We start from the raw sequence: 57,039 nt of genomic DNA, 5'->3' as shown, positions 1-57,039 counted from the left end.
ACCGAGACGCCACCGCCGAAGACCTCCTTGGCCTCCGAGAGGACGGTGTTCGGATCCGTCCAGACCGGGATGTGGGTCAGGAGGAGCCGCTTGGCCTCGGCCTCCACGGCAGCCTCGCCGGCCCTCTTGCCGGTCAGATGCACGTCCTTGATCGCGTCGTCGCGGCCCTCCTGGAAGGCGGCCTCGCAGAGGAACAGATCGGCGTCGCGGGCTGCCTCCACCAGCGCGGGGCAGCTGTCCGTGTCACCCGAGTAGCTGAGCACGGTCTCTTTGACGGTCCCGTCCTCCAGCTCCTGACGGCACTCGACGCGGAGGGCGTACGCCTCCTCGATCGGGTGGTTCACGGCGTAGGGCGTGACGGTGAACGGACCCACCCGGACCGGCTTCTCCACGGTCCAGGAACCGAAGTCGAAGTCCTCGTGCATGCCCGGGTCCAGTTCCAGGCCGTAAGCGGTGGCGAGGCGGTCCGCCGTCGCTTCGGGTCCCCAGACCGGGATCCGGCCGCGGTCCCAGCCACCGGGCTTCCAGTGCACGGCGACGTGGAGGCCGCACAGATCCATGCAGTGGTCCGGGTGCAGATGGCTCAGGAAGATCGCGTCGATGTCCTCGAGATCCGTGTACCGCTGAAGCGAGCCGAGAGCGCCGCTGCCGAGATCCAGGATGATCTTCCAGCGGCGGCCGCCGCTGTCCGCGGTCAGGAGATAGCACGACGCCGGCGAACCGGGCCCGGGGAAGCTCCCCGTGCAGCCCACGATGGTCAGCTTCATCCCTGTCCCCCGTCCGCCGTGGCGTTCGCCACGAAGTGGGAGATGCGCGGCTGCCGGGCCGCCGCCCGTGCCGCCTCCAGCATCTCTGGTGTGATCTTGGCCAGGCTTCCGGTGGGGTAGCTCGCCGAGACGTGATCCACGTGCTCCACGCTGACCACCTCCGGTCCGAGGAATCGACGGGCCAGCTTCCCGAACCCGGTGGCGTCACCCGTCGCGACGAAATGGTGCTTCGGAGGCGCCGGGTCCTGGCGTTCCAGACCGTGCCTGATGAGTGAACGGTACACGTCCTTGGCCGTCTCCTCGGCACTGGAGACCAAGGTGACGTCCTCCCCCATGACATAGGAGATGACGCCGGTGAGCAGCGGGTAGTGGGTGCAGCCGAGCACCAGGGTGTCGACCCCGGCGCCCTTCAGTGGCGCGAGGTAGTACTCCGCGAGAGCAAGGAGTTCCGGCCCCGTCGTGATCCCGGCCTCCACATAGGGCACGAACTCGGGGCACGCCACGGAGAGGACCTCCAGGTCAGGGGCGGCAGCGAAGGTGTCCTCGTAGGCCCGTGACCCCACGGTGGCGGAGGTCCCGATGACGCCGATCCGCCCGTTGCGGGTCGAGGAGACCGCGCGTCGCACCGCCGGCTGGATGACTTCGATCACCGGGATCCCGTAGCGGGCCTCGTAGCGTTCGCGGGCGTCACGGAGCACCGCCGCCGACGCCGTGTTACAGGCGATCGTGAGCAGTTTCACCCCGGAGTCCACGAGTTCGTCCATGATGCCCAGGGCATTGGCCCGCACCTCCGCGATCGGCAGAGGGCCGTACGGACCGTTGGCGGTGTCCCCGACGTACAGCACGGCCTCGGTGGGCAGCTGGTCGATCACGGAACGCGCCACCGTGAGACCGCCGACGCCGGAATCGAAGATCCCGATCGGACGCTCGGAACGCGGCAGCTGCGTTCCCTCGTTCCCGACGGACACGAGCTGTTCGGAGCCCGGAAGACTCATGCGCGGCTCTCCCCCTCGCCCGTCTCCCCGGCCCGGGACGGCGCGTCCTCCAGGCTGTAGCTGAGGGCCTGGACCAGGGATTCCTGGAGCCAGCTCACGAAGTTGTAGACCACGGAGAGATAGGTCTCGAGGTCGTCGGCGTCCGACCACTCCTGCATGGCGTACACGGCTTCGGCGTCGTCCTGGGTGCGGATGTTAAGACGTTCGCTGATCACGAGGCGCACATCGTTCAGGGCCATGGCGAAGTTCCGGGCCTGGTTCTCGTCCAGATGAAGCTCGTTGCTCTCCAGCGCCAAGGAGGCCGCACGCAGCGTGCCGATCTTGCTCTCCCGCAGCGAGCGCTCGGTGAAGCGGCGGAACTCGAGGGCGGCCTCGTCGTCGTCCTTCACGCCATCCGGGAGAAGGCGGCGCAGCGCGGCGTCCTCAGGAGGGGCGATGTGGGGGTCGAAGCCGACCAGCGCCACCAGCGGATCCTCCGAGTCCAGAGCCTCGGGTTCGAGCATGCTGATGACGTCGGAGAACAGCTTCCGCAGGAGTTCCCGTTCCTCTTCCTCGAGGTAACCGGTGATCCCCCGGCTGCCCGGCACGAATGTCTTAGCCATGCTGTCCCTTTCCACCGGCGCCGGCGCGTTCCACGGTGGCCCAGAGGCCGTACCCGTGCATCGCCACCACGTGCTGTTCCATGCGCTCCCGGCCACCGTGGGCCACGACCGAACGGCCCTTGCGGTGCACCTCCATCATGAGCCGGTCGGCCTTCTTCTGGGAGTAGCCGAAATAGCTCCGGAACACGTAGCTGACATAGCTCATGAGGTTCACGGGGTCGTTCCAGACCACCAGATTCCACGGAGTGTCCGTGAGCGTCCGTTCCTCCAGGCCCTGCTCCTCACGGACCTCCGGGTCCGTCAGGGCGGCAAGCCGCACCTCTGCCGTGGCTGTGGGATTCATTAGTCCATTCTAGGCAGTGTCCGGGGTCCGCCGTGTCCGCGGCGGGTCGGCCGCCGCCGGTCGCGGACCGGACCAGCGCCGGATCACGGCGTGGGGATAAAGTGTGTTGCGTGAGTACACCCTGGCAGCAACCCCGCGCTTCGCTGTATACCGACCACTACGAGCTCACCATGGTGCAGGCGGCTCTGGAGTCAGGCGCCGCCCAGCGGCGCTCCGTCTTCGAGGTCTTCGCCCGTCGCCTTCCGGACGGCCGCCGTTACGGCGTCGTCGCGGGCACGGGCCGTCTCCTGGAGGGCATCCGGAACTTCCGTTTCGGGCCGGAGGAACTCGAGTTCCTGCGCAGCACCGGCGTGGTCAACGAGAAGACCCTGGCCTTCCTCGCCTCGTACCGTTTCACGGGCGACATCTGGGGCTACGCCGAGGGCGAGCTGTACTTCCCCAACTCCCCGCTGCTGGTGATCGAGTCGACGTTCGCCGAGGCGTGCATCCTCGAGACCTATGTCCTCTCGGTCCTCAATCACGACAGCGCCATCGCCTCGGCGGCGTCCCGGATGGCGCTGGCCGCCCGCGGTCGCCCCTGCATCGAGATGGGGTCGCGCCGCACGCACGAGGAGTCCGCCGTCGCGGCCGCCCGCGCCGCCATCATCTCCGGCTTCGTCAGCACCTCCAACCTGGAGGCCGGTCTGCGCTACGGCCTGAAGACCTTCGGCTCCGCCGCACATTCCTTCACCCTGCTGCACGACACCGAACGCGATGCGTTCACCGCGCAGCTCAGCTCGCTCGGCCCGGAGACCTCCCTCCTGGTGGACACCTACGACGTCGAGACGGCCGTCCGCACGGCCGTGGACCTGGCCGGGGACAAGCTGGGCGCGGTGCGCCTGGACTCCGGCGACCTCGTGGCCCAGGCCCAGTGGGTGCGTCAGCTGCTGGACGAACTCGGCGCGGTGAACACCCGGATCGTGGTCACGAGCGACCTGGACGAGTACGCCATCGCCGCCCTGCAGTCCGCGCCGGTGGACTCCTACGGCGTGGGCACCTCCCTCGTCACGGGCAGCGGCGCCCCGACCGCGGGCATGGTCTACAAGCTCGTGAGCCGCACGAACGACGACGGCGAGTTCGTGTCCGTGGCCAAGGCCGCCAAGAACAAGGCGAGCGTCGGCGGCCGCAAGTACGCGCTGCGACGGCTCAACGAGCGGGGCACGGCCACCGCGGAGCTCGTGGGGATCGGACACCAGCCGGAGAACGACGGCAACGACCGTCCCCTCCTCGTGCAGCTCGTGGCCGACGGCGAAGTCCTCCCCGGCTGGACCGGCCCAGAGGCGGTGACGCGCGCCCGCGAGCGGCATGCCGCGTCCCTGGCCGAGATGCCGCCGGCCGTGAACAGGCTCCAGCGAGGAGAACCGGTCATTCCCACCCTCTATGAGGAGGCACCATGAGCAAAGCCCTGATCATCGTGGATGTGCAGAACGACTTCTGCGAAGGAGGATCGCTCGCCGTCGAAGGCGGCGCCGCCCTGGCCGCGGCCATCAGCGAATACCTGGACGATCACGGCCACCTGTATGACCACGTCGTGGCGACGCAGGACTGGCACGTCGATCCGGGCAGCCACTTCTCCGACGAGCCGGACTTCCAGGACTCCTGGCCGCGCCACTGCGTCGCCGGGACGAGCGGCGCGGAGCTCCATCACGACCTGGACCAGGAGTACATCGAGGCGATCTTCCGCAAGGGCCGCTTCGCCGCCGCCTACTCCGGCTTCGAAGGGCTGCTCGCCCCGGAGGACGCCGTGTCCACCGGGGACCGGCAGCCCGGCGCGCTGCCCTCGGAGGACGATGACGGCGAGTCCCTGGACGAGTGGCTCCAGGAACGGGATGTCGAGGACATCGTCGTGGTCGGCATCGCCACGGATCACTGCGTCCGCGCCACCGCGCTCGACGGCGTCCAGGCCGGCTACGCCGTCACGGTCCTCCGTGAGCTGACCGCCTCGGTGGCGGACGACCCGGAGCCGACGTTCGACGAGCTCGAGGAGTCCGGCGTCGCCATCGCCTGATCCGGCGTTGTGTGCTCAGTTGTTGCGGGTGTTCTTCCGGAACACCCGCAACAACTGAGCACACAGTTTTTCGGCCACGCACGCCGCTGGGCGGGCCGCCTGGGCACTACTTCCGGCCGACGAACCAGCCCTGGATCTTCGCCAGACGGGCCTTGAGCTGCTCCTCGCTCGCCTGCGCGACGGCCGGTCCGCCGCACACCTCGCGCAACGTGTTGTGCACCATGCCGTGCGGCGTGCCGGTGCGCGCCGACCATGCCGAGACGTTCTTCGCGAGCTCGTTGCGCAGGTCCATCAGGCGTCGGTGGTCCGCGACGCCGGGCGCCTCCGCGGGAGCGGCGGCGGAAGGCTTCCTCCGGCGGGACTGCTGTTCGGCCTGGCGTTGCCGCAGCAGCACACCCACCTGGTCGGCGTCGAGCAGCCCGGGGATCCCGAGGAAGTCCAGCTCGTCCTCGCTGCCGATGTCGCCACCGGTGCCGAACTCGCCGCCGTCGAACAGGACACGGTCGAAGGAGGCCTGCGAGTCCAGCGCCTCGAACTTGCCCTTAATGAGGGAGTCCGACGCCTTCTCCTCGCGGTTGGCCTCGTCCATCAACGAGTCCTCGGGGTTGAAGAGCCCGTCCTCGTCCTCGTTCCGGGGCCGGTCCAGCGCGTGGTCGCGCTCGGCCTCCATGGAGTTGGCGAGGCCCATCAGCTGCGGGACGGACGGCAGGAACACCGAGGCGGTCTCGCCGCGCTTCCGGGCACGCACGAAGCGGCCGACGGCCTGGGCGAAGAACAGCGGGGTGGAGGTCGACGTGGCGTAGACGCCGACGGCGAGACGCGGGACGTCGACGCCTTCGGACACCATGCGGACCGCCACCATCCAGCGGCTCTGTCCGGCGGAGAACTCCTCGATCTTGCTCGACGCCTTCGCGTCATCGGAGAGGATCACCGTGGGCGACTCCCCCGTGATCCGGCGGAGCTGTCCGGCGTACGCACGGGCATCCTCGTGGTCTGTGGCGATCACCAGGGCGCCCGCATCCGGCACGGTGCGGCGGACCTCGGAGAGCCGCTTGTCCGCCGCGGACAGGACAGCCGGGATCCACTCGCCCTGGGGATTCAGCGCCGTCCGCCAGGCCTGCGACGTCACGTCCTTGGTGACCGCCGCCTCGCCGAGCGATGCGGCCATCTCCTCACCGGCGCTGGTCCGCCAGCGCATCTGACCCGAATAGGCCATGAAGATGACCGGACGGACCACGTGATCCTTGAGCGCGTTGCCATAGCCGTAGCTGTAATCGGCCTTGGAGCGACGGATGCCGTCCTTGTCCTCGATGTATTCGACGAACGGGATGGGCGAGGTGTCCGAGCGGAACGGAGTGCCCGTGAGGGACAGGCGCCGCACGGCCGGCTCGAACGCCTCCCTGAGACCGTCGCCCCAGGAGAGGGACTCGCCGCCGTGATGGATCTCGTCCAGGATGACGAGCGTGCGGGCCGCTTCGGTACGGGCCCGGTGGAGCATGGGCTTCGATGCCACCTGGGCGTACGTCACCGCGACACCGATGAACCCCTGGCCGTGCCGGCCGTCCGAATTCTTGAAGTTCGGATCGATCGCCAGGCCCACGCGGGCGGCCGCATCGGCCCACTGCCGCTTCAGGTGGTCGGTGGGCGCCACGATGCAGATGCGATTCACGACGCCGGAATCCACCAGGGTGGTCGCCACCCGGAGGGCGAAAGTCGTCTTACCGGCGCCCGGTGTGGCCACCGCGAGGAAGTCCCGGGGCCGCTCGCTCAGATACTTGTCCAGAGCCTCCTGCTGCCAGGCACGCAGTTTCGGCGCGGTGCCCCAGGCGGCACGCTCAGGGTAGGCCGGTGGGAGGGTGGGGCCGCCGAAGAGCGTGTCAGTCATGGGGAAAAGAGCCTCGCTAGGGTCGTCGGTCGTCAGCGGAAGAGAAGTGACGGAGTGGGGACGGCAGGGCGCCTCGAGGCCCGGCCGATCCGTCAGGAGGCCCGCGCCGGTGGCGCGGGAGGGCGGACGCTACTTGGCGCCGTCGTCGTCCTTGCCCGGACGCAGACCCTCGTAGATCTCCTTGCACGTGGGGCACACGGGGAACTTCTGCGGGTCGCGGCCCGGGGTCCAGACCTTGCCGCAGAGCGCGATGACGGGTTCGCCCGTCAGCGCGGATTCCATGATCTTCTCCTTGCGCACATAGTGCGAGAAGCGCTCGTGATCGCCGGGTTCCACCTGTTCGCGCTGCTCGGTGCGCTCGATCGTCGCGGTCGAACCGCCCGGGCCGGAGAGCTCGCGCGAGGGGTCGTTCTCAAAAGGATCGGGAGGCAACGTCATGACATCCACTCTACCGTGCCCGGGCCCGAAGAAGGGCTCCCGGCGGACGTCTGAACGTCCGCCGGGAGCCCTTCGTCGGGAGGCCGGATCAGAGACCCTGCCACTCCGGCTTGCTCTCGAAGGCGTGCCGGTAATAGTCCGCCAGGCGCAGCGAGGAGGCGGCCGCCTCATCGATCAGGATCGTCGCGTGCGGGTGCAGTTGCAGCACCGAGGCCGCGCAGATCGCGGCGACAGGGCCCTCCACGAAGTCGCGCACCGCCTGGGCCTTCTGGGCCCCGGTCGCCACCAGGACCACGTGCCGCGCGTCCATGATGGTGCCGAGCCCCTGGGTCACGACGTGATGCGGGACATCGTCGATGCTGTCGAAGAACCGGGCGTTGTCCTTGCGGGTCTGCTCCAGAAGAGTCTTGATCCGGGTCCGGCTGGCCAGCGACGAACCCGGCTCATTGAACCCGATGTGACCGTCGGTGCCGACTCCCAGGATCTGCAGGTCGACACCTCCCGCCGCCGCGATGGACTCCTCATACTCCCGGCAGGCCGCCTCGAGATCCTTAGCAGCGCCGTTCGGGCTGTGCACCTTGTCCGGATCGATGTTGACCCGGTCGCTGAACTCGCGGCGGATGACCTCACGATAGGACTCCGGGTGCCCCAGCGGCAGACCGACGTACTCGTCCAGCGCGAAGCCGCTCGCACGGGAAAAATCCAGGCCTTCCTCGGTATGGCGGCGGGCCAGTTCGTCATAGATCGGCAACGGTGAGGAGCCCGTCGCCAGGCCCAGCACCGCCTCCGGCTTGCGCTTCAGAAGCGCTTCGATGGCGTCCGCCGCCATGGCACCGATGTGAGCAGCATCGGGGAGGATGACAACTTCCATGCTCTTGCGGCCTCATTTCCTACTCAGGAGCTGTGAACTGCTTCGATCTTATACAGTCCGCCCCCAAAAAACGATAGAAAGTGAGTGGAATCAGCTATTTTTAATCAATTGCGCTAAAAGTTCCGGCCCTCGGCGCTCAACATCACGTCCACCCAGGCGCACTCCGAGCCAGAGCAGGAAGGCTCCCCAAGCCGATCCGGCCAGGAGGTTGACCCAGCCCCAGACGTGATTCCCCGTCACGAGCTCCGCGATCAGCAGGCCCGCCAGCGGCAGGCAGATCACCAGGAGCACGAGCATGCCGAGGCCCTGGACGGCCAGGGTCAGGCCCTTGCCGCCCGGCGGATTCTTGAACGGGCTCTCGCCGGGCTTCGGAACGGCTGTGACGTACCGGGCCGAGATCACCGAGGCCAGGCCCAGGCCCGCCATGAGGACACCCGCCGAAGCGCCCAGGATGCCCGGGAGGAGCTCCCACCTTCCACTGAGCGCGATGGAGGCGAAGACCACGACCAGCACGGCCGGCACCGCCAGGATGCAGCAGCCGAGGACGCGGCCCCAGCGGTCCGCACGTCCCGGTGTGCCGGTGGAGATGTGCAGGGCGAAGGCGGTGTCGTCATAGGACACGTCCGAACTGATGCTCCAGGACATGAGGAACGCCACGAGCGGGCCGACCACCAGCAGCGTGCTGAAGTTCCCGTTCTGCATGCCCATGAAGTACAGGAGGACCGGCATGAGCGGCACCACGATCAGCGACGCCGAGTACCGCGGATCGCGGAACCAGTACGTCGCCGTCCGCGCCGCGACAGCACCCGTGGGCGTGGCGGGGAACCAGGAGAAGAAGCCGAGCTTGCCCGCTGCGCGCTTGGCGCCGGACGCGCGCGGCGGGTTGACCATGGACCGCACGAGAGCGATGTTCCAGAGCCAGACCGCCAGGGCCATCATGGCGAGGCAGATCAGGATCCGGAGGGCGGCGGCGCCGAATTCACCGGCCGCGACGTCGGCGGGCAGCGCCCACGGGGCGCCGAAGGGCGTCCACGCCAAGGCCGCCGCAAGATCCGGCAGATACCGCGCGTTGTCCTTGAGGCCCTGAGCGGCGCCGCTGATGATCGGGCCCAGGAGCACGAGCGGGATGAAGATCAGGATGGTGCCGATCTCCCGGTAGCGGCGGGACTGGGAGAGGTTGTTGCCCCAGGCGGCGGCACAGCGTGAGTAGAGCAGGCAGCTCGCCACGCCCAGGAGCGCGCCCACGAGCGCGGCGATCACCTGCAGCGGCGACCTCCACCAGCTCACCACGGTGGTCAGGCTCAGGATGGCCGTCAGCAGCCCGGGAATCCCCACCAGACCCGCCAGCGCCATGCCGGTCATGAGCTCACGCTGCGGGATGCCGAAGGCGGCGAACCGCTGCGGGTCCAGCGTCATGTCCATGCCAGAGGCGAGGATCGGGACCACGGTCCAGCCCAGCACGGCGGCGAATCCGGCGAGCACCAGGATGGTCCTGGCGAGATCAACGTCCGCCAGACGGAGCAGGACGAGTCCGATGACCATGAACGTCAGGACGCCCAGGCCGTACAGCCCGCCGAGGACCAGACCCACGATCTGCCACGGACTGCGGCGGAATCCGTTGGCCAGGATCTGGAGCTTGAGCCTCAGGAGTGTCGCAACCATGCCAGCCCCTCCCCCTCGTGACGGCCGCCCACCAGGCTGACGAAGCGCTCTTCGAGGCTCTGCCCCGCACGCACCTCGTCCACGGTGCCCGCAGCCAGGAGCCGTCCGCCTGCCACGACGGCCACGTGGTCACACAGCCGCTGGACCAGGTCCATCACGTGGCTGGAGATCACCACCGTGCCGCCCGAGGCGACGAAGCCCTTCAGGATGTCCGTGATGTTCGCGGAGGAGACCGGGTCCACGGCTTCGAACGGCTCGTCGAGCACCAGGACCCGCGGAGCGTGGATCAGCGCCGACGCCAGGGCGATCTTCTTGGTCATGCCGGCGGAGTAGTCCACCACGAGATTGCCCGCGTCCGCCGTGAGGTCGAGGGCGGCCAGCAGTTCCTGGGCACGGACGGCCACGGTCTCCCGGTCCATCCCCCGCAGGAGACCGGAGTACGTGATGAGCTGTTCGCCGCTCAGACGGTCGAACAGACGGACGCCGTCGGGAAGGGTCCCCAGCAGCTTCTTCGCCGCGGTCGGGTCCTGCCACATGTCCACGCCGAGGATCTCGGCGGTCCCGAAGTCGGGGCGCAGGAGACCGGTCGCCATGGACAGCGTGGTGGTCTTGCCGGCGCCGTTCGGCCCGACCAGACCGAAGAAGGATCCCACGGGGACATCCAGATTGATGCCGTCGACGGCGATCTTCTCACCGAAGCGCTTGGCCAGGCCCCTCAGGGCGATGGCCGGGAGGTGCGACGGGGTCCTGGGGACTTCCACCGGGGAGAATGACTGGGATTCCGGATGCGAGTGAGTCATGCGTTTCACGCTAACAAGTGTGATGACACTCCGGGATGCTACTTCAGGACGATCTTTGCCTACGCCCAGCGGGTGCCGCGCACCGGATGCCGGCGACCCCGCCGGACGCGCCGCGGGGAGGGCACCCTTCCGGAATGCCCTCCCCGCGGCGTCAGCCCATCGTCAGCTCAGAACAGCACCCTGGCCAGGGCCTGTCGCGCCGCCGCCACCCGCGGGTCCTTGACCCCCACGACCTCGAAGAGGTCCAGCAGGCGGACGCGCGCGGCTTCACGTTCCGGTCCGAAGTGCCGGCCGATGAAGGTGACGATCCGCGAGAAGGCGTCCTCGACGTGGCCGCCCGAGACGTCCAGATCCGCCAGGCGCAACTGCGCCTCGACGTCGTCGGGGTCGGCTGCGGCCTGCTGGCGCAACGCCTCGGCGTCCGTGGCGCTCAAGCCTTCGAGGCGGAGCAGGAGGCGCACCTGTGCCAGTCCCGCCTTGGCCTCGTGGTCGGCGGGCTGCTCGTCGAGCGCCTGCTGATACGCACGCTCGGCGGCGGCGTAGTCGCCGGATTCGATCGCGTCCAGAGCCTCCTGGTGCAGCGGAGGCAGGGGCGCCTCGGCAGGCTCCGCACCGGCTCCGTCCCCGGAGACCGGGCCGATCCGCCCGTGCACGCCGTTGGCCTGGGCCAGCTGCAGCAGCTCGGTGAAGAGCGCCTCGAGATGGGCCTCCTCCACCGGTCCCTGGAACAGCGGCACCGGCTGGCCTTTCACCACGGCGACCGCGGCGGGAACACCGGAGATCTGCATGGCCTGCATGATCTCGGGGAACGCCTCGACGTCCACGGCGCCCAGGACCATCGCGCCGTCCTGGCGGTTGACGAGATCCTCGACGAGACCCAGCGTGCGCTGCGACTCCGGCGAGTACCGTGCCCAGAGTGCCAGGATGACAGGAACCTGGACGGAGAGTTCCACGACGTCCTGGAAGTTCGCCTCCGTGACGTTCGCGCGGTAGGACCCGGCGACGCCGGCGGGCGCGTCCGTCCCGTCGGCGGAAGGCGCGGCAGGCCGCGGAGCCGGGGCCGGGGCCTGGGCTCGCGCCTTCACGGCGGAGAGATCGACCGCGCCGCGCAGACTGGCGAGGGAATCGAATGGGTTCTGTGCTGCCTGGGGCAACTGTCCTCCTCGGTGTTCGGCCGGTGAGGGATCACCTCACCGGCCGGGGAACGATGCGTGGACGGGCTCAGCCCAGCTTGACGCCCGTCAGGTAACGGTCGGCGGACAGCAGCGTGAAGCTCTCCTTCGACCCGGACGGCGGGATCCGGAGCGTCACCGAGTCGATGAAGTGCTCCGTCACCTTCTTGTTCGTCTTCTTGGTGCCCGCCAGGGTGGACACGGCCTCATCCGCGAGGTCGACGGTGTCGCCCTCGTTGGGCGAGGTCAGCGTGACGGTGAACTCGAGGTCCGCCACCACCACGGCGCCGCCGTCGTCCGACGTGTACACGGCGTCCGGCTGGCCCACGAGCTTGAAGTCGAAGGCCGGCTTGACGTCCGCGCCGTTGTTCTTCGGGTCGATGACATTGTTCTTCAGCTCTTCGGTCTGCTGGAAGTAGGTGTTGTCACCGAACTTGGTCTTCGCCGATCCCTTCGGATCCTTCAGACGGGCCACGAGAGCCGCGATCGCGTCCGAGGGGCTCGCAGTCAGACCGTTGGCGCTCTTCGCGTCACGAGTCTTGACGCCGTCCGCGCTCATCGCGGGGAAGGTGTTGCCGGGCAGCAGGTACGACGCGCTCACGAGCTTGTAGTTCTCGCGGGCCGACTTCTGGGTCAGCGTGAGGATCAGGGGCGTGGGGTTCTTGGCGCCCTGGGTCACGGCGGTCACGGTGCGCGGCCAGGCGCGATCCGTCGGGACGACCTGGGTCAGCAGCTTCTGAGCCGCGACGGGTGCGACCGCCGGGTGGCTCGTGGCCGAGGCGCGGATCTTGTAGTTCTGCGTGCGGATCGTCAGGGCCTCACCGGTGGCGCGGTCGCCGAGGTCCTTGGCGTTCTTGGCGGCGTCGGCGCTGCTCACGGCATCAGCCGTGCTGGAGAGGATGCGCTTGAGCTGGTCGTCGGTCACGACGGGCAGGTCACCGGAGCCGGCGGCGGAGGCTGCGGGGCTCGGCGAAGCGCTGTCGGCGTGAGCGGGCGCCACGCCGCCCAGTGCGCCGACGACGGCGAGGCTCAGCGCGCCGGCGATCGCGGGGATCCTGCGGAAGGCCGACGGCTTGTCCTTGGGCTCGGCGTCCTGAGCCTCGGCGTCCTCGGCCTCGCCGGCCTTCGGCTCGGCGACGTCCGAGGCCTTGTCATCCGAGACGGGGGTCCCGGCGTCGGAAGCCGGGGCGTCCGCCACGGCGTCCTTGCTCGACGGAGTCTTCGTGCCCCCACCTGACGCGGGTCCCGCTGCGGTGGCCTTGGCCGGCGTGGACCCGCCCTTGCCGAAGAGGAAGGCGAAGAGGAGCGCGCCCAGCATGAGCAGGCCGCCCAGCACCATGAGCGGCACGCTCCACGGCGTGCTGGTGTCATTGGCGTAGCTGAATTCGAGCTGGGACGGAGCGGGCTTGGTGCCGTCGCTCGCGATCACCAGGGACCAGTCGCCCTGGTCCGGCGCTGACCAGGCGAACTTGAGGTCGCCGTTGCCGGACTGGGTGCTGGCCCAGATGTCGGCGCCGGCAGGGTTCGGAGCCTTCGCCTCGCCGTCGACGTGCTGGACATCGAGAGCCTTGCCCTCCGCGTCCGCGCCCTTGACGGTGTTGTGAGCGGTCTTGTCCACCCAGGCCGCGACATCGTCGGGGCGTCCGACGGCGACCGTGAAGGCGCCGTCGCCCTTGATGTCCAGGTCGACCTTGCCGTCGCCGAACTTCGCGAACGCAGGGTCGACCACCGTGAGCGGGGCCTGCTGCACCGAGGACGGGAGCGCAACGCTCACCCTCTCGGGCGGAGCCCAGAAGGTCTTCTGGCCGATGCCCAGGAACAGGACTACCAGTCCCAGGACAAAGACGGCGATCGCTGACTTCAAACGCACAAATGCACCTAACATCGGGGTCATGGTCTCTTTCATGGTATCCGCTGAGACTGGGAAGCAGGGAGGAAAGGGCTGCGCTGATAGTGTGAATCCGGCCCCAGCCCACCATTTCGCCTGACCACCCAAGGAAGACCCCATGAGTGAACACCAGCCGGAGAACACCCCGCCCACCGAGGGCACGGAGCAGCCGTCTCCCGAGACGGAGTCCGTCGCGTCCGTCCCCGCACCCACGCCGGCCGCCCCCGCTTCCCGCGAGGGCGTCGAGGCGGCCGCGGCGAAGGCGCCGGAAGCCGCCGTCGTGGACACGGGTCTTCTCGGCCGGGTCAAGCGGGCCTTCGGCCAGCTCAAGAAGCCGGTGCCGGGCGCACTTCCCCGCGCTCACTTCGCTCTCCCCGAGGCGAGCGACGACGAGGGCGGCCTCACGGAGCCGACCGCGCAGGGCTTCGCGGTCCAGCGCCCCGTGCTGCTCGGCTTCATGCTCACCGTCGGCGTCGGGCTGGCGCTGCTGCTGTTCTATGTCGGAAGCCACACCACTCAGCTGATCCTCTGGATCATCGCGGCGCTGTTCATCGCGCTCGGGCTCGACCCGGTGGTCCGCACCCTGGAGAACCGCCGGATCCCGCGCCCCGCCGGCATCGTGATCGTGCTGCTCGGGCTGCTCGCCGTGGTGGGCGGCTTCTTCGCGACCCTGATCCCCACCGTGGTCGATCAGGTCAACCAGATCATCACGCAGGGTCCGGTCTGGATCAATGACTTCCTCCGCTCGGACTTCTACAACAACCTGAACGAGCAGTTCGGGCTGAAGGACCGTGTGACGGAGGAGATCCAGAAGTTCATCAAGGACTCCAGCGCCGTGGGCGGGGTGTTCGGGGGAATCGTCGGCTTCGGCACCTCGGTGGCGAACGGCCTGTTCGGCGCGTTGATCGTCCTCGTTCTGACGCTGTACTTCCTGGCCGCTCTGCCGTCCATGAAGTCGTTCGCCTACCGCCTGGCCCCGCGCTCGCGCCGTCCGCGGGTCATGGAACTGTCCGAGGAGATCACGCGCTCGGTGGGCAACTACGTGATCGGCCAGGTCTGCGTGGCCCTCCTGAACGCCACCTTCGCGTTCATCGTGATGTCCATCCTGAACGTGCCGTTCTCGGTCCTGCTCGCCTTCGTGGTCGCGCTGCTCGCCTTCATCCCGCTGGTGGGTGGTCTGATCGCCGGGATCCTGGTGACGCTGGTGTCGTTCACCATGGGCTGGCAGACCGCCGTCATCTACGCCATCTGCTACTTCGCGTACCTCCAGTTCGAGGCGTACTTCGTCTCCCCGCGCATCATGCAGCGCGCCGTGTCCGTCCCCGGCTCGGTGGCGGTGATCTCCGTGATCGCCGGTGGCAGCCTCCTCGGGGTGCTCGGCGCCCTGATCGCCATCCCGACCGCCGCCGCGATCATGCTCCTGATCAAGGAAGTGCTGGTCCCTCAACAGGACCGGAAGTAGTCTCCGAGAGGAACGACCAGCACTGACAACCAGCACTCACAACCAGCACTGATGAAGAAGGGCCCCACCGCCGATGCGGTGGGGCCCTTCCCGTCGGTGAGGAGTCCTCGCTACTGTCCCTGCGCTACCGGTCCGGCCCACTCGGTCGGCAACGGTGTCGGGACCTCCGGCGTCACGGTGGCCACGATCTCGTTGAGGACCCGCTGCACGTGCTTCTCCCCCACCCAGAGGTGCTTGGCGCCGTCGACGCCGATCACCTGCGCCTGCGGCACGAGCGAGAAGCGCTGCGCGGCCTCCGCGGGCTGCAGGTAATCGTCGTGCTCGGGGACGAGGACCTTCAACGGCAAAGGGGTCGCGCCCCAGCGGCGGAGGTCGTCATCGTCCGCGCGGTGCAAAGGCGGCGACAGCAGGATCGCCCCCTCGATCTCCTCGGCGGCCGGGCTGACGCTGCCGTAGCGGAGCGCGAGTTCGGTGCCGAAGGACCACCCGACCAGCCAGAGCCTCGGAAGCCCGCGCTCGACGGCGAACCGCACCGCGGCCTCGAGGTCGAGACGTTCCGCCACGCCGCCGTCGAACTCCCCGTCGCTCGTGCCGCGCGGGGAAGAGGTGCCGCGCGTGTTGAAGCGCAGCACCGCGATCCCGGCGAGGGCCGGCAGACGGTAGGACGCCTTGCGGTAGACGTGGGAGTCCATGAATCCGCCGTGGGTGGGCAGCGGATGAAGCGTGATGAGGGTGGCGCGGATCTGTCCGTCCGCCGGGAGGGCGAGTTCGCCGTACAGGGTCAGCCCGTCCTCGGTCCGCAATTCGATGTTCTCCCTCACCGCAGGAAGGACCGTGTTCGCCCGGAGGGGCTGGGGTCCGGCGGATTCGGTGAAGGTGAGCGTCGCCGGATCGGCGGGGTCATAAGCGGAGGGCACTGCTGTCATGCCTTCAAGCCTAAGTCAGGAGCGTCCGCCGTTGTGCCGGGGTGCCGGAGCACGACGCCGGCTCAGCGATAGCGGTAACTGCGCCCGGTCCAGCACCGCGTGTGCCAGTGACGGCGCTCGTTGATCCCCGCCTGCTCGCCGAAGAGATGGTCCTCCTCCCAGACCACCAGGTGGGCCAGCCCGGGCGGGATCTGGCGGTGACAGCCGGGGCAGGTGTACTCCTTGCCGGCCCTCAGCGCCGTCATCGTGCGGACCATCCAGACGCCGTCCGGGGCGACCTCGCGCCGGTCGATGCCGATCCGCGCGCGCTCCAGTCCTTCGAGCGGAGCAGGCGCCGCACCACGCTTCCCGCTCCCGGTGGAGGAACCCCCCGGACGACGGCGGGGGCGGTTGCTGCGGGGCATGACTCCATTGTGCCAAAGCCGCCGCCCCCGGGTCGCCGCTGTGTCGCCTCGGGTCGTGCCCGGAACCGGACCGGAGCCGGGCCGGTCAGCGCAGCGCGACGACGGGTTCCCCACCGAGCAGCCCGGTGCCGGAACGCGCGCAGCTGCCACCCTTCGGCGCGCCCTGGTTGTAGGCCTGGCGCAGGCAGGAGCGCAGCGCCAGCTGGCCCCAGTAGTTGGGGTGCAGGGACTCCTGGACGAAGTAGTCCGAGTTCGCTGTGCTGACGGTGCGGATCTGGTTGACCCACTCGGTGGCGTCGGCGGCGCCGGCCTGAGCCCAGGAGGTCACGCCCTTCTCCTCCAGCAGCCCCACGGTGTTCTCGCAGAGCCGTCGTCCGGAGAAGAGGGACGTGACGTCGAGGGTCTTGACGTTGCTCAGCCCGCTCTGGGCGGCGGCCTGGGCGACCGCGCCATTGATGGTGGGCAGGAGGGTGTTCGCCGCGTAGTCGACGTCGGCGTCCCATAGTCCGCACCCGCCGGTGTTCTGCCGGGTGTACCCGCTCTGGCTGTAGCGCATCGCGCCGCTCGCCGGCAGCGGCGAGGGGTAGTTCTGGACGAGCAGCGTCCACGAACCGTCGCTGTACCCCGCGTTCCGCATCGCCGTGCGGATGTTCTGCATCGCCGTCGCGATCTTGGCGGTGTTGGCGGTGACCGTGCCGGAGCTCATGGCGGTCGCGACGGTGCTGCCGTTCTTGCAGTACTTCGGGCTCCAGCTGAAAGACGTCAGGAAGTCCGTGACGCATTCCTGCATGATCGTGCCGAACTCGAAGTCATTGCCTCCGATGGAGAGCGCCACCATCGTCACGTGGTGGCTCGCCGCGAAGTTCTGGAGCATGAGTGCCTGGCCCTGCTGCCCGCCGGAGCTGTAGAAGTCCAGGCCGGGCTTGAAGTAGCCGCTCGAATTGGTGAAGGTCGAGGTACGGGCTCCGGAACAGGCGAGGTTCAGGCTGTTCACCCCTCCCCCGATGCTCACTTCCGCGGCGTGGCTCCGGTGGCACCGGGCGATGGTCTCGGCCGTGTTCGAGGCGTTGTCGTTGTAAGCGGTGGCCCCCAGCGCGTCAATGGCCCCGGCGCTGCCGTTCGTGTTCCCGGCCCAGCGTCCCGCCTCGCCCGAGATGTACGAGTCCCCGACGGAGACCACCCAGGGGTCACCGGCGCCGGCGCCGTCGGCACTCGCGGCAGGCGGAGCCGACAGGAGGGCGGCGCAGACGAGGGCGGCTGCGCCGAGCGTCGAGATGAGTGCTGGGACGAGACGGGAACGCATCCCGCGGGCATGATGCTGCATGTCTGGAGACTCCTGATCGGTGACGCGTCCCCGGATCGTGAGGTCCGGTGGACGGCCCCGGCGGTGGGGCCGAGACTGAAATTACCAACGGGTAACCTGGCTGCCCAGAGGCTCTGCGGCCTTCCGGCGAAGAGTTCATGGAGCGCTCGCGCGCTGTTCAGACGACGTTCGTCGGGCACCCGGGAGGTTCACCCGTGGCGGCCGGGACGCACGGGGCCGCGCCCCGCACGTCCGTTCGCGGCGCGAGCCGGTATTGTTCTGTGCGTGCGTTTGGTGATTGCTCAGTGCTCCGTGGACTACGTCGGCCGCCTCAAGGCCCATCTGCCGTTGGCTAAGCGCCTCCTGGTGGTCAAAGCGGACGGCTCCGTCCTCGTCCACTCCGACGGCGGCTCCTACAAGCCCCTCAACTGGATGAGCCCGCCCGCCACCCTGCGGGTCCAGGCCCCCGAGGACACTGAGCTGGAGACCGGGGTCTCTGAGCAGTGGGTCGTGCAGTCCGCCAAGACCGATGACCGGCTGATCGTCAACATCCACGAGATCTTCCACGACACCGCCCATGACCTCGGCGTCGATCCCGGGTTGATCAAGGACGGCGTCGAGGCGGATCTCCAGCGTCTTCTCGCCGAGCAGATCGAACTGCTCGGCGCCGGCTACAGCCTCATCCGCCGCGAGTACTTCACGGCGATCGGGCCCGTCGACATCCTGGCCCGCGATGCCGCCGGCGCCACCGTGGCGATCGAGCTCAAGCGCCGCGGCGACATCGACGGCGTCGAGCAGCTCACCCGGTACCTGGAACTGCTCAACCGGGACCCGGTGCTGGCCCCCGTACGGGGCATCTTCGCCGCTCAGCAGATCAAGCCGCAGGCCCGGGTGCTGGCGCAGGACCGCGGCATCGACTGCGTGACGCTCGACTACGACGCGATGCGCGGCGTGGACGACGCGGAGAGCCGCCTGTTCTGAGCTGTCCGTTCTGAGCTGTCCGTTCTGAGGCTCCTGGTCTGATTCACCCGCCCTGAGCGCCCGCTCCCGGGCGGCTCCCGCGTGCTTGCCGGATCGCGAGCGGGTGACGCCGCGCCCCGGTCACGCTTCAGCCCTCCACGGTGCTGCCCGTAGACTCATGGCATGCCTCTGGACAGCACCTCTTCCCCTGATGGACAGCGCGTCATCCTGCGCGGCCGCATCGTCTCCGACGGCGATTCCCTCGCTGACGGGCTGGTGGCCATCGCGGACGGACGGATCGTCCACGCCGGGCCCGCGGCCGGCTTCTCCGACCCCGCCTTCGAGGGCCTCGAGCCCACTCCCCTGCCGGAGGGGGCGATCCTGATCCCCGGCCTGGTCGACATCCACTGCCACGGCGGCGACGGCGGTGATTTCCCGTCCGGCCAGGAGGACTCGGCGCGCACGGCCATCGCCTTCCTGCACCGCTCCGGCACCACGTCGCTGCTCGCGAGCATGGTGACCGCGTCCCGCGAGGATCTCCTGCACGGCATCGGACTCTACGTGGGTCTGACCGAGGAGGGTCTCCTGGAGGGCATCCACCTCGAGGGGCCCTTCCTCTCCGAGGCACGCTGCGGCGCCCAGAACCCGGCCTTCCTGCTCAGCCCCGATCTGGAGTTCGCCGAGGAGCTCATCCTCGCCGCCAGCGGCAAGCTCCGCACCATGACGTACGCCCCGGAGCTGCCGGGCGCCGCGGAACTCGTGGACCTGCTGACCACCCACGGTGTGGTCCCGTCCCTCGGGCACACCGACTCCGACGACGCGACCGCCGCCGCCTCCCTGGCCGCGGCCCGGGACGGCCTCGCGGCCGCCGGGTTCGACGGCTCCACGAGCCGTCCCACCGTCACCCACCTGTTCAACGGCATGCGGCCCATCCACCACCGCGATCCCGGCCCCGTGACGGCGTGCCTCCGGGCCGCCCAGGCCGGCCGCGCCGCCGTCGAGCTCATCGCCGACAACACGCACCTGGACCCTCAGACCACACTGACGGTCTTCGATCTGGTGGGTTCCGCGAACGTCCTGCTGGTGACGGACTCCATGGCCGCAGCCGGTCTGAGCGACGGGCATTACATGCTCGGCCCCTCCCCCGTCACCGTGGCGGACGGGGTCGCCACCCTCGACACCACCGGCTCGATCGCGGGCGGCACCGCCACGCTCCTCCAGGTGGTTCAGCGCACGGTCGCCGCGGGCGTCCCTCTCGCCGATGCCGTCCGCTCGGCGACCGCCGTACCCGCCGACGTCCTGGGACTCGATGACGAGGTGGGAAGCCTGCGCCGCGGGCTGCGCGCCGACGTCGTGGTGCTCGAAGCCGACCTCCAGCTCCAGCGCGTCATGCGCCAGGGGGAATGGCTCGTCTGAGCCGCGCGCCCGTCAGAGACGCCGAAGGCCGGGCCGTGTGCCGCCGTGGAGAATCCCACAGCGGCACACGGCCCGGCCTTTCGTCATCCTCGAGAGCTGTTCCCGGGCGCGTGCTCAGTCGAGCCGGTTGAGTCCCGGTCTCGGCCCGGCCTCCAGCCAGGAGGAGAGCCCGGTGTACTCGTCGAAACGCATCGCGAGCAGCACTTCCTGGCCCTCGTAGCTCAGCTCCACGATCACCGAGCCCGGCTGGATCCTGGAGGACTCCACCTCGCCCGGCTCGCGCCGTCGCACCAGATCAAGCTGGTTGCGCTCGAAGCTGTACCGAGGCGTGGGACTCAGGGAGAACATCTTGAACCACTCGAGTTCCGACCCCTGGAAACGACAAACCCCCATCTGCCAGCGGCCGTTGGCCAGGCAGATGGAGGCGTCGATGGTGCCCAGGGCGCGCCGCAGATTGACGCGGCGCACCCCTACCAGGCACAGAGCACCGATGATGATCGCGAGGATCGCTGCGATGCCCAGAGTGACAATGACCGAATCACCCATCTAGCGCGGACTATTCAGCCCTACGCCGCGGCGGAATCGTTGAGCTGAGCATTGTCAGCCACGATCACCACTCGGTCATTGTCAACGGAGAAGAATCCCCCATCCACGGTGACGTGGATGCGGCTGCCCGTGACCGGCTCGATGGACAGCTCACCTTCCGCGAGGATCGCCAGAACCGGCGCGTGCCCGGGGAGGATGCCGATCGCGCCATCGCTGGTGCGGGCGTTGACCACCTTGGCCGCGCCGGACCACACGAAGTGGTCCGCCGCGACGACCTCAACGTCGAGCTCAGCCATGATCAGCGGGTCTCAGACTGGATCTTGGCCCACTGACGCTCGACATCGTCCATGCCACCGACGTTGAAGAACGCCTGCTCGGCGATGTGGTCGACGTCGCCGTTGCAGATCGCCTTGAAGCCCTCGATGGTGTCCTTGATGGACACGGTCGAACCCTCGACGCCGGTGAACTGCTTGGCGGTGTAGGTGTTCTGGGACAGGAACTGCTGGATACGACGGGCACGGGCCACGACGATCTTGTCCTCTTCGGAAAGCTCATCGACACCGAGGATGGCGATGATGTCCTGGAGTTCCTTGTTCTTCTGCAGGATCTGCTTCACGCGCACAGCGGTGTCGTAGTGGTCCTTGCCGATGTACTGGGGATCCAGGATGCGGGAAGTGGAGGTCAGCGGGTCCACGGCCGGGTACAGACCACGGGAAGCGATCTCACGGGAGAGCTCGGTGGTCGCGTCCAGGTGGGCGAAGGTGGTCGCCGGAGCCGGGTCGGTGTAGTCGTCAGCAGGGACGTAGATCGCCTGCATGGACGTGATCGAGTGGCCCTTGGTCGAGGTGATGCGCTCCTGGAGGAGACCCATCTCATCGGCCAGGTTCGGCTGGTAACCCACGGCGGACGGCATGCGGCCCAGCAGGGTCGACACCTCGGAACCGGCCTGGGTGAAGCGGAAGATGTTGTCGATGAAGAGCAGCACGTCCTGGTTCTGCACATCGCGGAAGTACTCCGCCATGGTCAGAGCGGACAGGGCCACGCGCAGACGCGTTCCCGGCGGCTCGTCCATCTGGCCGAACACCAAGGCGGTGTCCTTCAGAACGCCGGCCTCGTCCATTTCGACCCAGAGGTCGTTGCCCTCACGGGTACGCTCGCCGACACCGGCGAACACGGAGGTGCCACCGAAGTTACGGGCGACACGGGTGATCATTTCCTGGATGAGCACGGTCTTGCCCACACCGGCGCCGCCGAACAGGCCGATCTTGCCACCCTTGATGTACGGGGTGAGAAGGTCGATGACCTTGATGCCGGTCTCGAGCATCTCGGTGGAGCCTTCGAGGCTCGCGAAGCTCGGTGCCTTGCGGTGGATGGGCCAGCGCTCGGAGACCTGGAGCTCGGACTCTTCGACGTCCAGCGGCTTGCCGAGCACGTTGAAGATGTGGCCCTTCACGCCGTCGCCCACGGGCACGGAGATGGGGGCGCCGGTGTCGACCACCTGCGTGCCGCGGACCAGGCCGTCGGTCGCCTGCAGCGAGATGGCGCGGACCAGGTTGTCACCCAGGTGCTGCGAGGTCTCGAAGGTGATGGTCTTGGTCTCACCGTTGAGGGTGACCTCAGTGGTCAGGGCGTTGTAGATTTCCGGGATGGCGTCGGCCGGGAATTCGACGTCGACAACCGGCCCAATGACGCGGGCAATACGACCGGTGGCGCCGGCCGCGGTGGCTGCGTGCTCGGTAGCGGTGGCAGTCATCTCTCTCACTTCACTCAGTAGATGGCGTGTGTTAAGTCTAGCTTTGGGTACAGCCGCGAAGGCTGCGCCGGGATCCTCGGGCGGTTACGACGCGAGTGCGTCGGCACCGGCCACGATCTCGGTGAGCTCCTGCGTGATCTCGGCCTGACGGGCCGTGTTGCGCAGTCGCGTGTACTTTTTGATCAGCTCGGTCGCGTTGTCGCCTGCGGACTTCATGGCACGCTGACGGGCAGCCAGCTCGGACGCGGCGGCCTGCAGCATCGCCGCGAAGATGCGGGATTCGATGTAGCGCGGCAGCAGCGAGTCCAGCACCTGCTCGGTCTCGGGCTCGAAGTCGTAGAGGGGCAGGATCTCCGCTTCCGGAGTGTTCTCCTCCTCCACGACCTCCAGGGGCAGGAGGCGGACGACGGTCGGCTCCTGGGTCACCATGGACTTGAAGCGCGTGTACACGACGTGGATCTCCTCCACACCGCCCTCTTCGAAGTCGGTGGCGAAGTCTTCCAGGAGGACCTTGCTGATCTCCTGAGCGGTTGCGAACTCCGGAGCATCGGTGCCGCCGGTCCAGACGCGGGCGTAAGGACGGGAACGGAAATCGAAGTAGGCCTGCGCCTTGCGACCCACCAGGTAGGTCTTGACGTCCTTGCCTTCGCTGTGGAGCAGCTCGATCAGGCCTTCGGCCTGCTTGAGCACGCTCGCCGAGTACGCGCCGGCGAGACCACGGTCGGCCGTCATCACGACGACGGCGGCGCGGCGCACCTGAGCGGGCTCGGTGGTGAGCGGGTGCTCCACCTGGCTCTGGCTGGCGACTGCAGAAACGGCACGGGTGATGGCGCGGGCATAGGGCTGCGATGCAGCCACACGGGCACGTGCCTTACCGATGCGAGAGGTCGCGATCAGTTCCATCGCCTTGAAGATCTTGCGCATCGACGTGGTCGAGGCGATCTTCTGGCGGTAGACCCGGATCTGGGCTCCCATACTTGTCCTTTCTTAGGATCCAGCGGATCCAAGGCTCCGGTGCGGTACCCCGGGGCCACCCGTGAAGGTGGCCCCGGGGTGACTGCCTCTAGCGCTTCTGCTTGACGATCTTTTCCTGGTCGACGGAGTCGCCCGAGATGGCCTCGTGCTCCTCGTGACCGGCGCCGACCAGCTGGCTGTGACCCTCGCCGAAGAAGCCGCGCTTGAAGTCGGTGATCGCCGTCTTCAGAGCCTCGACCGTGTCGTTCTCCAGCAGGTTGGTCTGGCCGATGGTGGTCAGGATGGACGTGCTGTGCTTCAGGTGCTCGAGGAACTCGGACTCGAAGCGGGACACGTCCTCGACCGGGACATCGTCCAGGTAGCCGTTGGTGCCGGCCCAGATGGAGACGACCTGGTTCTCGACCGGGTACGGCTGGTACTGGCCCTGCTTGAGCAGCTCCATCAGGCGGGCGCCACGGGTCAGCTGCTGGCGGGAAGCCGCATCCAGGTCCGAGGCGAACATGGCGAAGGCCTGCATGTCGCGGTACTGAGCGAGGTCCAGCTTCAAGGTGCCGGAGACCTTCTTCATGGCCTTGACCTGAGCGGAACCACCCACGCGGGACACCGAGATGCCCACGTCGACGGCCGGACGCTGGTTGGCGTTGAAGAGGTCCGACTGCAGGAAGATCTGACCGTCGGTGATGGAGATGACGTTGGTCGGGATGTAGGCGGACACGTCGTTCGCCTTCGTCTCGATGATCGGCAGACCGGTCATCGAGCCCGCGCCCAGGTCGTCGGAGAGCTTGGCGCAACGCTCGAGCAGACGGGAGTGCAGGTAGAACACGTCACCCGGGTAGGCTTCACGTCCCGGCGGGCGGCGCAGCAGCAGCGACACGGCGCGGTAGGCTTCGGCCTGCTTGGAGAGGTCATCGAAGATGATGAGGACGTGCTTGCCGCCGTACATCCAGTGCTGGCCGATGGCCGAGCCGGCGTACGGAGCCAGGTACTTGAAGCCCGCGGGGTCGGATGCCGGGGAGGCCACGATCGTGGTGTACTCCAGGGCGCCCTTCTCTTCCAGGGTCTGGCGGACAGCGGCGATGGTGGACGCCTTCTGGCCGATCGCGACGTAGATGCAGCGAACCTGCTTGTTGACGTCGCCGGACTCCCAGTTGGCCTTCTGGTTGATGATGGTGTCCACCGCGATGGCCGTCTTACCGGTCTGGCGGTCACCGATGATCAGCTGACGCTGGCCACGGCCGATCGGGATCATGGCGTCGATGGCCTTGAGACCCGTCTGCATCGGCTCGTGGACCGACTTACGCTGGGTCACGCCCGGTGCCTGGAGTTCCAGTGCACGGGTGCCCTCGGCCTTGATGTCGCCCAGGTCGTCGATGGGCTGGCCCAGCGGGTCAACCACGCGGCCGAGGAACGCGTCGCCGACGGGGACAGACAGAATCTGACCCGTGCGGTGCACTTCCTGGCCTTCTTCGATACCGGTGAAGTCACCGAGTACGATCACGCCGATCTCACGGACGTCAAGGTTCTGGGCCAGGCCCAGAGTTCCATCCTCGAAGCGAAGGAGTTCGTTGGCCATGACCGAGGGAAGACCCTCGACACGGGCGATACCGTCGCTGGCGGTGGTCACACGGCCGACCTCGACGCGCTCGGCGTTGCCGGGCTCGTAAGACGCCGCGAACTCGTTCAAGGCATTGCGGACGTCGTCGGCATTGATGGTCAATTCGGCCATCTGCAGTCCCTGCTCTCCTGTTTCGTGATCATCGCTGCTCACGATGACCTGGTGTTCTGTCGGTAAGTTGTGCTTGCCTGGCTCAGCCGGCCAGCTTGCGGCGCAGTTCGCCGAGTTTGGTCAGCACGGAAGCGTCAACCACTTCGTCACCGACCTTGACGCGGATACCGCCGATGAGCTCCGGATCCACGACGGTGTTGACCTTGAGCTCCCGGCCGTAGAGCGCGTTCAGACCGGCCTGGAGGCGGGCCTGCTGCTCTTCGGTGAGGGGGCGGGTCACTTCCACCGTGGCGATCCAGCGCTCCTGGCGCTTGGCGGCCAACTCTGCAAAGCGCTCCACCAGCTTGGCCGGCTTGACGCCACGCGGGGCGACGACGGCCTGACGGATGAGGAGCTGTGCCTCTTCGCTGGCTCCGGGCACGAGCTTGCGTGCCAGGTCCGCCTTCTGCTGCGGTGCGGCAGCCGGTTCCACGAGGGCGCGCTGCAGCTCATGGCTGCCTTCGACCACCGTGTTGAATGCGAAGAGATCGTTCTCCAGTGCTTCCAGCCCGGAGGCGCCACGACCTGCGGCGGCGCCCTTGGACTCAGCGACGGCGATCGCCACTGTTGCGGCGATAGTTTCGAGCGCATCGCCGATGTCACGGGAGTCGGCCCAGCGGGAGGCCGCCAGCGAACTGACGATCTGCTCTGCGTCGGCCGAGACCTTGCCGGCCAGGAGTCCACGGATCAGGCCCGACTTCTCCTCCGCGCTGCGCGAAGGATCGGTCAGAGCACGGCGCAGACCGGCCGAGCCGTCAAGCGCCTCGAGGATTCCGAAAAGCTCGTTTGCCAGGGACAGCGGAGCCGTGGGGAGCTTGGGCTCCACCTCGGCCAGCGCCGCCTTCAGCGATTCGCTCGATACACCTGCCATTACTGTGCTGCACCTGCGCTCTGGTTCTCCAGATCGGCAAGGAAGCGATCGACCACGCGGGACGCGCGGGCGTCGTCTTCCAGCGACTCGCCGACGATGCGCCCGGCGAGCGTCGTGGCAAGGCTGCCGACTTCGCTGCGCAGGGAGACGACGGCGGCCTGACGCTCTGCCTCGATCTGTACATGGGCCTGCTCGGTGATGCGGGCAGCCTCGGCGGCGGCCTTCTCCTTGAGCTCAGCGAGGATCTGGGCACCTTCAGCACGGGCTTCTTCGCGGATGCGATTGGCCTCGGTGCGGGCGTCCGTCAGCTGCTGCTTGTACTCTTCGAGAGCGGCCGTGGCTTCGGCCTGGGCCTTCTCAGCCTTGGCGATGCCGCCTTCGATGGCCTCAGCGCGCTCGGCGTAGGTCTTCTCGAACATCGGGACAACGAACTTGACCACGATGAAGAGCAGAACCAGGAAGCCGACCAGGACCACGCCCATTTCCCAGACATTGGGAACAAGCGGGTTCGGAGACTCATGGGCTTGGTCTGCAGCAAGGATCAGCTGATCCATATTCACCCGTCCTATCTACTCGTAACTGATTTGGCGTAGGGGCTGAAGGTTTACTTCAGAACGAACGCGAAAACCAGGCCGAGGATGGCGAGAGCTTCGGTCAGGGCCAGACCGAGGAATGCGATCGGCTGCAGGACACGCTGCGCCTCGGGCTGACGAGCCACACCGTTGATGTAGGCCGCGAACACGAGACCCACACCGATGCCACCGCCGATGGCGGAGAGGCCGTAGCCGACGAGGTTGAGGGAGCCGTTGATTTCGCCGTTCATGGTTTTCCTTTCAGTCGCCGCGGAGCGGCTGTTACGGGGTTGTTTTTCCCCGAGAGGGGAAGTGTGGGTGAAGACTTAGTGGCTGTCCGCGTGGAGCGCGCCTTCGATGTAGATGGCGGTCAGCAGCGTGAACACGTACGCCTGCAGCACCATGATCAGCGCCTCCAGCATGTACATGGCCACGGCGCCGGCCAGCACCAGCAGCGAAGTGCCCTTCAGCAGGACGTTCTCCTGGGCGATGAGGAACTCGATGCCCGAGCCCGCGATCATCACGATCAGGTGGCCTGCCAGCATGGTCGCGAAGAGACGGAGGCTGTGCGTGATCGGGCGGACCACGAAGTTCGAGATGATCTCGATCGGGACCACGAGCGGCAGGATGTAGAACGGAACGCCCGAGGGGACGGTCGCCAGCTTGAAGTAGCGGATGCCGTTCTTCTTGACGCCGATGACGATCCAGGTCACGTACACCAGACCTGCCAGCACGTAGGCGCCGCCCACGTGGGAGAAGGACGGCAGCTGGATCACGGGGATCGCGCCGTAGATGTTGTTCACCAGGATGAAGAAGAACAGGCTGAACAGCAGCGGGACGTACTTGATGAAGTCCTTGCCACCGATGATGTCCTTGGCGATGCCGTTGCGGACGAAGCCGTAGGCGGACTCGCCGGCGAACTGGAGCTTTCCGGGCACCAGCTGGCCCTTGCGGGCGGCGGCCACGAAGAACGCCGCAATGATGACCACGGAGAGGATCACCAGGAGCATCTGCTTGGAGAAGCCGTCCGCTGCACCCCAGGGCAAGATCGCCGGGAGGTGCATTTCGTCAATACCAGGCGGGTTGAAAGAACCCGAATCCTGAGCGGGGAGCGTAAGCGCGAACAACGCGTTTCCTCTCTGCAGTGTCCATCGTTGGGCAAATTAGCGGGGCTCCACGCTCGGTGAGCGGCTCCCCCATGTGAAATTATTCGGAAGGTGTGTGAGGCTTCTTCGAGTCCGCGCCGGAACTGTCAGCGCGGTGTTTGAAGAATCCATGCATCTGGGCCAGATAGAAACCGCCGGCTGCGCCGAGCAACGCTCCGGCGAGCACGATCCAGCGGGTCCCCCACAGTGAATCCAGTCCCCACCCTATCAAACTCCAGACCAGGATTCCGCCGACGATATAGCTGAAGACCGCCATTCCGGCGTTGTAACCGCCGTCGCCTTCGTGCGCGGGATCGGCTTCCGACAGTCGCTTGTTCTCTTTCGCCATGTCAGCGGCCGCCTTCCGGGCTTCCGGAGGTGTCCCGGCCCTGTTCAGCGGCCTGCGCGGGCTCGTTGAAGATCAGAAGCCTGGCCCGGGAGAAGCCGTAGAGCTCCGCGATCTGCCACAGGACGACGGTCACGACCGCCGCTGTAACAAACCACCGGCCATGGAGCCAGCCCGGGGCGCCGAGGACCAGGAAGACGACGCCGAACACGACGACCTTCACGAAGTACAGCGCGACCATGAGGCCGATGGCTCCGGACGGGTTGTTCCTGCCGACGAAATGTCCGGCGAGCAGGGAAATCGCGAAGAAGACGATGACCAGCGCACCGCCGCAGAGCACCGAGAGCGCGCCCAGTCCGCCGTTCAGCACCGCCGCGATGACCGCGGTGACGAGAAGGCCGACGGCCGCCGTCGCCGAGCTGAGTGCCAGGAGACGGAGCCACAAGGACCCGGTCTCCCCTGCCGCCGTCGTCGACAGCCGACGCCGGGAAGCCCGGGAAGGGCGGGGCGAGGATGCAGACATGGCGGCCTATCAGCGAGCGGGTGAGGGGTCGGAAGCTGAAATGAACTTCCGGGGTTAAATTCTACACGAGATAGAAGTGCCGGCATCCGTCCGGACGGCCGTCACACCACCCGGCGCGCACGGCGCCGCTCGAGGACGGTCGGCAGGGCGAGGTACGTGACCAGGACGGCGACGGTCAGCACCTGCGCGACGAGAGCGCCCCACCATGGGGCGCCGGCGGCCACGATGCCGCAGATCCCCGTCGCGGCGCTGAACGCCCCGACGAGCACGGCGACGCCCACGTGGCTGAATCCGACATCGGTGAGCCGCTGGTAGACGTGCTCCCGGTGGGACTCGTACCACCGCTTGCCCTGCCGGTACCGGCGGACCAGGGTGTATCCGGTGTCGGCAAGGTAGATCATGAGTGGCGACAGCAGGTATTCGATGGCGATCCCGGAAAGGAAGCCCCCGACGGCCATGGCCGCAATGCCTCCGCCCAGAAGGTAGCTTCCGACGTCCCCCAGGAAGACCTTGCCGGGGCCGAGGTTCCAGGGCAGGAACGCGGCGAACGCGGCGGCCAGGATCGCCCCGGCCACGGTGAGCCACGGCTGCCCTGACAGCACGCCGGCGGCGGAGTACAGCGCACCGACCACGAGCCCGTGGATGCCGGAGATGCCGTTCACGCCGTCCATGAAGTTCGCCGCGTTGATGTAGCCACTCACCGCGAGGACGCCCAGGGGAAGCCACCACCACGTGACGTGGAGGTTCGCGGTCATCGCAACGGTGACCACCAGGCCGAGCAGGAGCTGAGCGGAGGCCCGGACGCGGATGGAGAGGCCGCGGATGTCCTCGATCCAGCCCAGCAGTGCGGAGCAGAGTGCGCACCCGGCGACGGCGAGGGCGAGGAACCGGTTGGTGGGGACCGCATGGCTGAACAGCGCGGTGACCGCACCGGCGAGCACCCCCAGGCTGGTGGCCAGTCCCATGCCGCGCAGCGTCACCTCGGTGTGGGAGGAACGCGCCGTCGGCACGTCGATGACTCCGAGCTTCACGAGGAACGGCTTGACCACCCAGGGTGCCACGAGCGCCACCGCGAACGTGACGGACGCGGTGAGGACGACGGGGTTCACGACCCGACCCGCCCCAGGTCCACCGGGTCTTCGGACTCCTCGTCGGCGATGCCCGAGGCGCTCAGCCTCTCCTCATCGAACCGGCAGGCCTCCAGCCAGGACTCCAGATCGAGGTCCTCGGGATCGATCGGCTGGATTCGGGCGTGGGAGATCTTGGGATGGATGCGGGTGGCGTCGACTTCGCCGTCGCCGATGAGCTCCTCGTGCATCTTCTCCCCCGGCCGCAAGCCGGTGAAGACGATGTCGACGCTCTTTCCGGACATGGCGATCATGCGCTGTGCGACGTCCAGGATCCGCACGGGCTCGCCCATGTCCAGCAGCAGGACCTCCCCGCCGTGGCCGATGGCGCCGGCCTGGATCACCAGCTGGCAGGCCTCGGGGATGGTCATGAAGAAACGGGTGACGTCCTTGTGGGTCACCGTGACCGGTCCCCCGGCCTGGATCTGCTGCGTGAACAGCGGCAGCATGGAACCGCGGCTGCCCATCACGTTGCCGAAGCGCACCGAGACGTACGGAAGGCCCGTCTCCTGGGCCATCCAGGCCGTCAGGCGTTCCGCCATCCGCTTGGAGTGGCCGAGGGCCGTGCTCGGATTCGCAGCCTTGTCCGTGGAGATGTTCACGAACCGGCTCACCCCTGCCGCACGGGCTGCCCGCAGAACGTTCAGGGTGCCCAGCACATTGGTCTTCCAGCCTTCGCCGGGGTACTGCTGCAGCAGCGGGGCGTGCTTGAGAGCCGCGGCGTGAAAGACGACCTCCGGCTTCCTCTCCCGGAACACCGCTTCGAGGCCGGCCTGGTCCCGGATGCTGCACAGGACCGTGTCCTGGCCGTTCAGGAGCCCGTGACCGGTCAGGGAGATCTGGGTCTGCTGGAGAGCCGTCTCATCGTGGTCCAGCATGATCAGTTCGGCGGGGCTGAACTGGCTGATCTGGCGGCAGAGCTCACTGCCGATCGACCCGCCCGCACCCGTGACGATGACGCGGCGGTCCGAGATGTATCCGGCGATCTTCTCCACCTGGATGTCGACCGGACGCCGGCCGATCAGGTCCTCCACCGAGATGTCGCGGAAGTCGGAGAAGCCCTGCGGCGCACCGCCGCTGAGCATCTGGTTCAGGGGCGGCAGCACGAGCACCCGGACGTTCAGACCGGCGACGCTGTCGGAGACCCGGGTGACGACGTCCCGCTCCACACTGCCGAAGGCGAGCACGAGCACTTCGGCCTTGGTCCGGTGGACGATCGAGCGGATGTCCTCGCCGCGGCCCAGCACCTGCACGCCGGAGAGGCGCAGGTGCTTCTTGCTGGGATCGTCGTCGATGAGGCCCACGGGGTAGTACGGCGAATCCGGGTCCTGCAGCATGCGCGTCACGAGGGAGTTGCCCACGAAGCCCGCACCGTAGATGAGGGTGTTGCGCGCCGAGTCGCCCGGGCGGGATTTGGCCTCACGGTAGAGCCTGCGGAGATAGCGGATGCCGGCCATCCCGATCAGGGCGATCGGCGCGGCGATCAGCGCGACACTGCGGCCGACGTCGAGCTGGCGGTACGCCACCAGCAGGAGCCCGGTGACCGCCGTCGCGACGAGCAAGGTGGCAATGAGGAGCGCCTGGACTTCACCGAAGGAGCCGGACTGATAGCGGCCCCGGTACACGGAGAGGAGATAACCGAAGATGAGCTGGGCGAGTGCGGCGACGCCGGTCACGGCCAGGAGGCCGGGCAGCTGGGCCCACTCGACATGGAGTTCGTAGCGGAGCACGAGGGCCAGGCCCATCGCGAGGAACCAGCAAAGGGCGTCGAGGACGAACTGGATCCACTCCCAGGAACCGGTTCTGCTCTCAGCAGTCTTGGAGTACGACAATGGCCACCTTGCTCGAAAAACCAACGGGCGAAAGAGACCTCCCGCCCGCAGTGTCCGCGCTGTGCGGTAACGCCCGGAGGACGTGAAGACCGCAGGGAGCGGCATCGGACACCTCGTCCAGCTTAGCGCGCCGGGCATCGGCTATTGTGGATTTCCGGCAGCCCCCGCGGCTGTGCAGGCAGCACGCCGTCGAGAGGGGCTCCATGAAAGTCGCAGTCACCGGAGCCACGGGGTTCGTGGGACGCCATGTGGTGCGCGGGCTGCTCGACGCCGGCCACGAGGTCGTGGCGCTGGTCAGGACCCTGCCGCTGGGTGACTCCACGGCCGCGGCGCTGCACGGCGCGACGACGCGGGAGACCGGCGATCTCGAACGGATCGACGACTGCGCCTCACTCTTCGCCGGCGTGGACGCCGTGGTGCATCTCGCCGCCCGCGTCCACCGCATGGCCGAGGACAGCGAGGACCCCCTCGCCGCGCACCGCGCCGCCAACACGGACCTGACCCGCCGCCTGGCCGACGGCGCCGCCGCCGCGGGAGTCTCCTCGTTCGTCTTCCTCAGCAGCATCAAGGTCAATGGCGAACGGACCACCGGAACACCGTTCTCGGCCTCGGACGCGCCGCGGCCCGCCGATCCTTACGGAGTCTCCAAGTGGGAGGCGGAACAGGCCCTGGCCGCCGTGTGCGCACGGTCTGCACTGCGCGGCACCAGCGTCCGCATCCCGATGGTGTACGGCCCCGGAAACAAGGGGAACGTGCAGCGGCTCCTGGGGGCGATCCGGCGTGGGCTCCCGCTTCCCCTGGCCTCGGTGCGCAACCGCAGGACGATGGTGGCCGTGGGCAATGTCGTGTCGGCGATCCGGTACGCCCTGGACGACGATTCAGAGCGTTACCAGCTGATCCTGGCGGCCGACGCCCGGCCGGTCTCCACCGCGGAGCTCTGCCGCGCACTCGGCGCGGCCGCCGGCCGGCCGGCCCGCCTGGCGCCCTGTCCCCCGGCCCTGCTGCGTCTAGCCGCCCGCCTCGTCGGCAAGGGCGCGGAGGCCGACCGGCTCACCGAGGACCTGGAAGTCCGGGTCAGCGGCAGCGCTCCGGACTTCTCCTGGGCTCCCCCCGTCTCCTTCGACGAAGGGATCCGCTCACTCGCCGACGGCGGCTGACGCCCCCGGCGCAGGGATCCCGCGGAGCGGATACACGCCGTCCAGGACTTCGCTGTTCGGACGAGGACCCCGCAGAGCGTCCTTGACGCCACGGGCCAGACCCTTGAACAGGCGGCCGCGACGGCTGGAGCGGGCGATCGTCCGGCTCCAGTTGCGCACCGAGGCGCCCAGGAACAGCCCGCGCTCCCACCAGTGCAGCGCGGGCGAACGGAAGTACGCCCACAGCTTGTTGCGCACCTCGTAGTAGAAGCGGTCCCCCGGATCCGCCTGAGCGTCTCCGAACGTCTTCGTGTGGTGCAGGACCTCCGACGACGGCACGGCGAAGGCCTCCCCCGCACGGGTGATCCTGGCGGTGAACTCGAAGTCGTCGTTCCAGATGAAGTAGTCCGCGATCGGCAGGCCGTGCCGGCGGATCGCATCGGCGGAGATGAAGATCGAGACGAAGGATGCCGTCCGGATGCTCGTCAGGCCCAGCGACTCCGCGCGGGCTTTGCCGGCGGCGTCGAGGCGGAGACGCTCCTTCGTCCGGTTCATCGGATGCGGACGGCCATCGGTCCACCGGACCAGGCTGGCCAGGTATGCAGGCTCCGGAACGCCCTGGGCCGAGATGGTCGCCAGGGCGGACAGGGCTTCGGCCAGGGAATCGGCCTGAGGCTCCGTGTCGTCGTCCATGATCCAGACGTAGTCCGCCCGATGATCCAGGACGGCGCGCTCCATGCCCACCACGAAGCCTCCGGCGCCACCGGTGTTGGTCTCCAGGCGCACCAGATCCAGCACGGTGCCGCGGGCGGTTTCCGCGCCTTCGCCGACGGCCCAGTCGCTCAAGAACTCCGGTGTTCCGTCATCGGAGGCGTTGTCCACCACGATGAGGACGTCGGGCCGCACCGTGGCCGTCAGCAGCCCCCTGAGAGTGCCTTCCAGCAGGTCTCTGCGGTTGTAGGTGACCACGACGGCGGCCACGCGGGGACGCGGGCCCGTCTCGGCCGGGGCCTGCTCGGTCACGAATTCACATCCTGTCGTTTGATCCCGCGGCCTGCGCGGCGGCGCAGGAGAAGATAGCCGAGCTTCCACGGCTCCACGAACACGCGGTACGCCACGCGCCGCGGGTCGAACAGCAGACGCCACGCCCATTCGAAGCCAAGACGGCCGATCCAGCGCGGGGCGAGCCTCTGGATGCCGGCCACCTGGTCGATCGCACCGCCCACAGCACAGTGCACAGCCGGAACTTCGCTCAGCAGCCGCGTGATGACCTGCTCCTGCAGGGGCATCCCGAGGCCGGTCAGGACCAACTGCGGCCGGAACTCCCGCAGCCAGGCGACCGCATCACGCTCCGCATCCGCGGACCAGCCTGCTCCGGGGCGGCCCTCCACGACGGCGTTCGGAACACGCCGGCGCAGTTCCTCGACCGCCCCGGCATTGGCTTCGGACCCGGCGCCGAGCACGGCGATGCGCTTCAGGCCGGGCACGGCCCCCAGCCGCGCCAGCCAGTCGACGGATCCCACGCGATGCGCCCCGGCGCCCTGGCCGCGGTTGAACGTCCGCGCCCACAGCTTGGCCAAGGGCGCGCCGTCGAGCAGGACCACCGAACTGCGGTCATAGAACGCGGCGAAGGCCGGATCGCTGTGATACAGCGTCACGCTGTGCAGATTGTGCCCGACGACGGTGTGCGGCTCCCCGGAGGCGACCAGGCGGCCGATCTCCTGTGCGGCCTCGTCCGCGGTGAGCGCGGTGACTTCGACGTCGAGGAGCGGAAGGCGGTCCTTCCGCATTCAGCTCTCCGACCCGGCGGCCCGGGGGGTCTCGGCGTCCTGACGCTGGGAGTCTTCGGTCTCGGCGGCGGGTGCCGCTTCGGGAGCGGCGGACTCTGCCGGCTGCTCGACGACGGGGGTGTCCGCGGTGGCAGCCGGTGTTGTGGCAGCCGTGGTCTCGTCAGCCGTGGCGTCGGTAGTGGCGTCGGCAGTGTCGACGAGGGCGGTCGTGTCGTCCGCCGCGGTCTCAGTCGCCCCAGGTGCCGCTGCTCCGTCCTCAGCAGAGGTCTCCGGCGCGTCCTCCGCCGCCGGCGCGGCGCCGGTGGTCTCCTCGGAAACCGTCTCCTCCGACGCGGTGGCGTTCAGCGCACTGTCGGCGCCGGGCTGCCAGACGGGGACCTCCTGACCGAACGCCAGGATCGACGGGACGACGTCGCGGAGGTCCTCCAGGGCGATCGCGCCCTGGCGCACCACCCGGGCACGGCTGCCGGTGCAGTCGACGATCGTGGACGGCAGGGCGACCTCGTCGATGTCGGACTCGGCGGGACGGGGTCCTCCGTCGAGGTAGACCTCCACGGACTCGGCGAGCTGTTCCTGAGCGTTGGCGGCCGTCTGCGCGGCCGGCTGACCACTCCGGTTGGCCGAGGACACGGCCAGCGGGCCGGTCCGCGCCAGGATCTCGAGCGCCAGCTCGTCATCGGGCACGCGCAGCGCGACGGTGCCCTTGGTCTCGCCCAGATCCCACTCCAGGGACGGCTGGGCATGCAGGATCAAGGTGAGGGCGCCGGGCCAGAACTTCTCGGCGAGCTTGCGGGCGTCGTCGCCGATGTCCACGGCCAGCCCGTCCATGGTCTGGACGCGCGGGATGAGCACGGGCGGAGGCATGGTCCGGGAGCGGCCCTTGGCGGCCAGCAGCAGCCGGACGGCCAGCGGGGAGAAGGCGTCCGCGGCGATGCCGTACACCGTGTCCGTCGGGAAGACGATGCACTGCTGTTCGGCGATGGCACGCTGGGCGTGCGCCAGTCCCTCGAAGCGGGTTTCTTCCGTTGAACAGTCGTAGCTAGAAGTCACGCTGACATTCTCCCATTCTTTTCGGGTCCACAGTCCGTGCCACGTCGCACGTCCGCCGGGGTGATCGGCCCGGCGACCGCTTCAGGCGCGGCGGGCCGAGGTGGCGCGGTCGAGGCCGTTGAGGTCCTGGTGGGTCGTCACGTCGGTCCAGGCGGGGTCGTGGCCCAGGCGCGTGGCGAGCCACGGCGCCTGCACCTCGGCATGTTCCATGATGAACCAGCCGCCCTGCCTGAGCAGACGCGCCGCACTGGCCGCCGCGGCGAGCGGCAGCTCCATGCCGTCCGCTCCCCCGCCATACAGCGCCATCTCGGGATCGTGTTCGGCGACCTCCGGTTCGCGGGGCACCGCCTCACTCGGGATGTACGGAGGATTGGACACCACGACATCCACCAGACCGTTCAGCTCCGGCAGCGCGTCCCGCAGATCCCCCTGATGAAGTTCGACGCCGTGGGGCCGGCTGTTGCGCTCGGCCCAGGCGATCGCCAGCGGGCTCAGCTCGACGGCGTGCACGCGCGAACCCGGAACCTCATGCGCCAAGGACGCGGCGATGGCTCCCGAGCCGGTGCCGAGGTCCACCAGGAGGGGTGTGAGGATCCCCTCGGCCCGCAGCTCGGCGCACCGGTCCACGGCCCACTGGACCACGGTCTCCGTCTCAGGCCTCGGGATGAAGACCCCCGGCCCCACGGACAGCTCCAGGTGCCGGAAGGAGGCGACCCCGGTCAGGTGCTGGAGCGGGATGCGTTCCGCACGCTGAGCCACGAGGGTCGAGAACCCCTCGGGCACTGTGCGGGAACCCATGAGGACCGCGTGCTGCAATTCCTTGAGGTCGAGACCGAGGGTGTGCGCCAGGAGCAGCTCGGCGTCGCGGCGCGGACTCGGCACGCCCGCCGCGGTGAGCACGGCCGCGGCGGCCCGGACCGCGGGGGCCAGGGGCACGCCGGGGCGCAGCGCGTCGTCGTCGTACACGGTGTTCCGCTATTCGCCGATGGCGTCCAGGCGGGCCTGCTCGTCCATCTCGATGGCGGACTGGATGACCGGTTCCAGATCACCGTTCATGACGGCGTCCAGGTTGTAGGCCTTGTACCCGGTGCGGTGATCCGCGATGCGGTTCTCCGGGAAGTTGTAGGTGCGGATGCGCTCGGAGCGGTCCATGGTCCGGATCTGGGACTTGCGGTGCTCGGCGCTCTCCGCGTCCAGCTGTTCCTGCTGGTGCGCCAGAAGACGCGCCCGGAGCACGCGCATGGCGGCTTCACGGTTCTGCAGCTGGGACTTCTCGTTCTGCATCGCCACCACGATGCCCGTGGGCAGGTGGGTGATGCGGACGGCAGAGTCCGTGGTGTTCACGGACTGGCCACCCGGACCCGAGGACCGGTAGACGTCGATCTTGAGATCGTTCTGGTTGATCTCGATCTCCTCCGGCTCATCAACCTCGGGGAACACCAGGACACCGGCGGCCGAGGTGTGGATGCGGCCCTGGGATTCCGTCGCGGGGACGCGCTGCACCCGGTGCACGCCGCCCTCGAACTTCAGGCGGGCCCAGACACCCTCGGCAGGATCGTTGGAGGAGCCCTTGATGGCCATCTGAGCGTCCTTGTAGCCCCCGAGGTCCGACTCGGTGGCGGAGATCAGCTCGGTCTTCCAGCCACGGGACTCGGCGTAACGGGTGTACATGCGGAGCAGGTCGGCGGCGAACAGGGCCGCCTCCTCGCCGCCTTCGCCGCCCTTGACCTCGATGATGATGTTGCGGGCGTCGTCGGGATCACGCGGGATGAGCAGACGGCGCAGCTTCTCCTGGGCCGCCGGCAGCTTCTCCTCGATCTGGGCGACCTCTTCGGCGAAGTCGGGGTCTTCGGCGGCCATCTCCCGGGCGGCCTCCAGGTCATCGCTGAGTCCGCGCCAGGTCTTGTACGCTTCCACGATGCCGTTGAGCTGCGCGGAACGGCGCCCCAGCTTGCGGGCCAGCGACTGGTCGGCATAGACGGCGGGATCGCTCAGCTGCGCCTGGATCGCGGCGTGCTCGTCGAGCAGACCCTGGACGGACTCAAACATGTTCTAAACCTCTTTCAACCTGCAGACAAGTTTATCGGGAGACGGCAAACGGGGATGGGACCGGCGTTCGGCCGGTCCCATCCCCGTCAGGAGCTACTTGTCGTTCTCCGACTTGGCAGCCAGGGTGGTGCGCTGCACCTGGAGCAGGAACTCGGCGTTGCTCTGCGTCTCACGGATCTTGCTCGTGAGCAGTTCCAGGCCCTGCTGCTGCTCGAGACCGGAGAGCAGGCGACGCAGGCGCCACATGATCTTGACCTCGTCGGCCGAGAGCAGGTTCTCCTCGCGGCGGGTGCTGGACGCGTTGACGTCGACGGCCGGGAAGATGCGCTTGTCCGCCAGGTGGCGGGACAGGCGGAGCTCCATGTTGCCGGTGCCCTTGAACTCCTCGAAGATGACCTCGTCCATCTTGGAACCGGTCTCCACGAGGGCCGTCGCCAGGATGGTCAGCGAGCCGCCGTTCTCGATGTTGCGTGCTGCGCCGAAGAACCGCTTGGGCGGGTACAGCGCGGCGGAGTCGACACCACCGGAGAGGATGCGGCCGGAAGCCGGCGCGGCCAGGTTGTAAGCGCGGCCCAGACGGGTCATGGAGTCCAGGAGGACCACCACGTCCTTGCCCATCTCCACGAGACGCTTGGCGCGCTCGATGGAGAGCTCGGCCACGGTGGTGTGGTCGTCGGCGGGACGGTCGAAGGTCGAGGCGATGACCTCACCCTTCACCGTGCGCTGCATGTCGGTGACTTCTTCCGGACGCTCATCCACCAGGACCATCATGAGGTGGACCTCAGGGTTGTTGGTGGTGATGGCGTTGGCGATCGACTGCAGGATGAGCGTCTTACCGGCCTTCGGCGGGGAGACGATCAGGCCACGCTGGCCCTTGCCGATGGGAGCCACGAGGTCGATGATGCGCGGACCGATCTTCTTGGGATCGGTCTCCAGACGCAGGCGCTCGGACGGGTAGAGCGGAACGAGCTTGTTGAACTCGACGCGGTTCTTCAGCTCTTCGGGCTGGAGGCCGTTGACGCTCGTGACGCGGACCAGGGCGTTGAACTTCTGGCGGTTGTTCTGCTGGTTGTTGTTCTCGCCCTCGCGGGGAGCGCGGATCGCACCGACGACGGCGTCGCCCTTGCGCAGGTTGTACTTGCGGACCTGGTTGAGGGTCACGTACACATCCTGCGGACCCGGCAGGTAGCCGGAGGTGCGGATGAACGCGTAGTTGTCCAGGACGTCGAGGATGCCGGCCACGGGGACCAGGACATCGTCGTCGCTCAGCTCGGTGTCGTCCACCTCGGGGCCCTGGTTGCGGCCACGGCGGCGCTCATTGCGATCGCGGAAACGGTCGTTGCGATCGTTACGGTCATTGCGATCGTTACGATCGCCCCGCTCGTTGCGGTCCCGGCGATTGCGACGGTTCCGGCGGTTGCCGCCCTCTTCCTCATCAGCCCGGTTGTCCTGCTGGCGATTCTCCTGCTGGCGGGCGCCCTGCTGGTTGCCGTTGTTCTGGCCGTTGCCCTCGCCGTTGCGGGGACCGCGCTCGGAGCGCTGGCGGTTGCGGCGGTTGCCTTCGCCTTCACGAGCCTCGCCCTGCTCAGCCGGGGCCTCGGCGGATTCCGCGGGAGCCTCGGCGCGCTCACCGGCGTTCTCGGCGCCTTCGGCGCGGCGGTTGCGGTTGCGGGTGCGGGTGTTGCGGCGCTCGGAGCCCTGCTCGCCGGAGGCGTTGTCGGCGTTGTCGGCACGCTGCTCGGCGGCCGGAGCAGCCGTCTCGGCGGGCGCGGTCTCCGCTGCGGTCTCCGTCGCGGCGACGACGCCGTCGCTGCCTGCGCGGCGGGAGCGGCCACGGGTCCGGCTGCGGGCGGGCGCCGCCTCGGAGGGGGCATCCTGCTCGGCGGAAGCGGCGGGGGCCTCGGCCTCAGCCTGAGGCGCGGCGGTCTTGGCGGAGTTCGCCTTGGCGGCGCTTGCCTTGGTGGCGGCGGGCGCCTTGGCGGCTTCCTCACCCTTGGCAGGGCGGTCGGCGACGGAGGAGCCACGCTGGTGGTCGGAGATGGCGGTCACGAGGTCGCCCTTGCGCATCCGGGAACTCCCGGAGATGCCGAGCTGGCTGGCAAGCGCCTGCAGCTGGGCGAGCTTGAGGCCCGCCAGGCCGCTGCTCTTCGCTGCCGGTGCAGCGGAGCTTGTCTTGTCCACATCCGTTGTCAGGACAGTGGTTTCAGTCACGAAGGATCCTTCCCCCTCGATGGCGTCCGGGCTGGAGCCGGACGGTTGGGTTGACAGCACAGGCCTTCAGATCATCCTGGGCTGCTCATGACCGCGCAATGGGGCGGAGCACGAGTTTTTGCAAGGAATTTGCCGCGCGAAACACACGGTCCAAGAAGAGGATCCGCGGGTGGATTCCCCGCGCGCAAAAAGTGGCATCCACTGCGGATTTACCGCGGATGCACTTCCACTTTAGCACCTTCACGGTCCACCGCCGGTCGCAGAACACGCCACGACACCGCCACGGATTCCCGCTGCCGGATGAACTCCTCCACCTCGGCGGCCTCTGCCGTCGAACGGGCGAGGGTCATGACCGTGGGACCGGCTCCGGATACGACGGCGGCGTGGCCGCGTTCGCGCAGGGCCGCGATGAGATCCGCGCTGGGCTGCATGGCCCTCGCACGGTAGTCCTGGTGCAGATAGTCCCGCGTCGCCGGCACGAGCAGATCCGGCTGCGTCGTCAGGGCGGCCACGAGCAACGCGGCCCGTCCCGAGTTCATGGCCGCCGCGTGGTGATCCACCTGAGCCGGCAGCAGGGTACGGGCGAGTTCCGTGGACAGTTCGAAGTCCGGGATCGCGACGACGGGGATCACGTCCGCGTGCACCTCGGCACGGGCACTGCGGAACTCCGCCCCGTCCTGCCAGGAGAGGGCGAGGGCGCCGAAGATCGCCGGCGCGACGTTGTCCGGGTGGCCTTCCAGCTCACTCGTGAACTGCAGCACCCAATCGGACCCGCGGCGGGACTCCTCCGGCACCAGGCCGTTCGCCGCCAGAGCTGCGGCCACGACGGCGGCGGCTGAGCTTCCCAGCCCGCGTCCGTGCGGAATGACGTTCTCGGCCCTCAGGTGCAGACCTTGGTGGCGGTGCCCGAGCTGGGCGAGGGCCGCTTCGAGGGACCGGATGACCAGGTGGCTGCCGTCGCGGGGCACGGACTCCGTCCCCTCGCCCGACAGCGTGAACTCCAGTTCGCCGGAGTCCAGGGTTTCGACCGTCACGGTGTCGAAGAGCTGGACGGCCAGGCCGAGGCTGTCATAACCGGGGCCGAGGTTCGCGCTCGTCGCCGGGACACGGACGGTGACGGAAAGACCGGACGGCAGTGCGGCGAGGGACGCCGCACCGCCGTCGTGATGAGGCGTCAACACTCAGCCTTCGAAGCCGAGGGCCGCGGCCACGGAGACCACGTCGTTCTGCACCTTGACCGGGGAGACATCGCTGCCGTCCTCGGTGCGGAGGGCCCACTGGGGATCCTTGAGCCCGTGGCCGGTCACGGTGATGACGATGGTCTTGCCCGTGGGGACCTCGCCCGCGGCGTGCTTCTTGATCAGACCGGCGACACCTGCCGCGGAGCCGGGCTCCACGAAGACGCCCTCCTTGCTGGACAGCCAGCGGTGGGCCTCGAGGATCTCCTCGTCGGTGACGGCCTCGATGAGGCCGCCCGACTCGTCGCGCGCGGCGACGGCGGTGTCCCAGGAGGCGGGGTTGCCGATCCGGATGGCGGTGGCGATCGTCTCGGGGTGCGTGATCGGGTGCCCGGCGACGAACGGCGCCGCGCCGGCGGCCTGGAAGCCCCACATGGCGGGCGTGCGCGTGGCGACGGCGGCCAGTTCACCGGCGGTCGCGGACTGGTACGGTGCCGCGTACTCCTGGTAACCCTTCCAGTACGCGCTGATGTTGCCGGCGTTGCCGACGGGCAGCACGTGGATGTCGGGGGCGTCGCCCAGAGCATCGACGACCTCGAAGGCGCCGGTCTTCTGACCCTCGATGCGGGCCGGGTTGACCGAGTTCACCAGGAACACGGGGTACGCCTCATTCAGCTTGCGGGCGATCTCGAGGCAGTCGTCGAAGTTGCCGTCCACCTGCAGCAGGGTGGCGCCGTGGGCGATGGCCTGGGACAGCTTGCCCATCGCGATCTTGCCCTCGGGGACCAGCACGGCGCAGCGGAGACCAGCCGAGGTGGCGTACGCCGCCGCGGAGGCCGAGGTGTTGCCCGTGGAGGCGCAGACCACGGCCTGCGCTCCGGCCTGCACGGCGGCCGTCATGGCCATCGTCATGCCACGGTCCTTGAACGAACCCGTCGGGTTCATGCCCTCGACCTTGAGGTAGACGGTGTTGCCGGTGAGCTCGGAGAGCTTCTGGGCGTGCACCAGAGGAGTGCCGCCCTCGCCCAGGGTGATGACCCTGGTGCTCTCGTCGACAGGGAGACGTTCGGCGTATTCGCGGATCACGCCGCGCCACTGATGAGCCACTTAGACACCTTCCACACGGAGGACGGACGTCACGTCCTGCACGACGTCCAGTTGAGAAATGGATGCGACGGTCGCCGCGAGGTCGGCCTCGCTGGCCCGGTGCGTCACGATCCGCAGTTCGGCGGACTGATCAGCGCTGCTGATGCTCTGCCGGAACAGTTCGATGGACACGCCGTTGTCGCTGAAAACCTGGGCGATGCGGGCGAGGACGCCCGGCTGGTCCGCCACGCGCAGACCCACGTGATAGCTGGTCCGGCTCGCCGAGATGGGCAGCGCCGGGACATGGCCCGTGGTGGTCTCGGTGCGGCCGGGGCCGCCGAGCACGATCCGGCGTGCCGCGGAGACGAGGTCACCCAGGACGGCGGACGCGGTCGGAGTGCCACCCGCGCCCTGGCCGTAGAACATCAGTTCGCCGGCGTTCTCCGCCTCGACGAACACGGCGTTGAACGCGCCGCGGACAGCTGCCAGCGGGTGTTCCCGCGGCAGGAGCGTCGGGTGGACACGGACGCTGACACCCTCGTCGCCGGCGTCGTCCGTCAGCTTCTCCGCGATGGCGAGCAGCTTGATGACGAATCCGGCGTCCTTGGCGGCGGCGATGTCCGTCGCGCTCACCTTGGTGATGCCCTCGCAGTACACGTCGTCGAGGGAGAAGCGGGTGTGGAAGGACAGCGCGGCCAGGATCGCCGCCTTGGCCGCGGCGTCGTGACCCTCCACATCGGCGGTCGGATCCGCCTCGGCATATCCGAGACGCTGCGCCTCCGCCAGGGCGTCCTCGAACTGGGCGCCGGTGGAGTCCATCTGGTCCAGGATGAAGTTCGTGGTGCCGTTGACGATGCCGAGCACGCGGGTGATCCGGTCACCGGAGAGGCTGTCGCGGATGGGACGCAGGATCGGGATCGCACCGGCGACGGCGGCCTCGTAGGAGAGCTGCACGCCCGCCTTGTCCGCCTCCTCGTAGAGAGTGGGGCCGTCCTGAGCCAGCAGCGCCTTGTTTCCCGTCACCACGCACGCGCCGTGACGGACAGCGGAGAGGATCAGGCTGCGGGCGGGCTCGATGCCGCCCATCAGCTCGATGACCAGATCGGCGCCGGCCACGAGGGACTCGGAGTCGGTGGTGAAGAGCTCCCGGGGAAGCTCGACGTCACGGGGCGCGTCGATCGTGCGGACGCCGATGCCGACGAGTTCCAACCGGGCGCCGGTGCGGGCCGCCAGCGTGTCCGCGTCCTCGAGAAGGATGCGCGCCACCTGGGATCCGACGTTGCCGCACCCCAGGAGCGCGACCTTGAGGGTCTTGGTCTCATTCACGTCGGTGTTCACAACGTCGGTGTTCACAGCTCTCCGGCTCCCATGTCTCGGTTCAAGAGGTCTTCCTCGGTTTCCCCACGAATGATCCACCGGGCGGTCCCGTCAGAGACCGCGACCACTCCCGGACGTGCCAGGTAGTTGTAGTTGCTCGCGAGTGCCCAGCAGTAGGCACCGGTCCCCGGCACGGCCAGGAGATCACCGGCGCTGACGTCCGAGGGCAGGTAAACATCTTTAACAACAATGTCCCCGCTCTCGCAATGTTTGCCCACCACTCGGGACAACTGAGCGGGCGCGTCCGAGGAACGGCTCGCCAGAGCGGCCGAATAGTCGGCGTCATAAAGCACCGGACGGGCGTTGTCGCTCATGCCGCCATCGACGGACACGTAGCGCCGCGGGTAGGTCCTCTCCGCATCGTCCGGCGCCTCAACCTGGACGGTCTTGCGGGTGCCGACCTCGTACAGCGTGAACGTGGTGCTGCCGACGATCGCCCGCCCGGGCTCGATCGAGATGCGAGGGCACTCGATGGCCAGCTCACGGCAGGTCTCCCCTACGACGCCGGCCAGCGCCTGAGCGATCTCGGACACCGGCCGCGGGGTGTCCACCGGAGTGTAGGCGATCCCGTGGCCTCCCCCGAGATCCATCTCCGGCAGGACGATCCCGTGCTTGCGCTGCATCGCGTCATGGAACCCGAGGAGTTTCCGGGCCGCGACCGCGAAGCCGTCCGCCTCGAAGATCTGCGATCCGATGTGGCAGTGGAGGCCGAGAAGCTCGATGCCGTCCAGCGCCACGGCCGCGTCCACGGCCTGTTCGGCCGCGGACAACGCCGGGTCGATACCGCGCAGTTCCGCGTCCTCCGCGGTGCCCGGCGCCATGGAGAGACCGAACTTCTGGTCCTCGTGGGCCGTGGCGATGAACTCGTGGGTATGCGCGTGCACGCCCGGGGTGAGCCGCAGCATGACCTTGGCGGTCACCTGATGACCGGACTTCTTGGCGTCTTCGGCCCGCCGGCGCTGGACGATGCCGGCCACGCGCTCCAGCTCGTCGATGCTGTCCACCACGATCCGGCCCAGGTTCATGTCCAGGGCGCGGTTGATCTCGGCGGCCGACTTGTTGTTGCCGTGCAGTCCGAGCAGCTCACCGGGGAAACCGGCTCGCTGGGCGACCGCCAGCTCTCCGCCCGAACAGGTGTCAAGGCGGAGACCCTCCTGGCGGACCCACCGTGCGACCTCCACACTCAGGAACGCCTTGCCGGCGTAGTAGACATCCACTCCCCCGCACAGGTCGGCGAAGGCCTCGTTGAAGGCGTCGCGGAAGGCGCGCGCACGAGCCCGGAAGTCGCCTTCGCTGAGGACGAAGAGCGGCGTGCCGAACTGCTCCTGGAGCGCACTGACCGTCACTCCGCCCACCGTGAGTTCTCCGGTGCCGGACCGCTCGACGTCGTGCGCCCAGCTCGGGGCGTGCAAAGCGTTGAGGTCCGACGGGAGCTGCAGCCAGTCGGGGGCCAGCGGGCTGGCCCCTGTCACATCCGCGCCGCTCACTACATGCGCTCCGGGGCGGAGACGCCGAGGAGGGCGAGGCCGTTCGCGAGGACCTGGCTCGTGGCGTCGTTGAGCCACAGGCGGGTGCGGTTGACCGTGGTCACTTCCTCGTCGCCCTGCGGGGTCACGCGGCAGGCGTCATACCAGCGGTGGTACGCCCCGGCGATGACTTCGAGGTGACGGGCGATGCGGTGCGGTTCACGGAGCTCGGCGGCCTTCGCCACGATGGACGGGAAGCTGCCCAGCTGGGACAGCAGCTCGTTCTCGGTGGGATCGGTCAGCAGCGACGCGTCGAACTCGCTCCGGTCCACACCGGCCGCCGCCGCGTTGCGCGCCGTGCCACGGGACCGGGCATGCGCGTACTGCACGTAGAACACGGGGTTCTCGTTGCTGTTCTTCTTGAGGACCTCGGGCTCCAGCGTGATGGGGGAATCCGCGGGGAAGCGAGCCAGCGAATAGCGCACCGCATCCTTGCCGAGCCAGGAGATGAGGTCCTTGAGCTCGATGATGTTGCCCGCGCGCTTGGACAGCTTCGCGCCGTTCACCGACACGAGCTGGCCGATGAGGACCTCGATGTTCTTCTCGGGATCGTCACCGGCGCAGGCCGCGATGGCCTTCAGGCGGTTGACGTAGCCATGGTGGTCGGCGCCGAGCAGGTAGATCTTCTCCTCGAAGCCGCGGTCCCTCTTGGTGAGGTAGTAGGCGGCGTCGGCGGCGAAGTACGTGGGCTCGCCGTTGGCACGGATGAGGACGCGGTCCTTGTCATCCGTGAAGTCCGTGGTGCGCAGCCAGACGGCGCCGTCCTGGTCGAAGACGTGGCCCTGCTCGCGCAGGCGGTCCACCGAGGCTTCGAGCGCGCCGGACTCGTGCAGGGTCCGCTCGGAGAAGTAGACGTCGAAATGCACGTCGAAATCGGCGAGCGTCTGCTTGATGTCCTCAAGCTGCGCCTGGTAGGCGGCCTCGCGGATGATGGGCAGCGCGGCCTCATCGGTCAGCTCGCGGATGGCGGGGTGTTCACGGAGCACCTCGTGGCCCAGGTCCACGATGTACTGGCCGGGGTAGCCTCCTTCCGGCACGTCACGGCCCCGCAGGCGGGACAGCACCGAGTTGGCGAACACGTTCATCTGACTGCCGGCGTCGTTGATGTAGTACTCGGCGGTGACGTCGGCGCCGGCGGCACGGAGCACGCGGGCGATGGAGTCGCCCAGCGCCGCCCAGCGAGTGTGTCCGATGTGCAGCGGGCCGGTCGGGTTGGCGGAGACGAACTCCATGTTGACCGTGTGGCCTGCGAGCGCGTCGTTGTTCCCGTAGGTGGCGCCTGCCTCGACGATGGTGCGTGCCAGCTCGCCGGCGGCGCCGGCGTCCAGGGTGATGTTGATGAAGCCGGGGCCCGCGATGTCCACCGACGCGACGCCGTCCACATCTTCGAGCTTCGCGGCCAGAATGGCGGCGAAGTCGCGGGGCGACAGGCCGGCGCGCTTCCCGAACTGCATGGCGGCGTTGGTGGCCCAGTCACCGTGCTCCCGGTTCTTCGGTCGCTCCACACGGACCTCGGCCTCCAGCGCCTCGGCGGGGAGGTTGATCGAGCCGTCAGCGACGGCGTCCTTCAGGCATGCGGTGATTGCTGCGGAAAGCTGTTCGGGAGTCACCCCTCAATCCTACGGGGAGGGGCCTGCCCGGCGGAAAAGCATGAACCCGCTATGTGGACAGCCCCGGACAGGTCTGTCCACATGGAGCATTCATTCTCAGGAAACTCTGGACATACGCCCAGCAAGCCGAATTACGGTGGAGCCAGCCCCCTGGGTCTCCATCCCTTCTTCCCCTCAGGAGCATCGATGACCACCTCCACTCCTTCTCTGAAGATCCTGGCCGGCACCGCCGCAGGACTCGCCGTGCTGGCCGCGGCCACCGCCTGCGCCCCGGCGAAGCAGGGCACCTCCACCGCCGACGTGTCCCCCACGTCCGGAGCGTCGAGTGCCGCGGGCAGCAGTGGGGCTCCTGCCACCGCCGGCCACTACAAGGACGGCACCTACAGCGCGGACGGACATTACACCTCACCCAACGGCGAAGAGACCGTGGGGGTCACCCTCACTCTCGCCTCCGGCAAGATCAGCGACGTCAAGATCGCCACCCATCCGACCAGCGCGAACACCCAGCTGTTCCAGAACCGGTTCGCCGGGGGCATCAAGGACCTGGTCGTGGGCAAGAGCATCGACCAGCTCGACGTGAGCCGGGTGGCCGGTTCGAGCCTGACCAGCGGCGGGTTCAACGACGCCGTGGAGGCCATCAAGAAGCAGGCGGGCTGAGTTCCCGTATGCCCGTGACGACCAATCCCCTGGAATTCGACGCCATCGGAACGCGGTGGTGGATCAGAGCCGAGGGACTCACCGACCGGATCGAGTCGCGGATCCGGCAGCGGATCGACGAGTTCGACGCCGTGTGGTCCCGGTTCCGCCCGGACTCCGCAGTGGCGCGCTGGGCCGCCGGGCCCGTCGACCCGGACGGCGCCGAGCGGACCCTGACGCTCCCCGCCGAGGCGGCACCCCTGGGACGCCTGTACCGGGAGCTCCATGACTTGAGTGCTGGCTCCGTCACCCCGTTCATCGGCGAATCCCTCGTGCGGCTCGGCTACGACGCCTCCTACTCGCTGACCCCGCATGGACCGGCCGTCGCCGCGCCCGCCTGGGGCCCGGATGCGCGCTGGGAGGACCGCACGGTGACGGCCAGTGGCCCGGTCCTGGTGGACATCGGAGCCGCCGGCAAGGGACTTCTGGTGGACCTCGTCTGCGGGATCCTCGGGGACGCCGGGGTGTCCGACTACCTCGTCGACGCCGGCGGTGACCTCCGGCACTCCGGCCCCGAGGCGGACCGGATCGGGCTGGAGAGCCCGTTCGACGGCAGCCGGGCGATCGGCGTCGTCGCGGTCCATCAGCAGGCGCTCGCGGCCTCCGGGACCGCGCGCCGTGCGTGGGGGCGCGGGCTGCACCACGTGCTGGATGGCCTGACGGGCGAACCCGTGCGGCGAGTGGTGGCAAGCTGGGTTCTGGCACCCGACGCCCTGCAGGCCGACGGGCTCGCCACGGCGCTGTTCTTCGTCCCCGGCCACGAGCTGGCGGCGCGCTATGGCGTCGAGTGGCTGACCGTGCACAGCGATGGGCACGCCGAAGGTTCCGAGTACTTCCTGGAAGGCTTGTTCTGATGTCCGCACTTCTGAGCGTCACGCAGCGTGTGACCCGGCCTCTGGGTCGCCTGTCGATGACCCGCGTGGTCGCGTTGTCCCTCGGCGTCCTGATCGTCTACAGCCTCGTTCTGGACGCCCTCGGCTGGACCGAGTTCGGCGTTCCCGAGCTGTGCCTGCACCTGATGCTCTGCCTTGCGGCGACCGCGCTGTCCAACGGCGCCTGCGCTCTGCTGTTCCGGATGCGCCCCTACTGGGATTCGTCGCTGGTCACTGCGGGACTGCTGTACTTCCTCTTCTGGCCGGCGGCGGGCTTCCGGGAAGGACTGGGCGTGGCCCTGGCCGCCGTGCTGGCCTCCGCGTCGAAATACGCTCTCGCCTGGCGAGGCCGTCATCTGTTCAACCCCGCCGCACTCGGCGCGTTCGTGGTGTCCCTGACCGGCCTCAACGCGGCCACGTGGTGGGTGGGGTCGCCTCTGCTGCTCTGGGCCGTGGTGCCGCTGGGCCTGCTGGTCCTCTACCGGGCCGGGCAGTTCCCGGTGGCCCTGACCTTCCTGGCCGTCTCGCTGCTGACGGCCGTCTCCATCGCCCTGAGCCGCGGGATGCCGGCGGCCGACGTCCCCGCGCTGTGGTTCACCAGTCAGGCCACCGTGTTCTTCGCCTGCTTCATGCTCAGTGAACCGCTCACGCTGCCGCCGCGACGGTGGCAGCGGATCCTGGTGGGCGCCGTGGTGGGATTGCTCTTCAGTCTGCCGTTCTCCCTCCAGCTCGGCGCCGTGATCCTCTCGAACGCCCCGGAGGCCGTCCTGCTGGTGGGCAACATCCTCGCGTTCGCTCTGCGCCCCAAGGGGTCCAGCGTGGTGACGTTCCTCGATCACCGGCCCGTGGGCAAGGACATCACGGAGTTCACGTTCGAGGCCTCGGGCGACGCACGTCTCGCCGCCGGCCAGTATGTGGAACTGACGATTCCGGTGCCGGGCATCGGTTCGTCACGGCGGGTGTTCAGCCCGGTCGCGGCCGGCGACGGCGTCCTCCGTATCGCCACGCGTCTGCCCAGCCAGCCGTCGCCCGCCAAGAAGGCCCTCTATGACCTAGAGACCGGCGCCGCGCTGCGCCTGAGCCGTACGGGGGGCGAGTTCCTGCTCGGCCCGTCGGACCGCCCTGCGCTCCTGGTGGCCGGCGGCATCGGGATCACCCCCTTCGTGGGGATGCTGGACGGCGCACCCGCCGGGTCTCTCCCGGACACGGTGGTCCTCTACTCGGTGCGGGACGTCGACGACGCCGCCTACCTGGGTGCTCTGGCCCGCTCCGGCGCGCGGATCCTGCTGCGGACTTCCGCGCCCCTGCCCGAAGGAACCCGGCTGCCCGACGGCGTCGAGCACGTGGGCAGCGAACGTTTCAGCGCCGCCCGGATCGCCGAATTGGTGCCCGACGCCGCGGGGCGGCACGCGCTCGTGTCCGGCGCCCCGGACTTCGTCACCACCCTTCGGAGTGCCTTGCGCGCCGCGGGCGTCCGACGGGTGAAGAGCGATTCCTTCCTGGGGTACTGACCCTTCCGTGTGAACCGGTCCGCGGTCGGCGCGTCCAGGCCGCGCCGATTTCGCATCCGGAGGTGGATTCCTGCTAAGCTCGAGGACGTTCCGGGGCCACCCCGGGATCCCTGGCCCGCCCTCGTAGCTCAGGGGATAGAGCGTCTGCCTCCGGAGCAGAAGGCCGTAGGTTCGAATCCTATCGAGGGCACCAGATACAGCGAGAGCCCCGGTTCCACGGAACCGGGGCTCTCGTCATCTCCGATCATTTCCAGTCCGGCACGACCAAGCAGTCCGCAAGGCGCCGGCGACCCGGCAGGACCGCGCGATCGGCGCAGCCGGAGCGGCGGAGGTGCGGCAGCTTGCGTCAAGGAGCCCCTCGCCACAACCCCCGCGTCACCCGGCCACAGAGCGCGGGGAAAGCAAGCAGAGCACCTCGGCCACTCCGGCCCCCCCGCGCTGCAGCATTCCATTCAGCCGGGCGATCCGGGACAACTAGACTGATCAGGTCATGCCTCTGAACATCACATACCCCGCCGCGCTCCCCGTCTCCGAACGCCGTGAGGACATCATGGCCGCCATCTCGGAGAACCAGGTGGTCATCGTGGCCGGCGAGACCGGCTCCGGCAAGACCACCCAGCTGCCGAAGATGTGCCTGGAACTGGGCCTGGCCGAGCACGGTCTGATCGGCCACACTCAGCCGCGCCGTCTGGCGGCCCGCACCGTCGCGGAGCGCATCGCGGAGGAACTGGACGTGGAACTCGGCCAGGAAGTGGGCTACCAGGTCCGTTTCACGGGCGAGGTGGGGCCGCAGACCCAGGTCAAGCTCATGACGGACGGCATCCTGCTCGCGGAGATCCAGCGGGACCGCCTGCTGCGGAAGTACAGCGTCATCATCGTGGACGAGGCTCACGAGCGCAGCCTCAACATCGACTTCATCCTCGGATACCTCAAGCGCCTGCTGCCCCAGCGCCCGGATCTGAAGATCATCATCACCTCCGCCACGATCGATCCCGAGCGCTTCGCCCGGCACTTCGGCGGTGAGGACGCCCCGGCGCCGATCGTCGAGGTCTCCGGCCGCACGTACCCCGTGGAGATCCGTTACCGTCCGTTGTCCGAACCGGGCAGCGACGAGGAGCTGGACGACGAGCTCGAAGAGGACCGTGACCCGGTGGACGCGGTCTGCGATGCCGTGGATGAACTCTCCCGGGAGGCCCCCGGCGACATCCTGGTATTCTTCTCCGGCGAGCGCGAGATCCGCGAGGCCGCGGAAGCGCTGCAGGGCCGTCTCCCCCGCAATCCCCGCCTGGCCGACGCCGAGATCCTGCCGCTCTTCGCCCGGCTGAGCCTCGCGGAGCAGCACAAGGTGTTCAACCCGGGACCGCGTCGTCGCATCGTCCTGGCCACCAACGTCGCCGAGACCTCCCTGACCGTTCCCGGCATCAAGTACGTGATCGACACCGGCACCGCCCGCATCTCCCGGTATTCGCACCGGACCAAGGTGCAGCGGCTGCCCATCGAACGCGTCTCCCAGGCATCCGCGAACCAGCGCTCCGGCCGTTGCGGCCGTGTCAGCGACGGCATCGCCATCCGGCTGTACTCGGAGGACGATTTCCTCGGCCGTCCCGAGTTCACCGACCCCGAGATCCTGCGCACCAATCTGGCCGCCGTCATCCTCCAGATGATCGCGATCGGCGTCGCGCGCACGCCGAAGGACGTCGAGGGCTTCCCGTTCGTCGAGTCGCCGGACACGCGCGCGGTCAACGACGGCGTCACCCTCCTGCGGGAGCTCGGAGCCCTTCCGGCGCCCGGCGAGTCGGCCGACGGCGCCCCTTCCGAGGGGACGGGCGCCGAGGGGACCAGAACTGACGGCACCACCCAGGCCGGCCGGCGCGGGCGCGGCGGCGGACGAGGCCGTAGCGAGCGTTCCGGGGGCCGCAAGCCGTCCGGGCTGACCGCCGTCGGGCATCAGCTGGCGCAGCTCCCCGTGGATCCGCGCCTCGGCCGCATGATCGTGGAGGCAGCCCGCCGCGGCTGCGCCCGCGAGGTCATGGTGCTGGCCGCCGCGCTGACCATTCAGGACCCGAGGGAACGGCCCACGGACAAGCAGCAGCAGGCCGCGGAGAAGCACGCCCGCTTCAAGGACGAGAAGAGCGACTTCACCGGCTATCTGAACCTGTGGAACTATCTGCAGGAGAAGCAGCGGGAACTCTCCTCGAGCCAGTTCCGCCGGCTGTGCCGCACCGAGTTCATCAACTATCTGCGCGTCCGGGAGTGGCAGGAGCTCTACGCGCAGCTCCGGCAGCTCGCGAAGCCGCTCGGCATCACGGTGGACAACAGCCGCGACACCGATCCCGTGGGCCTGCACGACGTGATCCACCAGTCGTTGCTGTCCGGTCTGCTCAGCCAGATCGGCCTGTACGACGAGCGCAAGCGCGAATATGCGGGCGCCCGCGGCACCCGCTTCGCCATCTTCCCCGGCTCGGCGCTGTTCAAGAAGTCCCCTGCTTTCGTCATGGCGGCCGAACTGGTTGAGACCAGCCGTCTCTGGGCGCGGGTCGCCGCGGCGTTCGCCCCGGAGTGGGCCGAGCAGGTGGCCCCGCAGCTGGTCAAGCGGACCTTCAGCGAACCGCACTGGTCCTCGAAGTCCGGCTCCGTCATGGCGTACGAGAAGGTCACGCTCTACGGCGTGCCGATCATCCCCAAACGACGGATCAACTACGCCTCGGTGGACCCGGAACTCTGCCGCGAACTGTTCATCCGGCATGCCCTGGTGGACGGCGAGTGGCGCACCCACCACAAGTTCTTCCAGCGCAACCGCGCCCTCCTGCGGGAGGTGGAGGAACTCGAGACCCGCATGCGCCGCCGCGACATCCGGGCGGATGACGAGACGCTGTTCGAGTTCTACGACCAGCGGATCGGCCGCGAAGTCGTCTCCGAGCGGCACTTCGACGCCTGGTGGAAGCAGGCACGCCAGCAGGATCCGGGGCTGCTCGACTTCGACCGCGCCCTCGTCATGAGCGACGACGCCGATGATCTGGACGAGTCCGCCTTCCCCCGGACGTGGCATCAGCAGGGCTTCGAATTCCCGCTGAGCTACGAGTTCCATCCCGTCGCTCCGGGCGCCACGCCGGATCCCTCGGACGGCGCCACCGTCGAGATCCCGACGCTGTTCCTGAACCAGGTGGATCCCGAGCCGTTCCGCTGGCAGATCCCCGGCCAGCGCGTCGAGCTGGTCACCGCCTTGATCAAGTCCATGCCCAAGGCGGTCCGGAAGAACTTCGTCCCGGCGCCGGACGTCGCCCGTCAGGCCGTGACGGCGCTGGAGGCCGACTTCTCCCCCACCGAGGACCGGATCGAGGACGCCCTGGCGCTGACGCTGCGGCGGCTCCGTGGCCAGGTGGTCCCCGAGGGCAGCTTCTCCTGGGACTCCGTGCCGCCACATCTGCGCATGAGCTTCCGCGTGGTGGACGCGAAGGGCAAGGTCCTCGGGGAGAGCAAGGACCTCGGCGCGCTCCAGGACGAACTCGCCCCCGCCACACGCCGCGCCATTGCGGAGAGCCTGGGCGCCACGCCCAAGTCCGTGAACGGCACGCCGGGTCGCGCTGCCCAGGCCGGGGGGAAGGGCGCCGCCGGTGCCCGCACTCCGGACGGCTCGACGAAGGCGGGCGCCCAGCCGGGCCTGCACGCCTCGGGCATCGCGGAGCTGAGCGGACTCAAGGACTGGGCCACGCTGACCGCCGCGAGCGGCGGCGTGATCCAGCGCAGCGTGAGCCGGCAGTTCGGTGGCCACACGGTCACGGGGTACCCGGCGCTCGTGGACGAGGGCGCCACGGTCGGCCTGCGCGTGTTCCAGACCGCGGAACGCCAGGAGGCCGCCATGCGGGCCGGTGTCATCCGCCTGCTCGCCCTGAAGATCCCCGCCCCGGACCGCTACGTCCTGGAGCATCTGAGCAACACCGAGAAACTGACGTTCAGCCAGAACCCGCACGGCAGCGTGAGCGAGCTGATCGCGGACTGCGCCCAGGCCGCGATCGACAAGCTCGTGCCGGCCCAGCTCCCGTGGGACGCCAAGGCGTTCGACGCGCTCTACGAGCAGGTGCGGGCCGAGCTCATCGACACGGTGTTCACGGTGACCGCGGTGGTCGAGCGCATCCTCGCCAGCGCCCGCCGCATCGAGAAGCAGCTCAAGGGCAGCACGAGCCTGGCCCTCATCAGCGCCCTGAACGACGAGAAGAGCCATCTGTCCCAGCTCGTGTACCGAGGGTTCGTGGCACAGACGGGTTACCAGCAGCTCGCGCAGCTGCCTCGGTACCTGAAGGCCATCGAACGCCGACTCGAGAAGCTGCCGACGAACGTCCAGCGCGACGCCAACAACATGGCCGTCGTCCAGCGCCTGGAGGACGAGTACGACGACGCCGTGGCGGCACTCCGCTCGGGCGAAGGACCCGGCCCCGAGTTGACCCATGTGCGCTGGATGCTGGAGGAGTTGCGGGTCAGCCTGTTCGCCGTCGAGCTCGGCACGCAGTATTCGGTGAGTGAGAAGCGGATCCGCGTCGCACTGAACAAGGCCCTCGCACCCTGACCTTCCTCACCCTGACCCTCCGCACCGGACGTCATGGAAGCCAGGATGCGGCCCGGTCAAATAAACTTGGATGGTCCGCCCATCCGCAACCTAAGGACTCCATATGAAGCTCAGCTTCCCTGCGCCGAACGCCGGCACTGAAATTCTCGGCCTCGGCCATGCCCAGCCGGAACGGGTCATGGACAACCATGAACTCGAGGGGATGATGGAGACCTCCGACGAATGGATCCGTCAGCGGACCGGCATCGTCACCCGGCACATCGCCGGTGAGGAGGAGACGGTCAAGGACCTGGCCATCCCCGCGGCCCGCATGGCCCTGGAGGACTCCGGGATCGCCGCCGAGCAGATCGACCTGGTCATCGTGGCCACCACCACCGCGGCGGAACGCTCCCCCAACACGGCCGGCCGCGTGGCACAGGCTCTGGGGCTCGGCAACGCCAAGCGTGGCCCGGGCATCATCGACATCAACACGGCCTGTTCGGGCTTCGAGTACGCGCTCGGCCTGGCGGACCAGTCGATCCGCTCCGGCACCGCGAGCCACGCCCTCGTCCTGGGGGCCGAGACGCTCTCCAAGGTCACGGACTGGACCGACCGCAGCACCGCCGTGCTCACCGCCGACGGCGCGGGCGCCATGGTGATCGGCGCGACCGACGAGCCGCGCATCGGCCCCGTGGTGTGGGGCTCCAAGGGCGACCTCGCCGACGCCGTGCTGATCGCGCCGCCCACCAACAAGTTCTGGCAGAACGGCCGTGAGGTGCTCCGCTGGGCGCTCAAGGATGCGGAGAAACACGCCCGCGCCGCCGTCGAGCGCGCCGGGCTGCAGATGGAGGACATCGAGGTCCTTGTGACGCACCAGGCGAATCTGCGCATCATCGAGCCCATGGCACAGGTCCTCGGCCTCACCGACAAGGTGGTGGTGACGGACGTGACCGAGTCCGGCAACACGTCCGCCGCGAGCGTCCCCCTCGGCTACAGCAAGTGGTGGCACGCGGGCAAGATCCCGTCCGACGTCCCGGCCCTGCTCTTCGGCTTCGGCGGCGGCTTCACGTTCGCGGGCATGGTCGCCATGACCCCGCGCAAGAAGTAACAGCCCTCCCCGCATCGACCGCTCCACAGGATGCTGGAATCCCCGGAAAACCGGGGAGATGCGCGTCCTGTGGAGCGGTCGATGGGTTTAAGGCCTCACGCCTCCGGGACGAACTCGGCGTAGCCCGCCGCACGCAGGCCCTCGCGGATCTTCTCCGCGTTGGCTTCCAGCTCCGCGGGATCCGGGTCGGTGTCCACCGCGGCGAAGTCGTAATCCTTCATCGAGTTCGACGGCCACACGTGCACGTGCAGGTGGTCGATCTCGTAGCCGGCCACCAGGAGGCCTGCCCGCTCCGAGCCGAAGGCCTCCACCTGGACCTTGCCGATCCGCTGGGCCACGATCATGGCCTTCGCGAGGGTCTCCGGCGAGGCGTCGGTCCAGCGGTCGACCTCCTCCACCGGGACGACGAGGGTGTGGCCGGGGGCCAGCGGGCCGATCGAGAGGAAGGCGACCACCTCCGGGTCGCGCCAGACGAACCGTCCGGGGATGTCGCCGTTGATGATCTTGGTGAAGAGCGTGCTCACGCGTCTGCTTCCTTCCCTGCGGGCTGCAATGTGCTGTTGTCCAGGACAAAACGGTACTTCACGTCACCGGCCACCATCCGGTCGAAGGCCTGGTTGACCTGCTCCGCGCCGACCAGTTCGATGTCGCTCGTGAGCGAGTGCTCCGCGCAGAAATCGAGCATCTCCTGGGTCTCCGCGATCCCGCCGATCAGAGACCCCGCGTAGGCCGCCCGCTTGCGGATGAGCAGTCCGGGGTCCACGGGAGGCATCTCGCCGGACGGGAGGCCGAGCTGATAGATCACGCCGTCCCGCCGGAGGGTCCGCAGCAGGGCGTTGAGATCATGCGGCGCCGCGACGGTGTCGATGATGACGTCCACGGAGTCCGAGGCGTCCCGCATCTGTTCCTCGTCGCGGGAGTTGACCACGCGGTCCGCGCCGAGCGCGGCCGCCGCCTGCCGCTTCGACTCCAAGGTGGTGAAGACCGTGACCGTGGCGCCCATGGCCTTGGCCAGCTTCACGGCCATGTGGCCGAGCCCGCCCAGCCCGACGACGCCGACGTCGTCGCCTGCCTCGACGCCGGCATGGCGCAGGGGCGAGTACGTCGTGATCCCCGCGCAGAGCAGCGGCGCCGCAGCGGCGGGGTCGAGGGATTCGGGCACGCGCAGCACGTAGTTCCGGTCCACCACGACGGTCCGCGCGTAGCCGCCCTGGGTCCGCTCGTTCCCGTGCCGCACATCAGTGGCCCCGTAGGTCCCCACCATGCCGCGGGAGCAGTACTGCTCCAGGCCGTCCTCGCAGGCCTCGCACTCCCGGCAGGAGTCCACCATGCACCCCACGCCCACACGGTCCCCGACGGCGAAGTCCGTGACCGCGGGCCCCACGCGCAGGACCCGGCCCACGATCTCGTGGCCGGGGACCAGCGGATAGTTCGCGCTCCCCCACTCGCCACGGGTCGAGTGGACGTCCGAATGGCACAGGCCGCAGAACTCGATCAGGATCTCGACGTCGTCGGGAGCCGGGGCCCTCCGCGCCAGCGTGACCGGTTCCAGGCCGCCCTCCGCCGAGCGGGCGCCGAGGGCCGCGACCAGCCGCCCTTCGTCGTCGCGCGGATCGCCGAGCGGGGAGTCGAGATCGGGAAGAGGCCTGCCCAGCGGAGGGGGCACGGGACGTCCGGGAGTCATACCCGAAACGCTACCGCCCGGGGCACGCGGCTGACCAGACGGCCGGTCAGGAGGCGCGGCGGGATGACCGGGATGCCACCATGGAGGCATGTCACGCCCCTTCACGCTGACCCAGCTGCGCTACTTCGCGGTCGTCGCCGAACTCCAGAACATGACGGCCGCCGCGCAGGCCCTGAACATCTCACAGCCCGCCCTGTCCACGGCGATGGCGCAGCT

Annotated in this window: 52 protein-coding genes and 1 tRNA gene (2 of these 53 running past the window's edge); 13 read left to right on the top strand and 40 right to left on the bottom strand. The window is 68.6% G+C overall.

What is annotated here, in order from left to right; genetic code table 11:
• The 4 genes in view from BLV63_RS07885 to clpS are tightly spaced (each overlapping or abutting the next) and all read right to left on the bottom strand, a layout consistent with a single transcriptional unit that may run on beyond the window.
• Nucleotides 1-767, bottom strand: the 5' portion of a protein-coding gene (locus tag BLV63_RS07885) for an MBL fold metallo-hydrolase (protein WP_066210899.1). The gene continues 31 nt to the left of window position 1, outside the view; 767 of the gene's 798 nt are visible here — the first part of the coding sequence; it begins with the start codon at nucleotides 765-767; its stop codon lies beyond the left edge, outside the window.
• Nucleotides 764-1,762, bottom strand: a complete 999-nt coding sequence (gene murI / locus BLV63_RS07880) for a glutamate racemase (protein ID WP_082724001.1) — start codon at nucleotides 1,760-1,762, stop codon at nucleotides 764-766. The genes BLV63_RS07885 and murI overlap by 4 nt, the downstream gene beginning before the upstream one ends.
• Nucleotides 1,759-2,364, bottom strand: a complete 606-nt coding sequence (locus BLV63_RS07875) for a DUF2017 domain-containing protein (RefSeq protein WP_066210901.1) — start codon at nucleotides 2,362-2,364, stop codon at nucleotides 1,759-1,761. The genes murI and BLV63_RS07875 overlap by 4 nt, the downstream gene beginning before the upstream one ends.
• Complete coding sequence (gene clpS / locus BLV63_RS07870; protein WP_066210903.1) at nucleotides 2,357-2,707, bottom strand: ATP-dependent Clp protease adapter ClpS; 351 nt, start codon at nucleotides 2,705-2,707, stop codon at nucleotides 2,357-2,359. Before clpS ends, BLV63_RS07875 begins: the two co-directional genes overlap by 8 nt.
• 110 nt (nucleotides 2,708-2,817) lie before the next feature.
• On the opposite strand from clpS, the gene BLV63_RS07865 reads away from it, so the two are divergent.
• On the top strand, nucleotides 2,818-4,143 hold the full coding sequence (locus BLV63_RS07865; protein WP_074784152.1) for a nicotinate phosphoribosyltransferase: 1,326 nt from the start codon (nucleotides 2,818-2,820) through the stop codon (nucleotides 4,141-4,143).
• Entirely contained in the window at nucleotides 4,140-4,754 is a 615-nt protein-coding gene (locus tag BLV63_RS07860) for an isochorismatase family protein (protein ID WP_066210905.1), read from the top strand. Before BLV63_RS07865 ends, BLV63_RS07860 begins: the two co-directional genes overlap by 4 nt.
• 106 nt (nucleotides 4,755-4,860) lie before the next feature.
• Here the strand turns inward: BLV63_RS07860 and BLV63_RS07855 are convergent, their stop codons facing one another.
• From BLV63_RS07855 to BLV63_RS07825, 7 genes are all read right to left on the bottom strand, one after another.
• Entirely contained in the window at nucleotides 4,861-6,639 is a 1,779-nt protein-coding gene (locus tag BLV63_RS07855; protein WP_066210906.1) for a DEAD/DEAH box helicase, read from the bottom strand.
• A gap of 129 nt (nucleotides 6,640-6,768) precedes the next feature.
• The gene (locus tag BLV63_RS07850) at nucleotides 6,769-7,077 is read right to left on the bottom strand and encodes a DUF3039 domain-containing protein (protein WP_066210908.1); all 309 of its coding nucleotides are present in this window, start codon (nucleotides 7,075-7,077) and stop codon (nucleotides 6,769-6,771) included.
• Nucleotides 7,078-7,165: 88 nt separating this feature from the next.
• A complete protein-coding gene (nagB, locus tag BLV63_RS07845; RefSeq protein WP_066210911.1) occupies nucleotides 7,166-7,948 on the bottom strand; it encodes a glucosamine-6-phosphate deaminase in 783 nt (260 codons plus the stop codon).
• Between the two features lie 90 nt (nucleotides 7,949-8,038).
• A complete protein-coding gene (locus tag BLV63_RS07840; RefSeq protein ID WP_066210913.1) occupies nucleotides 8,039-9,610 on the bottom strand; it encodes a transporter in 1,572 nt (523 codons plus the stop codon).
• A complete protein-coding gene (locus BLV63_RS07835) occupies nucleotides 9,592-10,410 on the bottom strand; it encodes an ABC transporter ATP-binding protein (RefSeq protein WP_082724002.1) in 819 nt (272 codons plus the stop codon). The genes BLV63_RS07840 and BLV63_RS07835 overlap by 19 nt, the downstream gene beginning before the upstream one ends.
• Nucleotides 10,411-10,577: 167 nt before the next feature.
• Nucleotides 10,578-11,564 (bottom strand): tetratricopeptide repeat protein, encoded by a 987-nt coding sequence (locus tag BLV63_RS07830; protein ID WP_066210914.1) that lies wholly within the window; start codon nucleotides 11,562-11,564, stop codon nucleotides 10,578-10,580.
• Nucleotides 11,565-11,631: 67 nt separating this feature from the next.
• On the bottom strand, nucleotides 11,632-13,452 hold the full coding sequence (locus BLV63_RS07825; RefSeq protein ID WP_066210916.1) for a hypothetical protein: 1,821 nt from the start codon (nucleotides 13,450-13,452) through the stop codon (nucleotides 11,632-11,634).
• Between the two features lie 136 nt (nucleotides 13,453-13,588).
• On the opposite strand from BLV63_RS07825, the gene BLV63_RS07820 reads away from it, so the two are divergent.
• Entirely contained in the window at nucleotides 13,589-14,932 is a 1,344-nt protein-coding gene (locus tag BLV63_RS07820) for an AI-2E family transporter (RefSeq protein WP_066210918.1), read from the top strand.
• Between the two features lie 110 nt (nucleotides 14,933-15,042).
• Here the strand turns inward: BLV63_RS07820 and BLV63_RS07815 are convergent, their stop codons facing one another.
• From BLV63_RS07815 to BLV63_RS07805, 3 genes are all read right to left on the bottom strand, one after another.
• Nucleotides 15,043-15,858, bottom strand: coding sequence for an alpha/beta hydrolase (locus tag BLV63_RS07815; protein WP_066210920.1), 816 nt, complete (start codon nucleotides 15,856-15,858; stop codon nucleotides 15,043-15,045).
• A 62-nt stretch (nucleotides 15,859-15,920) separates the two neighbouring features.
• The gene (locus BLV63_RS07810; RefSeq protein ID WP_066210922.1) at nucleotides 15,921-16,262 is read right to left on the bottom strand and encodes an Rv1322 family protein; all 342 of its coding nucleotides are present in this window, start codon (nucleotides 16,260-16,262) and stop codon (nucleotides 15,921-15,923) included.
• A gap of 85 nt (nucleotides 16,263-16,347) precedes the next feature.
• Nucleotides 16,348-17,586: an SGNH/GDSL hydrolase family protein gene (locus BLV63_RS07805; RefSeq protein ID WP_254780520.1), complete on the bottom strand. Its 1,239-nt coding sequence runs from the start codon at nucleotides 17,584-17,586 to the stop codon at nucleotides 16,348-16,350.
• A 264-nt stretch (nucleotides 17,587-17,850) separates the two neighbouring features.
• Here BLV63_RS07805 and nucS point away from each other — a divergent pair, with 264 nt between their 5' ends.
• Together nucS and BLV63_RS07795 are read left to right on the top strand one after the other, a co-directional pair.
• The gene (gene nucS / locus BLV63_RS07800; RefSeq protein ID WP_066210924.1) at nucleotides 17,851-18,546 is read left to right on the top strand and encodes an endonuclease NucS; all 696 of its coding nucleotides are present in this window, start codon (nucleotides 17,851-17,853) and stop codon (nucleotides 18,544-18,546) included.
• 162 nt (nucleotides 18,547-18,708) lie between these two features.
• Nucleotides 18,709-19,941, top strand: a complete 1,233-nt coding sequence (locus tag BLV63_RS07795; RefSeq protein WP_066210926.1) for an N-acetylglucosamine-6-phosphate deacetylase — start codon at nucleotides 18,709-18,711, stop codon at nucleotides 19,939-19,941.
• A 114-nt stretch (nucleotides 19,942-20,055) separates the two neighbouring features.
• On the opposite strand, the gene BLV63_RS07790 is transcribed toward BLV63_RS07795, so the two are convergent.
• The 13 genes from BLV63_RS07790 to BLV63_RS07730 all read right to left on the bottom strand — a co-directional run bounded on the left by BLV63_RS07790 (nucleotide 20,056) and on the right by BLV63_RS07730 (nucleotide 31,396).
• Entirely contained in the window at nucleotides 20,056-20,487 is a 432-nt protein-coding gene (locus tag BLV63_RS07790) for a DUF2550 domain-containing protein (RefSeq protein WP_066210928.1), read from the bottom strand.
• A gap of 20 nt (nucleotides 20,488-20,507) precedes the next feature.
• A complete protein-coding gene (locus BLV63_RS07785; RefSeq protein ID WP_066210930.1) occupies nucleotides 20,508-20,783 on the bottom strand; it encodes a F0F1 ATP synthase subunit epsilon in 276 nt (91 codons plus the stop codon).
• Nucleotides 20,784-20,785: 2 nt separating this feature from the next.
• Nucleotides 20,786-22,240: a F0F1 ATP synthase subunit beta gene (atpD, locus tag BLV63_RS07780; protein WP_066210932.1), complete on the bottom strand. Its 1,455-nt coding sequence runs from the start codon at nucleotides 22,238-22,240 to the stop codon at nucleotides 20,786-20,788.
• Nucleotides 22,241-22,324: 84 nt separating this feature from the next.
• Entirely contained in the window at nucleotides 22,325-23,215 is an 891-nt protein-coding gene (locus BLV63_RS07775) for a F0F1 ATP synthase subunit gamma (RefSeq protein ID WP_066210934.1), read from the bottom strand.
• Between the two features lie 88 nt (nucleotides 23,216-23,303).
• The gene (gene atpA, locus BLV63_RS07770; RefSeq protein ID WP_066210936.1) at nucleotides 23,304-24,941 is read right to left on the bottom strand and encodes a F0F1 ATP synthase subunit alpha; all 1,638 of its coding nucleotides are present in this window, start codon (nucleotides 24,939-24,941) and stop codon (nucleotides 23,304-23,306) included.
• A gap of 82 nt (nucleotides 24,942-25,023) precedes the next feature.
• Nucleotides 25,024-25,851, bottom strand: coding sequence for a F0F1 ATP synthase subunit delta (locus BLV63_RS07765; RefSeq protein WP_066210938.1), 828 nt, complete (start codon nucleotides 25,849-25,851; stop codon nucleotides 25,024-25,026).
• Nucleotides 25,851-26,405: a F0F1 ATP synthase subunit B gene (locus BLV63_RS07760; RefSeq protein ID WP_066210940.1), complete on the bottom strand. Its 555-nt coding sequence runs from the start codon at nucleotides 26,403-26,405 to the stop codon at nucleotides 25,851-25,853. Before BLV63_RS07760 ends, BLV63_RS07765 begins: the two co-directional genes overlap by 1 nt.
• Before the next feature lie 50 nt (nucleotides 26,406-26,455).
• Nucleotides 26,456-26,674, bottom strand: a complete 219-nt coding sequence (atpE, locus tag BLV63_RS07755; protein WP_066210942.1) for an ATP synthase F0 subunit C — start codon at nucleotides 26,672-26,674, stop codon at nucleotides 26,456-26,458.
• Between the two features lie 75 nt (nucleotides 26,675-26,749).
• Nucleotides 26,750-27,550, bottom strand: a complete 801-nt coding sequence (atpB, locus tag BLV63_RS07750) for a F0F1 ATP synthase subunit A (protein WP_066210944.1) — start codon at nucleotides 27,548-27,550, stop codon at nucleotides 26,750-26,752.
• A 79-nt stretch (nucleotides 27,551-27,629) separates the two neighbouring features.
• Nucleotides 27,630-27,917, bottom strand: coding sequence for an AtpZ/AtpI family protein (locus BLV63_RS07745; protein ID WP_066210945.1), 288 nt, complete (start codon nucleotides 27,915-27,917; stop codon nucleotides 27,630-27,632).
• 1 nt (nucleotide 27,918) lies between these two features.
• Nucleotides 27,919-28,437, bottom strand: a complete 519-nt coding sequence (locus tag BLV63_RS07740; protein WP_066210946.1) for an ATP synthase — start codon at nucleotides 28,435-28,437, stop codon at nucleotides 27,919-27,921.
• Nucleotides 28,438-28,538: 101 nt separating this feature from the next.
• Nucleotides 28,539-29,546, bottom strand: a complete 1,008-nt coding sequence (locus tag BLV63_RS07735) for an MraY family glycosyltransferase (RefSeq protein WP_066210948.1) — start codon at nucleotides 29,544-29,546, stop codon at nucleotides 28,539-28,541.
• Complete coding sequence (locus BLV63_RS07730) at nucleotides 29,543-31,396, bottom strand: polysaccharide biosynthesis protein (RefSeq protein WP_066210950.1); 1,854 nt, start codon at nucleotides 31,394-31,396, stop codon at nucleotides 29,543-29,545. Before BLV63_RS07730 ends, BLV63_RS07735 begins: the two co-directional genes overlap by 4 nt.
• Nucleotides 31,397-31,599: 203 nt before the next feature.
• Between BLV63_RS07730 and BLV63_RS07725 the strand changes: the two genes are divergently transcribed.
• Complete coding sequence (locus BLV63_RS07725; RefSeq protein WP_074784149.1) at nucleotides 31,600-32,553, top strand: NAD-dependent epimerase/dehydratase family protein; 954 nt, start codon at nucleotides 31,600-31,602, stop codon at nucleotides 32,551-32,553.
• Here BLV63_RS07725 and BLV63_RS07720 read toward each other — a convergent pair.
• The 11 genes from BLV63_RS07720 to argS form a co-directional block, all read right to left on the bottom strand.
• Nucleotides 32,533-33,555 carry a glycosyltransferase family 2 protein gene (locus BLV63_RS07720; RefSeq protein ID WP_066210951.1) on the bottom strand — a complete coding sequence of 341 codons (1,023 nt, stop codon included), beginning with the start codon at nucleotides 33,553-33,555 and terminating at the stop codon, nucleotides 32,533-32,535. The two genes, BLV63_RS07725 and BLV63_RS07720, sit on opposite strands and share 21 nt — an antisense overlap.
• Nucleotides 33,552-34,322 carry a WecB/TagA/CpsF family glycosyltransferase gene (locus tag BLV63_RS07715; protein WP_066210952.1) on the bottom strand — a complete coding sequence of 257 codons (771 nt, stop codon included), beginning with the start codon at nucleotides 34,320-34,322 and terminating at the stop codon, nucleotides 33,552-33,554. Before BLV63_RS07715 ends, BLV63_RS07720 begins: the two co-directional genes overlap by 4 nt.
• Nucleotides 34,323-35,372, bottom strand: a complete 1,050-nt coding sequence (locus tag BLV63_RS07710) for an L-threonylcarbamoyladenylate synthase (protein ID WP_074784144.1) — start codon at nucleotides 35,370-35,372, stop codon at nucleotides 34,323-34,325.
• 81 nt (nucleotides 35,373-35,453) lie between these two features.
• Nucleotides 35,454-36,338: a peptide chain release factor N(5)-glutamine methyltransferase gene (prmC, locus tag BLV63_RS07705; protein ID WP_254780518.1), complete on the bottom strand. Its 885-nt coding sequence runs from the start codon at nucleotides 36,336-36,338 to the stop codon at nucleotides 35,454-35,456.
• Between the two features lie 9 nt (nucleotides 36,339-36,347).
• A complete protein-coding gene (gene prfA / locus BLV63_RS07700) occupies nucleotides 36,348-37,421 on the bottom strand; it encodes a peptide chain release factor 1 (RefSeq protein ID WP_066210954.1) in 1,074 nt (357 codons plus the stop codon).
• A gap of 93 nt (nucleotides 37,422-37,514) precedes the next feature.
• The gene (gene rho, locus BLV63_RS07695; RefSeq protein ID WP_066211947.1) at nucleotides 37,515-39,632 is read right to left on the bottom strand and encodes a transcription termination factor Rho; all 2,118 of its coding nucleotides are present in this window, start codon (nucleotides 39,630-39,632) and stop codon (nucleotides 37,515-37,517) included.
• A 209-nt stretch (nucleotides 39,633-39,841) separates the two neighbouring features.
• Nucleotides 39,842-40,813, bottom strand: coding sequence for a homoserine kinase (gene thrB / locus BLV63_RS07690; RefSeq protein WP_496559493.1), 972 nt, complete (start codon nucleotides 40,811-40,813; stop codon nucleotides 39,842-39,844).
• Nucleotides 40,814-41,917: a threonine synthase gene (gene thrC / locus BLV63_RS07685; RefSeq protein ID WP_066210956.1), complete on the bottom strand. Its 1,104-nt coding sequence runs from the start codon at nucleotides 41,915-41,917 to the stop codon at nucleotides 40,814-40,816.
• Nucleotides 41,918-43,222 (bottom strand): homoserine dehydrogenase, encoded by a 1,305-nt coding sequence (locus BLV63_RS07680; RefSeq protein ID WP_066211951.1) that lies wholly within the window; start codon nucleotides 43,220-43,222, stop codon nucleotides 41,918-41,920. It abuts the gene before it with no gap.
• A 23-nt stretch (nucleotides 43,223-43,245) separates the two neighbouring features.
• Entirely contained in the window at nucleotides 43,246-44,760 is a 1,515-nt protein-coding gene (gene lysA, locus BLV63_RS07675) for a diaminopimelate decarboxylase (protein WP_066210957.1), read from the bottom strand.
• Nucleotides 44,760-46,409 carry an arginine--tRNA ligase gene (gene argS / locus BLV63_RS07670; protein WP_066210959.1) on the bottom strand — a complete coding sequence of 550 codons (1,650 nt, stop codon included), beginning with the start codon at nucleotides 46,407-46,409 and terminating at the stop codon, nucleotides 44,760-44,762. The genes lysA and argS overlap by 1 nt, the downstream gene beginning before the upstream one ends.
• 186 nt (nucleotides 46,410-46,595) lie before the next feature.
• On the opposite strand from argS, the gene BLV63_RS07665 reads away from it, so the two are divergent.
• From BLV63_RS07665 to BLV63_RS07640, 6 genes are all read left to right on the top strand, one after another.
• Complete coding sequence (locus BLV63_RS07665) at nucleotides 46,596-47,066, top strand: FMN-binding protein (RefSeq protein ID WP_066210961.1); 471 nt, start codon at nucleotides 46,596-46,598, stop codon at nucleotides 47,064-47,066.
• A gap of 14 nt (nucleotides 47,067-47,080) precedes the next feature.
• Nucleotides 47,081-47,959, top strand: coding sequence for an FAD:protein FMN transferase (locus BLV63_RS07660; RefSeq protein WP_169795494.1), 879 nt, complete (start codon nucleotides 47,081-47,083; stop codon nucleotides 47,957-47,959).
• A complete protein-coding gene (locus BLV63_RS07655; protein ID WP_066210964.1) occupies nucleotides 47,959-49,488 on the top strand; it encodes an FAD-dependent oxidoreductase in 1,530 nt (509 codons plus the stop codon). Before BLV63_RS07660 ends, BLV63_RS07655 begins: the two co-directional genes overlap by 1 nt.
• Nucleotides 49,489-49,605: 117 nt before the next feature.
• Nucleotides 49,606-49,681, top strand: a tRNA-Arg gene (locus BLV63_RS07650).
• Nucleotides 49,682-49,978: 297 nt separating this feature from the next.
• On the top strand, nucleotides 49,979-54,052 hold the full coding sequence (hrpA, locus tag BLV63_RS07645) for an ATP-dependent RNA helicase HrpA (protein ID WP_066210966.1): 4,074 nt from the start codon (nucleotides 49,979-49,981) through the stop codon (nucleotides 54,050-54,052).
• A 103-nt stretch (nucleotides 54,053-54,155) separates the two neighbouring features.
• Nucleotides 54,156-55,139: a beta-ketoacyl-ACP synthase III gene (locus BLV63_RS07640; RefSeq protein WP_066210968.1), complete on the top strand. Its 984-nt coding sequence runs from the start codon at nucleotides 54,156-54,158 to the stop codon at nucleotides 55,137-55,139.
• A 95-nt stretch (nucleotides 55,140-55,234) separates the two neighbouring features.
• On the opposite strand, the gene BLV63_RS07635 is transcribed toward BLV63_RS07640, so the two are convergent.
• Both BLV63_RS07635 and BLV63_RS07630 read right to left on the bottom strand, forming a co-directional pair.
• Nucleotides 55,235-55,663 carry an HIT family protein gene (locus BLV63_RS07635; protein WP_066210970.1) on the bottom strand — a complete coding sequence of 143 codons (429 nt, stop codon included), beginning with the start codon at nucleotides 55,661-55,663 and terminating at the stop codon, nucleotides 55,235-55,237.
• Entirely contained in the window at nucleotides 55,660-56,823 is a 1,164-nt protein-coding gene (locus tag BLV63_RS07630; protein WP_066210972.1) for an NAD(P)-dependent alcohol dehydrogenase, read from the bottom strand. Before BLV63_RS07630 ends, BLV63_RS07635 begins: the two co-directional genes overlap by 4 nt.
• A gap of 88 nt (nucleotides 56,824-56,911) precedes the next feature.
• Here BLV63_RS07630 and BLV63_RS07625 point away from each other — a divergent pair, with 88 nt between their 5' ends.
• Nucleotides 56,912-57,039, top strand: partial view of a LysR family transcriptional regulator gene (locus BLV63_RS07625; RefSeq protein WP_066210973.1) — the 5' portion only. 799 nt of this gene lie beyond the right edge of the window; only the first 128 of its 927 coding nucleotides appear in the window; it begins with the start codon at nucleotides 56,912-56,914; the stop codon falls past the right edge of the window.

This window comes from Arthrobacter woluwensis (genome assembly GCF_900105345.1).
Classification (GTDB): domain Bacteria; phylum Actinomycetota; class Actinomycetes; order Actinomycetales; family Micrococcaceae; genus Arthrobacter_E; species Arthrobacter_E woluwensis.
This window is presented reverse-complemented; position numbering and strand designations above follow the sequence as displayed.

Excerpts from the sequence above, each read along its gene's own strand:
- murI (WP_082724001.1), bottom strand. The coding sequence starts at position 1,762 with ATGAGTCTTCCGGGCTCCGAACAGCTCGTGTCCGTCGGGAACGAGGGA.
- BLV63_RS07875 (WP_066210901.1), bottom strand. The coding sequence starts at position 2,364 with ATGGCTAAGACATTCGTGCCGGGCAGCCGGGGGATCACCGGTTACCTC.
- clpS (WP_066210903.1), bottom strand. The coding sequence starts at position 2,707 with ATGAATCCCACAGCCACGGCAGAGGTGCGGCTTGCCGCCCTGACGGAC.
- BLV63_RS07860 (WP_066210905.1), top strand. The coding sequence starts at position 4,140 with ATGAGCAAAGCCCTGATCATCGTGGATGTGCAGAACGACTTCTGCGAA.
- BLV63_RS07855 (WP_066210906.1), bottom strand. The coding sequence starts at position 6,639 with ATGACTGACACGCTCTTCGGCGGCCCCACCCTCCCACCGGCCTACCCT.
- BLV63_RS07850 (WP_066210908.1), bottom strand. The coding sequence starts at position 7,077 with ATGACGTTGCCTCCCGATCCTTTTGAGAACGACCCCTCGCGCGAGCTC.
- nagB (WP_066210911.1), bottom strand. The coding sequence starts at position 7,948 with ATGGAAGTTGTCATCCTCCCCGATGCTGCTCACATCGGTGCCATGGCG.
- BLV63_RS07840 (WP_066210913.1), bottom strand. The coding sequence starts at position 9,610 with ATGGTTGCGACACTCCTGAGGCTCAAGCTCCAGATCCTGGCCAACGGA.
- BLV63_RS07835 (WP_082724002.1), bottom strand. The coding sequence starts at position 10,410 with ATGACTCACTCGCATCCGGAATCCCAGTCATTCTCCCCGGTGGAAGTC.
- BLV63_RS07820 (WP_066210918.1), top strand. The coding sequence starts at position 13,589 with ATGAGTGAACACCAGCCGGAGAACACCCCGCCCACCGAGGGCACGGAG.
- BLV63_RS07815 (WP_066210920.1), bottom strand. The coding sequence starts at position 15,858 with ATGACAGCAGTGCCCTCCGCTTATGACCCCGCCGATCCGGCGACGCTC.
- BLV63_RS07810 (WP_066210922.1), bottom strand. The coding sequence starts at position 16,262 with ATGCCCCGCAGCAACCGCCCCCGCCGTCGTCCGGGGGGTTCCTCCACC.
- BLV63_RS07805 (WP_254780520.1), bottom strand. The coding sequence starts at position 17,586 with ATGCAGCATCATGCCCGCGGGATGCGTTCCCGTCTCGTCCCAGCACTC.
- BLV63_RS07795 (WP_066210926.1), top strand. The coding sequence starts at position 18,709 with ATGCCTCTGGACAGCACCTCTTCCCCTGATGGACAGCGCGTCATCCTG.
- BLV63_RS07790 (WP_066210928.1), bottom strand. The coding sequence starts at position 20,487 with ATGGGTGATTCGGTCATTGTCACTCTGGGCATCGCAGCGATCCTCGCG.
- BLV63_RS07785 (WP_066210930.1), bottom strand. The coding sequence starts at position 20,783 with ATGGCTGAGCTCGACGTTGAGGTCGTCGCGGCGGACCACTTCGTGTGG.
- atpD (WP_066210932.1), bottom strand. The coding sequence starts at position 22,240 with ATGACTGCCACCGCTACCGAGCACGCAGCCACCGCGGCCGGCGCCACC.
- BLV63_RS07775 (WP_066210934.1), bottom strand. The coding sequence starts at position 23,215 with ATGGGAGCCCAGATCCGGGTCTACCGCCAGAAGATCGCCTCGACCACG.
- atpA (WP_066210936.1), bottom strand. The coding sequence starts at position 24,941 with ATGGCCGAATTGACCATCAATGCCGACGACGTCCGCAATGCCTTGAAC.
- BLV63_RS07765 (WP_066210938.1), bottom strand. The coding sequence starts at position 25,851 with ATGGCAGGTGTATCGAGCGAATCGCTGAAGGCGGCGCTGGCCGAGGTG.
- BLV63_RS07760 (WP_066210940.1), bottom strand. The coding sequence starts at position 26,405 with ATGGATCAGCTGATCCTTGCTGCAGACCAAGCCCATGAGTCTCCGAAC.
- atpE (WP_066210942.1), bottom strand. The coding sequence starts at position 26,674 with ATGAACGGCGAAATCAACGGCTCCCTCAACCTCGTCGGCTACGGCCTC.
- BLV63_RS07745 (WP_066210945.1), bottom strand. The coding sequence starts at position 27,917 with ATGGCGAAAGAGAACAAGCGACTGTCGGAAGCCGATCCCGCGCACGAA.
- BLV63_RS07740 (WP_066210946.1), bottom strand. The coding sequence starts at position 28,437 with ATGTCTGCATCCTCGCCCCGCCCTTCCCGGGCTTCCCGGCGTCGGCTG.
- BLV63_RS07725 (WP_074784149.1), top strand. The coding sequence starts at position 31,600 with ATGAAAGTCGCAGTCACCGGAGCCACGGGGTTCGTGGGACGCCATGTG.
- BLV63_RS07715 (WP_066210952.1), bottom strand. The coding sequence starts at position 34,322 with ATGCGGAAGGACCGCCTTCCGCTCCTCGACGTCGAAGTCACCGCGCTC.
- prfA (WP_066210954.1), bottom strand. The coding sequence starts at position 37,421 with ATGTTTGAGTCCGTCCAGGGTCTGCTCGACGAGCACGCCGCGATCCAG.
- BLV63_RS07665 (WP_066210961.1), top strand. The coding sequence starts at position 46,596 with ATGACCACCTCCACTCCTTCTCTGAAGATCCTGGCCGGCACCGCCGCA.
- BLV63_RS07655 (WP_066210964.1), top strand. The coding sequence starts at position 47,959 with ATGTCCGCACTTCTGAGCGTCACGCAGCGTGTGACCCGGCCTCTGGGT.
- hrpA (WP_066210966.1), top strand. The coding sequence starts at position 49,979 with ATGCCTCTGAACATCACATACCCCGCCGCGCTCCCCGTCTCCGAACGC.
- BLV63_RS07640 (WP_066210968.1), top strand. The coding sequence starts at position 54,156 with ATGAAGCTCAGCTTCCCTGCGCCGAACGCCGGCACTGAAATTCTCGGC.
- BLV63_RS07630 (WP_066210972.1), bottom strand. The coding sequence starts at position 56,823 with ATGACTCCCGGACGTCCCGTGCCCCCTCCGCTGGGCAGGCCTCTTCCC.